Origin of the sequence: Butyrivibrio sp. FCS014, assembly GCF_000526935.1 — a bacterium.
Taxonomy (GTDB): domain Bacteria; phylum Bacillota; class Clostridia; order Lachnospirales; family Lachnospiraceae; genus Butyrivibrio.
The window spans coordinates 57,672-115,342 of sequence record NZ_JAHA01000004.1; the positions used below are offsets into that span (position 1 = coordinate 57,672).

A 57,671-nucleotide genomic window follows, 5' to 3' on the forward strand; every position below is an offset into this window, starting at 1 on the left:
GAGTGCCAAGGATATAATTATGCCGATAATATTATCGTTATATAAACTTAATTTTATCGATAGGAGGTGCACTAAAAATGTATCGATACGAGGAACCTATTTTCAGGCTGAGAAGTTCAAGCTATGGCAGTAACTATTGGGTATTTCACAGCAGAAAACTTCGGAGAAGAGTAGCAGTATTTTCTAACCTTGAATATGAGAATATTCTTACTCTTGAGATGAATCCTGATGTGGAGTGGTACTGTGAATATCCTTTGGAAACTACTGTCTATATAGGAGGGAAGGAGTCAAAGGTTCTGTTCAATGCATGGGTAAAATATAAAGACGGAACAGAAGAATATCAAGGTGTTGCATATCTTTGCAGTTCTGATGATAGTAAGGATCATGTGAAGGTTGCCTGCCAGTCGGCGTGGTGCTTACAGAATGATGTCAATTTTGTATTCCGAAACGAAAAGAATATTGAAATAGGACCTTTCTATATCCGAAATATATCGCTTCTTGCAGCCAGGGCCAGAAGATTCACAGCTTGTGGATTAAATGCAGACAGGATCTTCCTAAGTTTTATCCAGGCAAAAAGGCATATATGTATCGGTGAACTTGAAAAGATGGGGCGCCTAGAAAAGTACAGAGCGCTGGATTATATTTCAGATCTGTACTATAGAGGATTGGTCACACTGAGCAATATGAATACAGACTGCATCTCTGCAGATACGGAGGTGATCTCCATTGGCTAATAAAAAATATAATATCGAAGAACTCCGCCAGGCAAGGAGCATGTGGACTGAACCGCTTATCAGTACTGTCCCTGAATCTAAAAGAAGTAGGTATATGCTAAATAAGCAGGCTGTAGATATGTACATAGATGGCGAATCTGTAAAAAAGATTACTGAAATGACAGGTATCCCCGGTTCGAGAATGGTATCGCTGATAGAAAGATGTCTTTCTTCAAATGATACAGGGAATATTCTTGGATATCACGGTCTTTTAACAGGAAGTAAACCCTTTAGAGAAACGAGATCAGGACATGGCAGAGAGTTTGATCAGCTTCTGGAGAAGTATCCTCAATTGAAAGAGTTCATAGTAGGGTGTTATTTTGGTGACAGGAAATATACGCTTGTCAGGAACATGAACATAACATCACTTCACAGGTTATTTCTTAAAGAATGCCGCAATCTTGGCATCACAGAGTGGCAGTACCCATTTACTACAGAAAACCGTGGATATGTCAGCATGTGTGCCTACGTCCATAAACTTGAAGCTGATAACATTTCTTTAAATGCCAGAAGATTTGATAAAAATACTGCCCAGAAGCTTGCGTCTACAGGGATTGGGCACAGGCTTACAGTCAATCCGGTGGCTCCTTTTGCTACAGTACAGATTGACGGCCACATCATAGATATCGAATATGTAATTGATGTACCCAATACAGACGGCACTGTTAGCAAGGTTGTTGCTACAAGGGCGTGGTTAATAGCCGTGATAGATATAGCAACAAGATGTATCCTTGGATATTCCCTTTCTCAGGAATTTAATTACGACCAGTATGATGTCATGGATGCTATTAAAAATGCCATCATACCGAAAACTCTGCTGGATCTGACCATCGAAGGACTTCAGTATCCATCTAATGGCGGTTTCTATTCAACCGCGTTTTCTGATTTCAAATATGCAGTCTTTGATTCAATAATGCTGGATAATGCAAAATCGCATCTGTCAGCATACACGGTAGGAAAACTTGTAGATGAGCTTGGCTGCTGCGTTAACTATGGATCTGTTGCAACTCCCGAAACAAGAGGAATTGTTGAAAGATTTTTCGGAACGCTAGAGTCCAGAGGATTCCATATGCTGCCATCAACAACCGGGTCAGATACCAAAGATCCTGTCAGAAAAAACCCTGAAAAAAATGCAATAAAATATGATGTCACATATGAACAGATGACTGAACTGATAGATGTTCTCATAGCTGAGTATAATAACACACCCCATAAAGGGGTAGATGGACTTTCACCCTTAGAGTGCATGAGCTGCAAACTGTTTCAAGCAGGGCTTTACCCATATGTGGCTGACGAAGATATGATCATATCAGTCATAGAACGTCTGAACATGAGGATGGACAAACGCACTGTCAGAGGTAGGGCAGCACATGGCAAACACGCATATATTCAGTTTATGGGTACTGAGTATCGTAGCAAGATACTCTCTGCCACTGAACACTACCTTGGACAGTCACTGACCATCCTTTATGACCCCAGGGATATTTCCAGTATTGAGGCATATGATCAGGATGGCAGATATATAGACACGCTTAAGGCAAGTGGGGAATTCGGTACAAAATCACATTCCGTCAGGACGAGAAAGAATGCCCTGAAGCTTGCCAGAGAGCGTGGGAGATCAAAACTAATATTTGATACACCGATAGATGCATATATATCAAGCCTTGATGTCAAAGGAAAGAAAAGCCGGAGAAACGCTACCAGGGCAGATATAGTCAGACGTGAGATTAGCAAGGGCATAGCAGCAGAACAGCAAAGTGATAATACATTTAACCTGGAGACTGTACGTAAAAAACAGGAAACTGGGGCTGTACTAAGATATGAAGATATTAAAGGTCTTTCACCGGAAGACCTTTATACGTTGATGTTCCAAAACAGAAAGGAGGGTTAATGCGTGTATTCTGCAAAAGAAGCTGTATCAGCTAATAATATATCAGAACAGTTCATATCACAGATGACTATCCGCTATCTTACTTCCCGTAAGCTTGTATTTCCGACTAAGAGCATCCTTGATGAAGAACGGAGAATCAATTCATGGCTCGGCATAGGAGCTTGTGGGAGTATTACTTATGGAAGAGCCAGGATAGGCAAGACGGTGTGCATGAACTATGTAGCTGAATCCATAAGAAATCAATATGGGAGCCGTGAAATGGTCATTATATGGAATGTGACTGATCACCCCGAAACTGAGAGAAACTTCTATGCCTCGATACTTATGGCTATGGGCTATGAATGTCCCAGATACAGTACCGCACTAATACTAAAAGAACGAGTTCTTAATGAGCTTATATTACGTGCTCACGAGACCCCCTTTAAGAAAGCAGTCATGTTCATTGATGAAGCCTGGAAACTAAGGGAAAAGGATTTTTACTGGCTTATGGATTTATATAACAATCTTAGCGGAAAAGATATCCAGTTATCTGTGTTCATGTACGGGACAAGGGAACTTAAGGATCTTAAGCATTCCTTTAAACTTCAGGGCAAAGATCAGATAGTTGGACGTTTCATGATCAATGAAAGCCAGTTCTTTGGTATACAGGATCCCAAAGAGCTCCAGTTCTGCATGGCTTCGGTAGATAAACTTCATGTTTGCATTACAGACTATGAAATATTATCGGATGGACTTGTGGATTTTTATTTTCCTTACGCAGATGGTAAGACCTTTTTTGATATCAGCAATGACTTCTGGGAAGCATTTCAGAGTGTAAGGATCCAAAAGAGGATTGCGGCAGAAGATATTCCCATGAAATATTTCATAGATTCACTGGTGATCTGCCTCAATAAGCATGGAAAACTGGGAAGCAGTCCAATTGCATTCCCTACGAGAAAGGAACTTGAAAGTTGTGTAGCGCTTTCGGGCTATGGTGAATCAGATGATGAATACACTAAATAAAGAGGATTTACTTTTTTCCAGAAAATACAGATGGGATAAAAAATGGGTGAGACCTTATGAATCCATATTCAGCATTCTTGCAAACTTTTGCAGGGTCAACATATGTTCAAGTAAACATGCGCTCAAAATGCTTGGAGCTGAAGCGACCAACGAGAAGAAATATATAGAAGGATTTCAGATGGATGGACATTGCAGAAACAGTTTAGAAACAATCGAGTGCCTTAATAAAATTTTGCCCCAGTGGTATATAGACAAAATGGAAATCTTTGCGCATATGGATTATAACACTGCAAGATCTTATTTTGGTACATATCATATGCGAATATGCCCCAAATGCCTGAAAGATGGATATCATAGCATAATCCATCAGTTCCATTATGTAAAGACCTGCCCTTTCCACCCGGGAACAGGGACGGATGGGAGATTTGTTTTTGAACATAATTTTTATCACGCTGAAGGAATCAGATGCAGTCCGTATGATAAAGGGACAGGATTTAATGCTTATTTATTACCCCTTCCTTGTTGCAGGACTAATCCAAATGACTTTTATGATACAGATGTGATCAATAGATCTTTTGAAAAATATGGGAAAGTGTACACTTCAAATATAAGTTATCTTTATTCACCTATTCTTTCTAAAGAAGCAGATAAAACGCCTATAATATCGAAAATGTATGTTGATCGACGCCCGGAAACATATGATTGTTTTCAAGCGGGTTTCTTCACGTGGTTTAATCAGCAGAATGTAGTATATAACCCATTTGAGCGCATAAAGAAGTTCTTCCGTATTATGCCTGCAGAGTATGACTCTTATGATATGGTTGACTGCTTTTTATTCGCAAAATATATGTCTATCATAGGCAAGGGCATTTTCTCACTGTCAGAAAACGATGTTAACACCTTACATTACGTGGACAGTATCCGTGATTCGGATATGACACTGCTCGCAATATGCTTCACATGGATAATGCAGGGCTTCGAAGAGCCCGGTGATGCTATCAGCGCAGCCTGCCTTGGACACAACATCCGGCCTGTAATGCAAAGAAATTTACGGTCATATACTCTGGAAGATGTTACTTGTGTAGGTGGGATACGTTTTTACGAAATTGGCGAATCTGAAGCAGATAAAGTTTATCTTAAACTTTTCATCATGTCAGATATGATAGATGACCTATGGATCCAGTTCAAGAAATCAGCAACGTCTACAGGCGGAGTATATATATCTGATCCATGGAACACACTAATAATCCCGACATATCAGGTATTGTATCTGAAACATGAAGATATGTATGAAATAAGGAAATGCTAGCTGTTACTCTGTTGGAATTGACGAGGTAGGGCTAAAGTGTTATATTGTAACTAGAAAATAGTTGCAAGAGGAATTACTGTGCCAAAGAAATCAAAATTACTAGAAAAAATACTGTCCAAACCCGCACCGACAAGTTTTACAATAAGAGAACTGGACGCACTTATGAAGCAATGTGGCTGCGAAAAGTTCGAGGGCGGAAGAGGATCAGGAATAGGCTATTATCATGTTGAAACCAAGCGCATCCTTCAATTTGACGGTCCACACCCAGGCAATGAGCTGTACAGGTATCATGTAAAGATGGTCATAGCATTTCTTAAGGAAGTAGGTGAGATAGAATGATAAGTTCACTGATGGAATACAACGGATATCATGCAAAGGTAGAATTTGACCAGGAAGATCAGATTTTTATCGGTCATGTTCTCGGAATCAATGATTCTCTGAACTTTCATGGAGAATCGGTAAAAGAGCTTTCCCAGTCAATGCATGACTGTATAGATAATTACCTGGATTACTGCAAAAAGATTGGTAAAGAGCCTGAGCGTGAGTTTAAAGGCTCCTTCAATGTCCGTATTAAACCCGAACAGCACAAGAAAATTGCATTATATGCTGCCAATGAAGGAATCACAATAAACCAGTTTGTATCCAGAGCTATTGATGATGAACTGGACATCCTAGAAGGTTAGCCCAAAGACGCAATATTTTTGTTAATTCGCCGATTCGAGAACTGATAACTAAAGATGGATTTTATAATGGAAAGGCCTTGATGACAAGGCTTTTCTTTATTTGTTTCAACTATTAAAAAATAAGGGTATGAAACCTTTTCTGAGCAAATTAGATATGATGAGTTTAAAAAAGTTGTGGAGAAAATTAGGACATTATAATCTGTAGAAGTGATTCATTTCGCTGATTAGATTTCAGTTAAAACTGACTAAGACAAACTAAAGATTTAGGGGCTGAACTAAGTGATAACTATTAAAGAATCAACATATGATGATATCAAGAATATACAAAACCTGTGGGCAGATGAAGACGTCATGCAGTATATCTGGCCAGGAGGATTGCATGAGACAGGGGAAGCAGTACGAGAATGGTTAGATAGATTCATATCTGCAAGACCAAAGCAAAATCATTATTCAATTTTTGAAGATGGCAAATACTGCGGTGAGACTCAATATCGTATTGATTCGGAAACTAAAAATGCTTCTTTGGATATTAAGTTATTTGAATTTGCCAGGGGCCGAGGGATTGCAACGCAGGCGCTACTATACTCTATTCAAGAAGCTTTTAAACAAGGAGCTGAAAATCTGTGGGTTGATCCCCATCCAGCTAATGCCAAGGCAATAAATTTGTACCGTAAGTTGGGATTTATTCAGAAAGAAATGCCTGAGTATGTTATTGCTTTAGGAGAAGATCCTTCTCTTTATATTTACATGGAACTGGGTAAAAAAGAATTCAATGATAAGTTTGAAAAATCTTGCGGGGCAATAGTATACACTATAGACGGTGGAGTAATAAAATATCTTTTAGTTGAGGAAATGAGCGGATCTCACAGCTTTCCAAAAGGACATATGGAAGAAGGCGAGACTGAAATAGAAACTGCGCTTCGTGAAATAAAGGAAGAAACAAATCTGAAAGTCGAGTTAGACACTGAATTTAGAGCAAGCGAACAGTATACGCTTTCAGAAAAACCTGGAGTGACAAAGCAGGTAGTTTATTTCCTTGCTAAGTATAAAGACTCATCTCCGAGCATAACAAGACCAGACGAGGTCAAAGCTCTGAAGATTCTTAAACTTGAAGATGCTATCAATACCATAGAGTATGATAACAAAAAAGAGATGCTTAAAAAGGCTGATAGCTATCTTAAGAGTAAGGCAGAGAATACTTTTTAAATTTCAGTATATATGACAATAGAGAGGTTGATATGAATTTTCTATTTGTAGCACTTGGTGGTGCCTTGGGTGCAGTAGCGCGATATGCAATAAGTCTGATTCCTGTTAAGACTTATTTTCCGATATTAACTCTGATTACAAATATCCTCGGTGCCATACTAATTGGATTCGTTGTTGGAATTACCAGTAACCGAGAAAGTGTATCTGATAATACCATTCTTTTCTGGAAGACAGGGGTGTGTGGAGGTTTTACCACATTCTCTACATTTTCCCTTGAAGCTTTTAATTTGTTTGAGAAGAAACAATATATGAATGGCGGATTATATGTGGTACTGAGTTGTTGTTGCTGCATATTTGGAATTCTATGCGGAAAGAAACTTGCGACGATAATAAAACTTTGAATTTCAGGATAATGAAATAAGCAAATCGGGATTAGTGGAGTAGAACATGGATAAAAAAAGGGCTTTGTCTGGCGCCATAATATTTATAACCCTGATGGGAATCGTAAGTCTGTTTTCGGACATGACTCATGAAGGCGCCAGAAGCATATTGGGCGAATATCTGAACCTCGCAGGGGCATCCGCTACAACCATCGGATTTGTGTCCGGTATAGGAGAATTGTGCGGGTATTCACTAAGGCTCATATCCGGATTTATAGCAGATAAAACGAAGAAATACTGGACATTTGTTATCACAGGCTATGTAATACAGGCTCTGGCGATTCCTGCACTGGCACTCGTACCTGAACATGGCTGGATTTGGGCCTGCGGTCTTGTGATCCTGGAGCGTATCGGAAAAGCGATAAAAAAGCCTGCCAAAAACACATTGGTAAGCTTTGCGGCAAGCGAGATCGGAACCGGAAAAGGCTTTGCCTATCAGGAGTTTCTGGATCAGCTTGGCGCGTTTCTCGGACCGGTACTGCTTTTTGTAACAGCTCTTGTAAAAGGTACAGACGACCTTTTTACAACATATAGAATCTCTTTTGCGATACTGCTTGTTCCTGCAATGATCACCATAGCTCTTGTTTTGACAGCAAAGATAAGATACCCTGATCCGGAGATCTTTGAAAAGCAGGAAGATAAACCGGCAAGCTTTGAATTCAGGAAGTCATTTGTTCTGTTCATGGCGGCCATCTGCTTTTTTGCTTTTGGCTTTGCAGACTTCACCCTGATCACACTTCATTCGGCTAATACCGGAGCATTTAATGAATCCATGCTCAGCCTGCTATATGCTGGGGCAATGGCTGTGGATGCCTTTGCTGCACTATTCTTTGGCTGGCTTTATGATAAGGTCGGGCTGAAGGCTCTGATCATTTCCACACTATGCAGCACATTCTTCTCATATTTTGTTTTTATGACTGGAAATGCCTGGTTGATCGGAGCTGGGATAATTCTGTGGGGGATTGGAATGGGTGCGCAGGAAAGTATTATGAAAGCAGCTGTCAGCGGAATCGTCCCGCGTTCCATGCGAAGCACCGGTTTCGGAATATTTGAGACAGGATTTGGTATTGCGTGGTTTCTGGGCAGTTGGCTTCTCGGTGCCCTGTATGATTTGAATCCTGTGTATCTTGTCACTGTGTCTGTGGTATCACAGTTTCTGGCGATTGCATTTTATGTTTTATGCCTCCGGTGCAATAAGACAGAGTGCTAACAATTCCAGTTTGCTGGAATGAGCATTATATCGGAATTTTATGTTCTATTGGTGCTAAGGGAATTCCGGGGTCAAGCTTCATATGCGCAAGAATTACTTCGTTTACGCCAGGAAGGATCATTTCTCATGTTAGAAGAGGTCCTTGTTAATTATGGCAGTCTGCTCAAAGCGTTATCAAAGATATTTACGCAGATATCAGCCATTTGTTTTTCGTCTTCCTGCATCCCATCCCTGAACCAGCTTATGAGTATTTGTAAAATGGCAGCTTCGGCAGCAAGTCTGAGATACTTCTTTTCTGGGTCAGCTGTAGGATAGAGCCGCTCTGAGACCGCTTTTTCAAGAAAGAGTTCATTCTGAAGAATTCCGGCTTGGTCAAACAGAGATATTATATCTTTATCGTTTTTGACAGCCCGAAAAATATCTTCGAACCACAGATGTGGGTTTTCGTGCAGTTCGGGCTTTTCGCTGATCTCCGCTATACGCTTTATTATTTCATCCCCAAGCTCATGCAGGATATCTTCTTTATCTGTATAGTTTCGATAGAACGCCGTCCTTGATACTCCTGCACGGCGTACTATCTCGCTGATGGTGATCTTCTCATAAGGGTGTTCGCTCATTAGATGCATAAGCGAAAGCTGCAGACACTCTCTTGTCAGCTGATTGGACTCCTTATTATTCATCCTCAGAACTTCTTTTTTTTGCATTTCTGTTAAAGATTCTTTTGAGCTTTTCATTTTTTCTCCCTCTCGACGTTACAAAAAATGCAAGAATGTAACATCGGTTCACTTAAACGAAATATTGTCATGTCCGATGGTAGAGCCATTGTTATTAATATGCTGTGGCGTTACACTTGTTACATCAGAATAATTGTAGCATCGTTTGGGGAGGCATAACAAGTATGGAATTAGCAAAAAACATTTCTCACAAAGTACAAAGACAGGCTTTTAGCATACTGATTGACAGGTTCCTTGCAAATCTCGATAAAACGGAGAACAGGACTGCTACTTATCTTAAGCTTGTTGACCAGGCAGAGAAATTCTGGGGTAAAGATGGAGCCAGAAAAGAAAGCCTTGATAAAGTAAGAGCGGCATTTAAAGATCCGGATAACAGATGGGTTAAGTTTTTGAATAAAGTAATAGATGAGACAGATCCGCATGTTGCAAAGATGATGATGCTCAATCTTGGCTATGAGGCATTTTTCAGAGGCACAAAAATGATCAGGGCAAACAGGGAAAAATACGGATGCAATATCCCATGGCTTATTCTTTTTGACCCTACAAGCGCCTGCAATATGCACTGTGCGGGATGCTGGTCAGGTACTTATGGACCTAAGCACAATCTGTCTTTTGAAGATATGGACAAAATCGTTACCCAGGGAAAAGAGCTGGGAGTATATCTTTACATGATGACAGGAGGAGAACCTCTTGTAAGGAAGAAAGATATCTTGAAACTGGCAGAAAAGCACAATGATGTTGAGTTCTCTATCTATACCAATTCAACACTTATTGATGAGGATTTCTGTAAAGAAGTTGTAAGGCTTGGAAATCTCACATTCCAGCTTTCTATCGAGGGAACTCCTGAGACTAATGACGCAAGACGTGGCCTTGGTCATTATGATGCAGTAATGAATGCCATGGATCTACTCAAAAAGTACGGAATAGTTTATGGAACTTCCATCTGCTATACAAGAAACAACATCGAGGCAGTGACTGATCCCAAGTTCATCGAGTTCATTGCTGAAAAAGGTGCTAGATTCGGATTTTTCTTCCACTACATGCCGGTTGGAAACAATGCTGTTCCTGAGCTTATGCCTACAGTAGAGCAGCGAAAGAAGATGGTGGATCAGATAAGGTTCCTTAGAAGCGTCAAATGTGACCTGGGATTCTTCCCTATGGACTTCCAGAATGATGGTGAAGCTGTCGGTGGCTGCATCGCAGGCGGAAGAAACTATTTCCACATCAATTCAAGTGGAGATGCTGAACCATGCGTATTTGTCCACTTCTCCAACACCAATATACATACACATTCAATACTTGAGATGCTTCAAAGTCCTCTTTTCATGGAATACCATAAGGGCCAGCCTTTCAATAAGAACCATTTAAGACCGTGCCCTATGCTTGAAAATCCGGCTCTTTTAAGGGATATGGTCGAAAGATCAGAAGCTCATGGTACAAATGAAGAATCCGAAGAAAGTGTTGAGCATCTGTGTGCAAAGTGTGATGATTACGCAAAAGAGTGGGCGCCTGTAGCTGACGATATCTGGGCCGGACAGAAACACTATAAGAAGGCATATGAGAATTATGCAAAAAAGGATGAAAAGCCTCTAAACATAGTTGCATTTAAGCACAAACCCAGACAGCATCACTTTAAACATAAGAGAGCTTAAATGCCTCGAATTTTATAGTATTGTTGTTTCATTTACCCTGTCGAATAAAGTTTTATACTTTTCTTTTTCTGATGCAAGGCAGGTTTACAATGATCGGATGTCCCAAACCGGATGAGGGAGATTACACTGAGAAACTGACAGAAGTTATCAGTAACAAGGACATAAGGGATGTTACTATTGCAAGGATGGAAATGCCATGCTGCGTCGGTCTATGGTGTTCCGATGACTCATATAGCGTCGGAACACTTTTTTTATGTTCTAATGGTGCTCCGTGAATCCCTGGAGCAAATTTCTGTAAGCGCGCCAATAATATATGTGGGAAATAACGGTTTACAGCTTCGTAAGAATTCATTTATGGCTTTGTGCAATATTATTACAGGAATGATATATGACTTCAGCCAGATCATGTGTATCTGCGTCAAAATTATTGTGTATCCAAATCTTTATTACGTTAAGACTTCCATACATAATAAAGGTGTATACGTATCGCGCAGTGGGAATCTCATCTATTTCGGGAGCTGATTCCTGAACATATTTCTGCACATTGGAAATAATGCTCTGCTGAAAGAGTTCGTTTTCCGGCTGGCAGAGGAGTACTCCAAAAGTGGTCCGATGCTCTTTTACATAATTTAAAAATGCTTCGATGGATTCCATGGTGTTCATGGGACTGTCAATTTTTCTGAGGTTTTCGAAGGTCTTTTCGAGGACCTCTTTTTCTATGTCCTCCAAAAGTTCAAACTGGTCCTGATAATGGAGGTAGAACGTTGATCTGCTCATATCTGAAAGGTCGCATATTTCCTTTATGGTGATCTTTGAGACGGGCTTATTCTGCATAAGCTCCAGTAATGATTCTTTTAAGATCTTCTTTGTGATTACGGTTCTTCGGTTGTTCTTGGTCGCCATTATCCATCTCCCAAATCTAAAAAAACTGTTAACTTCGTACACTTTTAAAAAATATGTATTGTTTACGACGTTTTAAAGAATATTGCAAGTTGTAAATAATACACGGTGTCCATATTATACATACAGTGACTTGTTATTGCAAATGGAGATTTTTTGGAGGTTGTAAATGAAGGAAAAAATGACAGGTTTTCTTGAAAGGTTAAAGAAAATGAAGACAGGCCATAAGGTAGGCCTTGCAATACTTCTGATAGTTATATGTGTTGTGCTTAAAGTTCTTACTGCTCAATTCTTATACACAGAAATCGGATACGCAGCGGCTGATAATAATGAGAATTTCAGAATGGCGCTATCGGTCAGCCCGTTTACAGCAAGGGCTTTTGACGAAGGATACACCTATGAGTATGAAGGCAGGCAGATAAGCTCCATAGAAGAACTGGAGCAGTTATATATAGATAAAGGCGCTACAGAAATGTATGTGCGCATAGCCACAAAGAGGCACATAACAGATGAGGATGTGACTGATGGAGAGGTTGATACCAATGCCAACGTTCATACTTTTGATCAGGCCATAGAGCTTTGCAAGCTGGCAGCCAAATTAAATATCCCTATTAATCCTGAGGTAATGTGTGCATACACCTACATGGATATGGAAAAGCAGCAGGCCCCAAAGTTTGATGAGTATCCCGAGCTTTTTGCTCTTCAAAATGGGAAGGACTGGTCTGAGCTTTCGCTAGATGAGATAAATATTCTGCTTAAAGCATATGGCAGGTTCCTGGCAAAAGAGATATTGAATACCGGATGCACAGTGGAGAACTGGAATCTTGGAAATGAAGCTAACTTTGGATTTGCAGGAGTCAGCCTTGGGCTTAAGACAGCTGTAAATGAAAAGCTTGCCGGAGTTCCGGATTTTATGAGATATCTACTCCCACTGTTTAATCCCGGATGGTTAGAGAAGAATATCTGGAGATACAATGCAAGCGAGTTTGCGGCTGTAAAAGAGGGAATCCTGGAAGCATACGAAGAACTCGGAATTGACTCCTCCAATGTTAAGTTTTCAACTCATATTGCAACTGTGGTTATGACTCCTAATTCCTGTGCAAGATATTTTAACTGCCTTGCAAAGAATGGATATTCCGTGGATGTTGCGGGGATCAGCTATTATCCTAGTGCTCCATCCATGTATGCAGATTCCACGATTCTGTTTAAAAAGACTGTTATGGCCATAAACAAAAAGTGCCATGTACCCGTGTTTATCGGAGAGTTTGCATATCCTTCAGGAGAGATGTCCGGGGCTTTTGCCGGATGGAACAAGGCTACAAAGGGATATGCAAATACTGAAGATGGACAGGCAGCCATTTATAAAGATGTCATCGATTGGGGTAAAACCCATGGCGTTGCAGGCATCCGTTACTGGGCTGCCGACTATGAAGACTGGGGAACAATGGGATTGTTTAATTTTGAGAATAAGCATGGCGTACCTAAGAAAAGCCTGCTTATGAATATTGATTAAAGGAGATAAGTCGATGAAAGTATTTATGATTGGTGGAACAGGACTGCTCGGAAGTGAAGCAGCCAAAGTGCTTATTGAGAGGGGACATGAAGTGACATCTGTTGCGTTACCTCCGCTTCCTCAGGGAGCTGTCTTGCCACCTGAAATGAAAATTGAATATGGCAACTATCTGGAGATGTCAGATGAAGAAATAAAGGGTTACATGGCCGGGTGTGATGGATTTGTTTTTGCAGCCGGAGTGGATGAGAGAGTTGAAGGCCCTGCTCCAATCTATGATCTTTTCAAAAAGTACAATATAGATCCACTTAAGAGACTTCTTGCTATTGCCAAGGAGTGCGGTGTTAAGCATATTGCAATCTGTGGATCATACTTTTCCTATTTTGCCAAGACAAGGCCTGAACTTGAATTAACAAAGTGGCATCCGTACATAAGAAGCAGAATTGACCAGGAAGAGATAGCGATGTCTTTTGCCGGTGACGGCTTTGATGTAGCAGTTCTGGAGCTTCCATATATTTTCGGAACTCAGCCCGGAAGAAAGCCTGTATGGGTATTCCTTGTAGAACAGATCAGGAGCATGAAGAAAGCTACGCTATATCCCAAGGGCGGAACCACAATGGTAACAGTTCATCAGGTTGGACAGGCTCTGGCAGGAGCTCTTGAATACAACAAGGGAGGACACTGTTACCCAATCGGTTATTACAATATGACATGGAAAGAGATGCTTGCTATCGTTCATAAGTACCTTGGATGCGAGGGAAGAAAGGTTATCACAATACCTAACTGGATGTACGCTATGGGCGGAAAAAAGCTGATGAAGGAGCAGGCAGCAAAGAATATCCAGGGCGGACTTCATATGGTGAAGTTTACGGATCTTCAGTGCAGCAATCTCTTTATTGATAAGAAACTTGGATGCGAGCCGCTTCATGTTGAAGAGGACGACATTGACAGGGCAATCGGAGACTCAATTAAGCTCTGTGTCGATGTACTTGATGGCAAGGCAAAAGTAGTAGGAATGAAAGGCGAATGATATGAGTGCGAATAAGTTACCGGTTGTTTTTATGACAGGTGCAGGTGGAGGAATGGGATTTGAGAGCTTTAAGCAGATGCTCCCTGACATAGGTAAAATCTATGACCTCATTATTTTGGTGAGGGACAGTGAAAAGAATCATAACCTGTTTGACAGTTATGAAGGCAGGGAAGGTCTGTCCATTCGTTATGGAGATCTTCTTAATAGGGATGATGTTTACGGATGTATTGCTGACAGCGACATGGTACTTCACATTGCAGCATTTGTGTCCCCTGCAGCAGACTATTATCCAAAAAAAGCAATGCAGAATAATTACGGTTCTGTTGTGAATATGATAGAAGCCATAAAGAAGAGCGGTAAAGAGGATAGCTATAAGTTTGTATATATCGGAACCGTGGCAGAAACCGGTGACAGAATGCCACCTATACACTGGGGAAGGGTCGGGGATCCGATAAAGCCAAGTATGTTTGATTACTACGCGGTTTCCAAAGTTGCGGCAGAGCGCTACGTTATCGATAGTGGCCTAAATTACTGGGTATCTCTAAGGCAGACAGGAATCATCGGACCGGCTATGGCCAAGATCCGTGATGCTATCCAGTTCCACAACTGCATTTTCAACGTGCTTGAGTATGCTTCTGACAGGGACAGCGGAAGAGCTATGAGAAATCTTGCAGCATTCGATGCCGATGGAACCCTGGATGAGAGTTTCTGGGGACACATCTACAATATTGGCGGCGGTGAGAGCTGCCGCGTGAGCACTTATGAAATGTACAAGGATATGTACGGTGTTCTGGGCTTTAAGAGCCTTGATCCGGTGATCGATCCAAAGATGTATGCCACAAGGAATTTCCATGGTCAGTATTATCTCGATTCCGACAAACTGGAGAAATACCTTCATTTCAGAAGTGATTCCATGCAGTACTTTTATGACGCATATCTAAAGGACCTTGGCCGCGCAGTTACCGCAGGTAAAGTGATAACAAAGCTTCCCGGTGGTCAGAAACTCATGGGAAGTATTATAAAGTCAACCTTCAAAAAAGACTTAAATTCAGAGCATGGGACAAAGCACTGGCTGGATGAAAACATGGAAGACCATATCGATGCATACTGGGGCAGCAAAAAGGCCTGGGAAAAGCTTCCCAAAAAGCTGAGCCAGATGGAAGAATTTACTGATTGGGATAAAGTTGTACACATAGACCATGGCTATGATGAATCCAAGCACGAATCAGAGCTTACTCTGGAGGATATGAAGAAAGCGGCGGAATTCAGAGGCGGCAGTTGTGATTCCAAAGAAATGAAGACCGGTGACTGGAAAACTCCCCTTGAGTTTACATGTCAGTTCGGACATCATTTTAAAGGCAGTCCACGCCTTATTCTTGAAGGTGGGCACTGGTGTGATGAGTGCGAAAGAAAATCCTGGAACTACGGAATGAGAGCCAAAAAGGATAAGTTTTTCGCGCAGGTATGGAATCCGCTTCATGAAGAAAGCGAGCTTCGTGAGTATCCCAAGATGGTCTCGGAACTGGATATTTAACTATTTCTGAACTCCTTTGGAGTCATTCCATATTTCTTTTTAAATACATTTTGAAAATAACTCTGTGTTGAGAAGCAAAGATACTCACTTATCTCGCTGATGCTTTTGTCAGTGAATTTAAGGAGGCTCTTTGCTTCTTCCAGTTTTCTGCGCATTATATAACTGCTTATGTTAAATCCCAGTTCTCTTTTAAATTTTCGTGAAAGAGTGCTTCGGTCTATCCCAAGGTATGCGGCAACATCTTCTACTGAAATATTCTGATTGACGTGGTTTGCTATGTACTGGATAGCCATATATATGTCCGTCTCCATTCCCTGAGGAATTTTGGATTCGGCTACACGCTTGGTAAAGTCCATAACTGCCGTGGCATTAAGAAGAGTAACTGAAGAAGCGTCTGACATACGTTCAGCCTCCTGAATATACATATCTGACAATTGGTAGGCTGTTTCGATGTCAAGTCCACCTGAGATGGAGTGCCTGGTTACCAGGGCCATTGAAGCGATGAATATGTTTTTTGCCTGACGAAGTGAATCTGGAGCAACTTTTCCTTCATTTATTCTGGGGATATTTCTGATCATGGCTTCAAGACCGGCAATATCACCGCGTTCCACGTAGCCATAGTATTCTTGTTCAAAGAAATATGTATCATGAAAGTTCTCAGTTTCTTTTCGCTCATACAGGGTGTTAGAATGGCTTTCTCCTACCTCCGCCTCCTTTTCTCTGTCAAAGAGGTTAAAAGTCTCATAAATGTCTACGTAGTTACCGGTGAGTTCTTTATTGATCATGGCAAGAATATTCAAGAACTGTATGATTGAAAACTCCGGCGTCTGAACAAAAAACTCTCTGATCTTGTCTTTGTTTTCAATAGAAACACCATATTTTAGGATGATAGCGTCTATGAATTCATCAGTCACAGCCATACTGCTAACGGGACCTACAACAACAGCTTCATTGCTAAGATCGCTTCCTACATAGCCAATATGAAGCCCTTCTTCAGTCTGGTAATGGTATAGGCTGGTTGTGGACTTGCCAAGTATTCCGCTGATAGCAGAAGCCAGTTCAGTTGGCATATCTATTACCGGGAAAGAAAGAAGGCATACACTATCTTTGTAGTAGTGGATTGGAACATAGGTGGCATTATAGATGTAGCTTAAAGCCTGAAAAAATGCATTTTCCATAGGAAACCTCAAATAGTCACAAAATTACAATATTGCGTCATACTATTACAATAATGATAAGCGGGCTCCTGATAGACTGTCAATAGAAAGAGAAATATGGCAAATAGCAAAAGCCGTGACAATAATCAGGAGGTTATTATGGGAAGAAAAAAAGAACTTGGCGTGGATTCAATGGGAATCCAGAAGACCATGAGGTTTGGAGATTTTTTGGGAGATGGAATTGGGCAGATACCGCTTAATGCACTAAGCTGTCTGGTAGGACAATTGACCTACTTCTATACAGAAAAGGTCGGACTGGCTGCAGCATCTGTTGCTACAATGCTGATCATAGCCAAGATACTTGACGCTTTTACAGATCTTATCATGGGTAAGATCATGGATTCAGTTCATTTTAAGGATGGTAAGGCAAGACCGTGGTTTAAGATAATGGCAATACCGGTTGCAGCGATCATGGTACTGCTTTTCACAGTTCCTGCAGGAGCTGCTTCGGGGCTTCAGGCGGGATATGTTCTTTTAACCAACATCCTTTGCACTGCTGTGGTTTATACTGCTGTTGCCATACCTTATGGTGCTATGATGGCCATGAGGACAAACAGTGTTGAAGAACGAGGCAAAATGGGTATCTTCCGTGCAGTATTCGGTTATGCCATCGGTATGATCATAGCGATCGGTCTTATACCTATTACAAATGCCTTGGGGGGAAATCAGGCAGCGTGGATAAAGGTGGCAGTCATTATGGCAGCTATCTCAGCGTTTAGCATGATCGTTCTTTACAGAAGCTCAAAGGAAAATGGTTCAGAAGAAAAGAAGTCAGTGGATGAGCTGGAGGAAGAGAAGATGTCTTTTGCCCAGGAGATAGGTCTTTTGTTTAAAAACAAGTACTGGGTTCTGATGCTCGTTGCAAATCTTTTTATGAACATTTCTTATGGACTGTCCAGCTCAGGCGGAGCATATTATGCAAAATATATCCTCGGAAATGACAACATTGTGGCACTTCTTGGTGCCGTTGGACTTATCCCGACTTTCCTTGGATTCATATTAGTTGGTCCGATGACAAAGAAATTCGGAATGGCAAAAACATGTCTTATCGGCTGTGTTATTGGAATAGTTGGCTGCATCGCCCGTGTATTTACTCCTTACAGCCTTGTTTCATGTCTTGTCGGAGGAAGCATGGCAACCTTTGCCAATATTCCGATCATGTGTCTTATGGGTGCAATGGTAAATAACTGTGTTGAGTACAATGACTGGAAGTTTGGAAAGAGAATGATCGGAATGAGTAACTCAGCAAGCTCTTTCGGATCAAAGATTGGTTCCGGAATCGGAGGATCACTTATTGGATGGATCCTTGGCGCATGTGGATTTATTTCCGGCGCAGCTGTTGCTGAGCAGCCAGCTGCAGTAAATGGCGGAATCTTTGCATTTTCAATCTATGTTCCACTGTTTTTGCTTGTTGTTATGGCAGTGATCTTTAGCCGTTACGACCTGGAGAAGATTTATGGCAAGATCATGAGTGAGCTTAATGAGAGAAATAAGGAAGGAAAATGATAATGAAAGCTGTCAGACTAAGGTGCGAATATTTAACTGATCCAATAGGAATAGATATAGTAAGACCCAGACTTTCATGGAACTGTGAAGGCGGCAATAAGCAGAGCGCATATCAGATCATTGCGAAAATGGAAGACGAAACCGTCTGGGATTCCGGGAAAGTGAACTCAGACCAGATGCACCTTGTGATCTGGGGCGGAGAAACACTTGGAAGTCGTGACAGGATTGAATGGACAGTAAAACTCTGGGACGAAAATGATATTGAGGGTGAAGAGAGTGATACTGCCTCTTTTGAGCTAGGTCTTTTAAATAACGATGACTGGAAGGCAAGATGGATCACCGGAAATTATAAGGTAAACAAGAAGAACAGATACCCTGTTGACTGCTTCAGAAAAAGATTCTGGACCGGGGAAAAGAAAGTTAAATCAGCAAGAGCATATATGACTGCCTGTGGGATATATGAAGGAAGTATCAACGGAGACAGAATAGGTGAGTTCTGTCTGGCACCCGGAATTACTGATTACCGCAAAAGAGTCCAGTATCAGACCGCTGATATTACAGATAAGATTATCCAGGGAAAGAATGAAGTCTTTTTCATGCTGGCTGACGGATGGTACAGGGGCTCGGTCGGTGCCTGGGGAATGAAGAATTATTATGGCAGCGAAACGAAGCTCCTTGCCCAGATTGAGATCACATATGAGGATGGAGAGGTTCAGGTAATCTGCACTGATGAATCTTTTGAGTGGACAAATGAAGGGCCAATCCGCTTTGCAGATAACAAGGATGGAGAAAACTACGATGCCAGAAGAGAAGATTTTGAGAAGGCAAAGTGGTGGACTGCTAAGGAAACATACCACAATGTGATACCAACAGCATCCAACAATTTTGCACTCAAAGAGCAGGAGAGGTTATCTGTTAAGAATGTGATCAGGACGCCTCAGGGGAAAACAATCTTTGACTTTGGCCAGAATATTGCAGGTTACGTGGAATTTGACGTTGTAGCTGATGAAGGGCAGCGTGTTTTCCTTCGCTTTGGAGAAAAGCTGGACGAGGCTGGAGAATTTACTCAGCACAATATTCAGTGTGTTAGAAAGAACCTCATCACACCACTTCAGCAGATAAAATACATATGTAAGGATGGACAGAACCACTATAAGACAAGATTCGCCATATTTGGCTTTCAGTATGTACTGGTGGAATCTGATGTTCATATTGATTTGGAGAACATGACTGCTATTGCGGTTTATTCTGATTTTGAAACGACCTTTAAGTTTGACAGTTCAAACAGGCTTCTGAACCAGTTTGTGCAGAATACACTCTGGTCGCTTAAGAACAATTCCGCAGATCTTCCGACGGACTGCCCGACAAGAGAACGTCATGGCTGGAGCGGAGATGCCCAGATATTTATTGGCACTGCAGGTTATATGGTAAACTACGCTCCTTTTGCCATGAAATATGAAACAGATCTCTGCGATTGGCAGACTAAAGACGGGTGCTTTCCTCAGATTGCACCGGAGGGTGGCACTGACTCATATATGCGTGGAATGAACGGATCATCGGGATGGTCAGATGCGGGAGTAATCATTCCTTATCGCCTTTGGAAACAGAACGGGGATATCAGGATCATTGAAAAATATTATGATTCAATGAAAAAGTACGCCGGATATGTTATGGAACGCGCGGGAAAAGAGAGTCTGTTAAATTCAGAGAAGCATTCAGTAAAAGGAAAAGAAAAAAAGTATATTTACAACAACGGCCAGCACTATGGCGAGTGGGCAGAACCTTCAGATGTCCATGCCATGAGTTTTAAGGATTTCATAAAGTCACAGCCGGAGGTTTCAACAGCTTACATGAGCTATGTCATGACTCTTATGGTTGAGATTGCCGGTGCCCTTGGAAAAACAGAAGACATAAATCTTTACAAAGAGTATGCGGAAGGTGCAAAACGTGCCTATCAAAAGCTCGTTGAGGATCCAAAGTACTCTCTCGACACGGACAGACAGGCAAAACTCGTAAGACCTTTGTACTTTGGTATGCTTAATGAAAAACAGACTGAATATGCGAAAAAGAGACTGATAAAGGCTCTGGAAAACTATAAATGGAGAGTAGGAACAGGCTTTTTATCAACACCTCTTTTACCATATGTTCTTCAAGATATTGATATCGAATATGCTTATAAGCTTCTGGAGAATGAGGAAAAGCCCGGATGGCTTTCAATGCCGAAATCCGGAGCGACAACAATATGGGAAGACTGGGATGGACCGGATTCGAATAATGGAAAAGGCGGCGGAATCGCATCTTTGAACCACTACTCCAAGGGTGCTGTATGTCAGTGGATATTTGAGGCGATGTGTGGAATCAGGGTGGTTGGAGAAAATCATTTTATCATTGCACCTCACCCCGGCGGACACTTTGATTTTGCAGAGTTTTCATATGACAGCGTATATGGAACAGTTTTCTGTAGATGGGATAAAAAAGATGATGGTGAGTACAGTTATCACATTGAAGTCCCGGCAAACACGGATGCAATGGTAATACTTCCGGGGAAAGAGGGATTGGAAGTAGGACCAGGTAAAGCAGATTTTTAATGAAACACTAACAATAACAGGAGAAGAGATATGCAAAAGTATGAAAAAGAACACCGCGCTTTAGTGCTTAAAAATGCAGCTGAGTGTACCGTTCTGTTAAAAAATGATGGAAAGTTTCCCATTGATAAACCATGTAAGCTTGCAGCTTATGGTGCCGGCATGAGATACACAGTCATGGGCGGAACAGGATCCGGTGAGGTTAATACAAGATTTGCATATACCATCGAGCAGGGGCTGGAAAAAGCGGGCTTTGAGATAACAACTAAAAAATGGCTGGATGAGTATGACCAGGTCAGAAAAGTTGCAAAGAATACCTTTTACAAAAACCTGAAAAAAGAAGCAAAAGAAAAGCATGAGAATGTGATCATGTATGCCATGGGAAAGGAAATGACAGAACCATGGCATAGCATCCACATTGATAAGACGGGTGATACAGCTATTTATGTTCTTTCCCGCAATTCCGGGGAGGGAAGCGACAGAGGGGTGGTAGAAGGAGATGTAAAGCTTGCTGCATCTGAAGTCAGAGACATTTTAGCACTTAACAAAATGTATGAGCGTTTCATGCTGGTGCTTAATGTAGGCGGAGCTGTCGATCTTTCTCCTGTAATGGAAGTTGGAAATATCCTTCTTTTATCTCAGCTTGGAACAGACTGCGGAAGAGCTCTTGCAGATATCCTCATTGGGAAGCAGAATCCTTCTGGAAAACTTACCACAACCTGGGCTTCTTATGAAGACTACTGTCACGAAGGCACTTTTGGCGACTGGAATGACACAGAGTACAGAGAGGGAATATATGTAGGGTACAGGTATTTTGACACTGCGTGCAAAAAGCCTTTATTCTCATTTGGGTATGGATTGTCTTACACCAGTTTTGAGCAGAAGGTGTTATCCGTAAGTGCATCTGGTGATTTTATAACCGTCAGCGTTAATGTGAAAAATGATGGAGACTATTCAGGAAAAGAGGTTGTTCAGGTATATGTCTCTTTGCCTGATGGAAAGCTTGATAAGGCATATCAGGAACTGGCAGGCTTTTCCAAGACATCTCTGCTGGAACCGGGATGCGAAGAACAGACAGACATTTCTTTCAGGCTCTCTGATCTATCATCCTATGATGAAGAGACCAGCGCATATATTCTTGAAAAGGGAGACTATATCATAAGGTGCGGAAACAGCTCGGACAACACAAATGTTGTTGCTGTGATAAATCTTGATGAAACCATATGTGTCACAAAAGCAAGGAATTGCCTTGGAGATCCAGGCTTTAAAGATCTTTTTATGGAAAGACATTCGAATGAGAGTATTCCGGAAGAAGTGCAGAAACTGACTATAAATTCTAATGACATAAATTGTACGGAACTAATATATGATGTCGAAGAAGACGTGGATGAAAGAGCTAAGTCATTAACGGATGAGGAGCTTGCTTATCTTGCGATAGGTAGTTTCAACGAAAAGCAGAAAGGACTAAGTATCATCGGTAATGCTGCAACCCATGTCGCAGGTGCTGCGGGTGAAACCACATCCAAGCTTACCGGAAAAGGAATTAAACCTCTTATTATGGCTGATGGTCCTGCAGGACTCAGACTTGCCAAAAAGTACTACGAGGATGAAAATGGAGCTCATGATGCCAGCGGTGCAGGAATGATCCCGGATAGTATGCTAGAAGTCATGAATCCTTTGGTTAAGTTCATAGCTTTAAAGGTAACAGGAGGAAAAAAGGCACCTAAAGGTGCAGTGATCAGAGAACACTATGCTACCAGAATCCCGATAGGAACAGCCATTGCCCAGAGCTTTAACACAGACCTTGCTTATAGCTTTGGGGATATGGTAGGAAGTGAAATGGAAGAGATGGGAATAAATCTCTGGCTTGCTCCTGCCCTGAATATTCACAGAAGCATACTATGCGGAAGAAATTTTGAATATTACTCTGAAGATCCATTGGTTTCCGGCCTCATTGCGGCGGCGGTGACCCAAGGTGTTCAGAAGCATAAAGGCTGTGGGACTACCATTAAACACTATGCTGCAAACAATGCAGAGACAAACCGTTATTGCAATAACAGCCATGTAAGTGAACGTGCCATGCGTGAGATATATCTCCGCGGATTTGAAATCTGCGTAAGAAAATCACAGCCCAAAGCTGTGATGACAAGCTACAACCTGCTTAACGGAACGCATACTTCTGAGCATAGAGGGCTGATACAGGATATTCTCAGATCAGAATTTGGGTTTAAAGGAATCGTCATGACTGACTGGGTTATGACTGTTATGGACAGCAAAAGATCCATTTACAGGAATGCGCTTTCAAATGAAGTGGCGGGCGCAGGTGGAGATCTGTTTATGCCTGGAGGAAAGAAGGATTATGAAAACGTGCTTTCTGCTATCAAGGAAGGTAAGCTCTCCAGGAGACAGATGGAAATCAACGCATCACGTGTTATCAGAATGGTAGATGAAATGCTTATTTCTTGACGCTTAGGAGTACTGTATCGATATGAATAAATATTTTCTTGCAATTGATATAGGCGCCTCCAGCGGGAGGCACATGATTGGCTGGTTAGAAGATGGGAAGATGATTCTCAGGGAGATCCACCGGTTTGATAACCATCAGCTTAAGAAAAATGGACATCTTGTGTGGGATTTGGATCATCTATGGAAGGGGATCATCGAAGGTCTTAAGGAATGCAAAAGACAGAATATGATACCCGAGACCGTGGGGATTGATACCTGGGGCGTGGATTATGTACTTCTTGATGAGAAGGGAGAGCTGATCGGCGATGCTGTGGCCTACAGGGACTTAAGGACTGAGGGCATGGACGATTTGATTTCTGCAATCATAAGCGAAAAAGAGCTCTATGAAAAGTGCGGAATACAGAAACAGTCCTTCAATACCATTTATCAACTGATGTCTCAAAAGGAGGATGATCCGGAAGTGCTTGAAAAAGCGGACGCACTTCTTATGATACCGGATTATTTTAACTACAGGCTTACAAGTGTAAGAAAACAGGAATACACCAATGCCACAACCACAGGCCTAGTAAATGCAGGGACAAAGACCTGGGATAAAGAGCTTATTTCTATGCTGGGACTACCTCAGAATCTTTTCGGGGAGCTGTCAATGCCTGGCACTGTCGTTGGCTCTTTTACAAAAGAGATACAGGACGAGGTCGGGTATTGCGCAACAGTCATTCTTCCTGCAACCCATGATACAGGCTCTGCTTTTCTTGCGGTTCCTTCAAGGGATGAGAATTCGATAATTCTATCCAGTGGAACCTGGAGCCTTTTGGGGATTGAGAACGAAGAGCCCATAACCACCGAGGCTGCAAGGCAGGAAAACCTTACCAATGAAGGCGGCGCCTGGTATAGATACAGATTCTTAAAGAACATCATGGGGCTCTGGATCATACAGTCCATAAGACGTGAGCTGAATGGTACAGAGTACGTTGAAGGAAGAAAGAGCGAATATGCTGATGGCAAAAAATACAGCTTTCCGGATCTGATAAGGCTGGCCAGGGGAAGTGAGAAATTTGTGGCTGATATTGATGTAAATGATGAGCTCTTTCTTTCGCCGGTAAGCATGATAAATGCAATTAAAGTGTACTGCAAGGCTAAGAACCAGCCGGTACCGGAGTCGGTTGGGGAGATAATGCAGACTGTCTACAGAGGTCTTTCTGCATGTTATGCAGATACTGTAAAGGAGATTGGTAAGATCACAGGAAAAGAAATCACATATGTGAATATCATAGGTGGAGGCTGTCAGGACACATATCTCAATGAACTTACTGCAAAAGCTACCGGACTTCCCGTATATGCAGGGCCAATTGAAGGTACAGCCATCGGAAATCTTGTGGTACAGATGATAAATGCGGGGTTATTTAAGGATTTGCAGGATGCAAGAAACTGCATTTACGAGAGCTTTGAAATTCAGAAATATGGGGCATGAAAGTCTGGGAATAAAAGCGAAATAAGATAATTAAACGATAAGGACGAGTTAATCCATACAAGATCAGGAGGAAATGAGAAATGAGCTACACAGAAGCAAAAGAAAAATATGCAGCAATTGGAATTGATACAGAAAAAGCAATCGAAAAGCTTAAAGAGGCAGAGATTGCCCTTCATTGCTGGCAGGGAGATGATGTCAGAGGCTTTGATACAGATCCGGATAAGCCTCTGACAGGAGGAATCCAGACCACCGGAAATTATCCCGGAAGAGCAAGAACTCCAGAGGAGCTTATGGCAGATATCGATGAGGTAATAAAGCTGATTCCGGGAAGAGCCAAGATGAACCTTCATGCCTGCTATGCAATTTTTGATGATGAAAACGGAGGCTGGGTAGACAGAGATAAACTTGAGCCCAAACACTTTAAGAAGTGGGTGGATTTCTGCAAGGAGAGGAATCTGGGTTGTGATTTCAATCCTACCTTTTTCTCTCATCCTAAATGTGACCCGCTTACCCTTTCTTCTCCAAACGAGGATACAAGAAAGTTCTGGATCGAGCATGGAAAGGCATGTATAAGAATTTCTCAGTACATCGCAGAAGAACTTGGCGAGACCTGTGTCATGAACATCTGGACAGGAGATGGCTTCAAGGACATTCCTGCAGACCGTAAGGGACCAAGGGACAGATATAAGGATTCTATCGAGCAGATTCTTTCCGAACCCTTTGATTTTAATAAGGTTAAGCCCTGCGTTGAGTCAAAGGTTTTCGGAATTGGAGTAGAGTCCTATACAGTAGGTAGTGCTGAGTTCACACTGTCTTTTGCAGCAACTCATTCTGACAAGTGCATTCCTCTTATGGACAACGGCCACTATCACCCTACAGAGGTTGTAAGTGACAAGATTCCTGCGCTCTTGTCTTTCTATCCAAACATTGCTCTTCACATCACAAGGCCGGTTCGTTGGGATTCAGACCACGTAGTTCTTTTTGATGATGAGACAAAGGAAATTGCAAAAGAGATTGTGCGCTGCGGCGGACTTGATGGCTCAGTATTTATGGCATTAGACTATTTTGATGCATCCATCAACAGGATAGGTGCCTGGGTAACTGGGTTTAGAAATACACAGAAAGCTCTTTTGAATGCTCTTCTTACACCTCATGAGGAGCTAAAAAAGCTGCAGGATGAATCGAACTTTACGAAGCTCATGATCATGCAGGAGGAGCTTAAGACCATGCCTTTCGGAGAGGTGTGGAATGAATACTGTGATAGATGTAAAGTTCCTCAGGATGGAAGTTGGTACCAGGAAATTGAGAGATATGAAATCGACGTTCTTTCGAAGAGGGTCTGATGATAGGAGATAAAAGGACAATGAGAGTTTTAGATGCTGAGTTTACAAAGGGATTTATCAGAATGGCAAATGACGGCTGGGAACAGGGCTGGCATGAGAGAAACGGCGGAAATCTGTCTTACAGAATGAAGCCGGAAGAGGTGGAGCTGGTAAAAGAGGAGTTTAAGGCCGGAGAGTGGAAGGAAATTGGAACATCAGTGCCTGACCTTGCCGGAGAGTTTCTTATGGTAACAGGCTCTGGCAAGTTCTTCAGAAATGTTATAATAAAGCCTGAGGACAGCTTCGGAATTATTGAGCTTGACGAAGAAGGTGAGAACTACCGCGTTATGTGGGGGCTGGTCAATGGCGGGAGACCAACTTCTGAGTTGCCTTCACACCTTATGAACCATGAGGTGAAAAAACGTGTGACAAACGGAAAATACAGAGTAATCTATCATGCACATACCACAAATACCATTGCGTTGACATTTGTGTTGCCACTTACAGATGAAGCTTTTACCAGAGAACTTTGGGAGATGGCGACTGAATGCCCTGTGGTATTCCCTGATGGAATAGGCGTAGTACCTTGGATGGTACCCGGGGGCAGAGAGATTGCTGTGGAAACCAGTAAGCTCATGGAAAAATATGATGTGGCTATCTGGGCTCATCATGGAATGTTTGCTGCCGGAGAAGATTTTGACCTTACCTTTGGACTTATGCATGCAGTTGAAAAGTCTGCAGAAATCCTCGTAAAAACGCTATCTATGACTGGCGCTAAGAGACAGACGATAACACCAGACGATTTCAGGCATCTTGCTAAGGATTTTGCAGTTTCACTTCCGGAGAGGTTCCTTTTTGAAAAATAACGCAAAAAAGGAGAGCGGCTATGACAGATACAATTACACTTACTATCGGGAAACAGAAGAATATTGCACTTATCGCCCACGATGGGAAAAAGGCAGAGCTCATACAATGGTGCAAAGATAATGCGGAAACTCTTAAGAACCACTTTTTATGTGGAACAGGTACGACAGCCCGAATGATAACCGATGCAACGAACCTGCCTGTAAGAGGCTATAACTCTGGTCCTTTGGGTGGAGATCAGCAGATTGGTGCGAAGATAGTAGAGGGCAAGATAGATTTTGTCATTTTCTTCTCTGATCCGCTTACTGCTGCACCTCATGATCCTGACGTAAAGGCGCTAATGAGAATTGCGCAGGTTTATGATATCCCTTTTGCCAACAACAAAGCCACAGCGGATTTCCTCATTCACTCAACTTTCATGGATGAAGAGTACAATCACGATGTCATCAACTTTAAGCAGAATATAGCCAATAGAGCGGAAACGTTGTCATAATATGTTCTAATGGTGCTCCGTGAATCCCTGGTTCAAGTCCCGTATGCGCATAAGTTAGCAATGCCGGAATACTAGAAGTCGCCTTTATCGATTTGTTATTTATTATTTATCGTATTTTAACATAATAATGTTAGAATTAAGTGTGAGTATCTAAAGCAAAGAACAAACAATAAGGCGAGTGTATCATGAAATCAAAAAGGATCCATACTACTATCAGCATAGCCCTCCTTTTCCTGGTAATCTATCAGGGAGTCTTTTTGACGCCTGTTTATGCCTCGTCTGATTCTCCTGCTACAGAATTTACAGTCGGTGTGCCTGTAGACAGATGTCCTATGTTTTACATTGATAAAGACAACGGCAAGATTGCAGGAATCGGCGTTGATCTTATGGAATCCGCTGCCAAAGAAGCTGGTTTCAATGTCGCATTCAAAGCTATAAGTGAATCAAATCTTAAGGAAGCCCTTGATAGTACTGAGTACGATCTTGTTATGCCCTTTGGAAGTGCTGTTTCAAGTGCATCTGGTCAAGCGACCATCGTATCGGACAATCTCATCCAGACCCCATTTACCCTTGTGACTACAGATAAGCACTCTATTTCTGACATAAATACCATCAGAGTAGGCATGCTAAAATCACAGGGCGGAGTAGCAGAAACTGTAAAGCAGTTATACCCTGGAATAACGATAAACCTTTACAATTCCATGGCTGATTGCATTAAAGCGCTTAGAAATGAAGAGGTAGATGCACTTTTACATAACTCATATGCGTGGAGCTATGTGCTTCAAAAGCCATCCTATAATGATTTTAAAGTACAGCCTTCTGCCATGTTTTCAATGGATTTTCGTGCCGGAACTCTTGAAACCCCAGAGGGAAAAAAACGAATTGAACTTCTGAACGAAGGAATTGCAGCTATTCCTGAAACCAAAAAACAGGCTATAGCCCTTGATTACACTACCAGAGATCTTTATGTATATACTTTTGAAGACTATCTCTACCAATATAAGTACTTCCTTATTATTGGGACTATCCTTTTTGCTGCTCTTGTTATAATGCTTGTCCTAAGACAGAAAGCATATTTTGAAGAGCAGAAGGAAAAGATGCGGATAATGGAGGATATCGATCCTCTCACTGGTGTGCTCAGCCACAATGGATTCCGTAAAAAAGTTGAGGAACTACTCACTAACAACCCTGATACACCGTATACGATATCCTATAACAACATAAAAGACTTTAAGTTCATCAACGACAGCTTTGGCTGGAAGGCCGGAGATGAGCTGTTAAAATTTTGGACTGAGAGAAGCCTTGAAGTACTTACCGATAAAGAAGCTATAGGAAGGTATGATGGAGATCATTTTGTTATCCTTCGATGTATTGGCGGCAATGAACAGATTCTTCAGGATGAAAAATATATTTTGACTCCTGTTCGCAATTATTTTAGCGATCGTGGAAAAGACTTTGTTGTAAGGCTCTGTTCTGGTATTTATGTTCTTATGCCTGATGACTATAAAGACATAAACGTGGATAAGATGCTTGATTATGCCCGCATTGCAGAAAGAAAAGTCAGAGAATCCAAGAAAGAAGGATTTGAGTTTTATAACCCAAAGCAGTGGGACATGGGAAGGAAAAGTGCCGGTATCGCAAGTCGCCTTCCTGCAGCTATTGAGTCTGGGGAAATACAAGTATGGTATCAGCCACAGGTCAACTATAAGACTGGGATGATAACTGGTGCAGAGGCTCTTTGCCGCTGGAAAAGCAAGAAGGATGGAAACATTTCTCCGGGAGAATTTATTCCGGTTTTGGAAGATGCTGGGCTTATCTATGATCTTGACTGTCACGTTTGGGACACTGTGTGTAAGGATTTGAAGCGATGGAATGATCAGGGCAGACAACTGTGTGTATCAGTAAACCTATCAAGACTTGATATAGTAAAGAACCCTGATGTAGCCGACCACTTTAATACATTAAAAGAGTTCTATAACCTATTGCCTGGTCAACTTCGTATTGAGATAACGGAAAGCGCATATGTCGAAAACTCCGATACCATCATCAAAACAACAACCAAACTTCGTGAAGCAGGCTTTGAAGTTGAAATGGACGACTTTGGAAGTGGTTACTCATCACTGAATATGTTAAAAGAAGTTATCCTTGATCGCATAAAGCTTGATCTTCGATTTATTACCGGTTCAGGTGACCAAAAGATGGGTCGGACAATACTTAGCTACATGGTCCAGATGATCCATGCTATTGGAACTTCTATTATCGCAGAAGGTGTTGAGACACTGGAACAGGCTGATTTCCTCGGAAGTCTTGGATGTGAGGAAATGCAGGGATATTATTTCTACAAGCCTATGCCGGTAGATGAGTTTGAAGAATTAACGGCATATCCAACAAAGAAATAAAGCCAATAAAGAACGATGTCAGACAGGGGGTTCACTTCCCGCTGGAACGCGCTGCTAACGCAAATATCATTGCACAAAATTCCTCTTTTGTGTTACGATTATTTTAGAAAAGCGGAGGAGTTAAGTCATGGGTGAAAATTCAGAATATTACAATTCATTGAGGCAGAAACGCCGTAAAGATACTGAAAGCATTAAAAACATTCTTCCTCAGCATACACATGGATTTGTTGAGGAATGTCTTCTCAAATATCAGGAAAGCACCGCTTTAAATTATGCGCAGGATATTCTATTTTTCTACGGATTTCTCAAGGAAAAGAATCCCCTGTGCAAGAATCTTGAAATCAAAGATATCCCCTTTGAAGTTGTCGAAAATCTTGGTCCTCAGGACATCAATGAATTCCAAAATTATGTTGCATCAGGCCACAAACCGGATAAAAAAGGCAATGTAAAGCCTGCTAAAGAACGTGCAATTGCAAGAAAAATGGCGGCTGTGCGGAATTACTATAAATATCTGATCAAATATGACTATCTTAAGATTGATCCCACAGTGAAAGCTGCTGTAAAGAAGAAAGAAAAGGTAAAGAAAGATATCCGAAGGCTGTATCCTGACCAGGTTCAGCTTCTAATGGATTCTGTCGCAGCTGTGAATTCTGCTAGTTACCATTCCAAAGTTATGTCTGAACCTACTGCAAAAAGAGATCTGGCAATTGTAACTCTTCTGTTAAATACTGGAATCCGCGTCTCGGAATGTGCAGGGCTTGATCTTTCAGATATAAATTTTGATGAAAATACAATTACTATCGTCAGAAAAGGCGGCGATGAAGATCATCTCTACATAAACGAGATTATCCGGAATACGCTAAGGGATTATATCAATCATGAACGCCCTACCCTACTCAATGATTCTGAAGAACCTGCTCTCTTCATATCTCTTCAGCATAAGCGTTTATCGATAAGAAGCATCCAATATATGATTTCAAAATATGGAAAAAACACAGGACTTACTCAAAAACTCACCCCTCATAAGCTCCGTAGAACGTATGGTACAGCGCTTTATAACAGAACAAGTGATATTTATATGGTTGCTGATGTTCTGGGACATAAAGACGTAAATACGACTGTTAAACACTATGCTGCTATAGAAGAAGAACATAAAAGACAGGCATCCCAGGTAGACGTTTATGGAACTGATGATAACCAGGATAATGATTAAATTGCACACACTACAGTGCCCGGTTTTTTACAATTTTAGCTTTAATCCATGCGGCTTTTTACAGATTTATCTTTAAAAGTACGGCTTTTTACATTTTCAAGCTTTATTTTTTAAAGTTAAAAAGTGTAAAAAGCCGTATTTTTGACTTTTTACACTCCTATCTTTAAACATATTACAAGTTTAGCTTAAACCGACATAAAGCTTGGCAGAGACTATCAAAGCAGACTATCAAAGCGATTATGGCAACTATTCGCAAAACGCAGATTTATCGAACAGTAATAGCTCAAGCGCTCGCTTTAGGCAAAATTGAATTTACAACATCGCAAAACTCCCTAAATCAGTTTAATAAATTCTTTCGAATTGTTAACACCATTTTTAGAATATCTAGTATATACTCATATTAGAAGCTACAAGATATTGTATTTTTATTTCAAAGTATCGAGTCATAATGTAAATTTATTTCCTTCGTACAATGGAGGACGTGCCCATGTACAGTTCAAGCTCATCAACCTGTTACTATCACAAGAATTCTCCAAAGATCATAGATACCATAAGGATACATGACAAATACTTTGACGTTTCTGTTGTCAAAGAAAAAGTTATTTTGATCGCATCTGCATCTGCTATTGTAAGTAGCCTGCTTGCAGCATTTGCAGTAATAATGTTCTGATCAAGTATGAACATTAAGCACCCTTGAGAGGTGCTCTTTGCCTACAAAAAACGAAGATGCCTGCCATCACGGGTATCTTCGTTTTCATCTTTTATACTTGAAAAACTCTTTTCTCAGTTCCAGATATCTTTCTACCTGAATATCCTCATCCCCATATTAAACGCCACAGGATAAAGGAAAATTTTCTCATCCCCGGAATCGAATCGCACGGAGAACTTTAATGGAATCTCGTCATCATCGTAAGATACGTCTATTATGGTGCCTTCGCCGTATTTTGACTGAGTCACCCTTTCGCCGATTATCAGCTGTTCCGGAATCTCCGCCGGAGCAGCCGCTGTTTTAGGCTTTTTCTTTTTAAGCAGCATTGTTGGCTCCTTCAGCGTAGCTTTCCTCTTTTTAACTTCCGTTTTCTCTTTTTCCTTGCCGGTCAGCTCTTTTACAAATACCGACGCAGCATCGTCGTACTTAAAGATGTTCAGCCTCTCCCTGGCTCTTGTCATTCCCACGTAAAAGATCCTTCGCTCTTCCTCAAAATCTCGTCTGTCCTGAGTGGTAGCCGATCTGTCTTTTTCCCTGAAGACCTTAGTTGGGAATACACCATTTATCACGTCGATCAGGATGACTGAATCATATTCAAGGCCCTTACTGGAATGAATAGTGGACAAAATAAATTTGGCACTGTAATCAGGGCTCTTTTCCGCAAGAAGAAGTCTTAGCTCCTCCAGCCTTGCAAGGAATGACTCTATAGTCTTCTCATGCATGGCCAGCATTTTGAGAATGAATATCTTGTTTGTATCAATATTGTTGGCCTTAAGATATTCGCCGTATCCCATATAGTTTTCAAGCCTGTTGATGGCCTTGTATGGCGCTTCAAAAGCCATATTCCTGAAATGTGTCCGCAGGGATCTGCAGTTCCCCAGGACTCGCTTGTTGATATCTATATATTCAGCAGCATCCCAGATTCCAATGTGACGTTCATCTGCAATCTCGCACATGGCCTCAGCGTCTGGCTTCCTAAGAAATGCCTGGAACTTGAAGTAGATCTTCAAAAACAGCTCCGGATCCGCCGGGTAAAGAGCGAACTTAAGCATATTCACGATATCCACAACTACTCTGTGGGTAAAGAATGCCATATCAACGTTCTTGATCCTGTAAGGCACGTTCTCCCGTTCAAGGATATCCACCAGCGGCAGGATACTCTCATTATCCCTATATAGCACCGCTGTCTGGGATTCAGTGTCCTTTGCCACCTTTAAAAGATAGCTATACTGGGCCTCTCTTGCATTCAACAGAGTTATCGTTATATCGCTCTGCGGCTCTTTCGTGGCACACATGTGCTTTTCATGACGATCTTTGTTACGCTGGATGAACCTGTCTGCAGCCTCAACAATCTTGGCATTTGATCTGTAGTTTTTGTCCATGACAAGAACCTTTGCTCCGGGATGCTCTCTCTCAAAGTTAAGGAGCGCTTCCGGGTAAGCCGCTCTGAAGCCGTAGATACTCTGATCTTCGTCTCCCACCATGAAGAGATTGCCCTTTGCTCCGGACAAAAGAGATATGATCATATGCTGGATCTTAGATGTATCCTGAGCTTCATCAACACAGATATATCTGTACTCATTCTGATAGTAAGCCAGGAGCTCTTTTGACCCCTTAAGCATCCTGTAGGCATATATCATCTGATCGTCATAGTCCATAAGGCTTCTGGCCTTGAGTTCACTGTTATAAGCAGTGTATATTCCGAAAAGATCGATCCCCTGGTCTCTCCCCAGTTGCTCTATCTCCTTCTCTTCAAGGCACATATTCTTGCAATAGGTAATAAGCGTCCTAATGCCTTTGATATCACTTTCAGTCGGATATTCTCCTACCACCTTTACAAATATGTCTGTCAGCAGCTTTCCGGTTATTTTCTCATCTGTGACCAGTTCAAAAGAGCTTTTGCCGATGATCCTCCCATAATGAGCAATTATCTTGGCGCAAATCCCGTTAATGGTACGAAATTCGAGCTTTTCTGACATCTCCTCGCCAAACAGGCACTTAAACCTGTCAGACATATCCCTTGTGGCAGCCACGGTATATGTCAGGGTAAGGATGTGCTCCGGTTCTATTCCCCTGCAGTAGAGCATATATCCGAGGCGGTTGACAAGTACGGTAGTCTTTCCGCTTCCCGGAACCGCTAGCAGCAGAACCGGACCATCTATTGTCCGAACCGCTTCCTTTTGCTGTTCATTCAGTTTTTGGCCATATTCGGCCCAGAAATCCATATCCGAAATCAAAAGAATCCTCTTTTCACGTAAAAAAATATACCTACGGCGAAAAATGCCGCAGGTATATAATAAAAGATTTCCAAGACTAAACGCAACTTGTGTTTTCTGTCTGTTTATATAAATATCACGGCTTATTCTGCTTTCCAAAGACCGTGGAGGTTGCAGTATGCATATACGCCAACCACTGAATCGCCCTCAGTAAGCAGGAATTCTGCGCAGGGCTTCTCCTCAGGCTTAAGGAACTTTCTCTGGGCACCCTTTGCGGTCTCAACAGCGATCCACTCTATGAAGTGTTCAGGGATCATAGGATGCTCAACCGATCCGACAGTAACAGTAACTTTATTGCCCTCAACTGTAAATACAGGCACGTGCTTCTCAACTGCTCCATCAGATGTTCCGGGAACCAGCTCTTTCATCTGCTGTCCGCAGCAAGTCATTGGAGCACCTGACTCCTTGATCATTTCTACAAAATTGCCACAAAGTTCACATACATAGAATTTCATAAGAGCACCTCCGGTTTTAAATCAGCTATAAGTATTTTTCCTCTTTCATATATAGTGAGGGTAGATTTTATTATAGCATTATTGACCATCTTTTCATAGATGATTTAACGGTCATTCGAAGATTTTGTTCGCTGTCCCGGTGCCCCAAAAGATAGTAGTCTTCGCCTCATCTACTGCTTCTTCAACTTCATGACCATATTTGCCAGCGACATACTCACATATCCCACCTTTGCAATATATTTTAACATAATTCTATTGCTTTATCGCATGGTAATCCACCAAATAAAGTTTACATTTGAGATCAAATTATGTTCGAATTTGTTGCTTTACGGTGCATAATGATATTGTTAATAAGAGACTCTTCTTAAAAAAGGCGGAAAAACATGGACTATATTCATCACTACGACTCGCCTCTTGGCGGGATTACCCTGGCCAGCGACGGAAATGCGCTGATTGGCCTGTGGTTCGACGGGCAAAAATACTATGCTGATACCCTTAATAATGAATATGAAGAGAAATCCCTGCCTGTATTTGATCAGACAGATAAATGGCTGGATATATACTTTAGCGGCAAGGATCCTGCTTTTACACCCCAGCTTACCATGAGAGGCACTCCCTTCCGCAAAACGGTCTGGGAAATCCTGCTCAAAATCCCCTTTGGCCAGACCATGACCTACGGAGAGATCGCGGACAGAATCGCAAAGCAAACCGGCCGCTCCCGCATGTCCGCCCAGGCTGTCGGAGGAGCAGTAGGTCATAATCCCATCTCCCTGATCATTCCCTGTCATCGCGTTATAGGCGCAGACGGCAGTCTCACCGGATACGCCGGCGGAATAGACAGGAAGATCAAACTGCTTTCCCTGGAAAAGGTTTCCGGTCCTCTTTCGCTCCCCTCATAGCATGAAAAAAAGACCGGCGGTAAGCCGATCCTCATTGTCCAAAAATATGCGGCAATTTTAGAAAATGCCCTGTGGCAAAATTGTAAATATGTTTTTGTCAGTGTCTCTGGTCCATGTTTTCAAATCGCTCGCAGAACCGCGCCGCAAAAGAAGGCTTCTCTTTTCCCAGAGTAAGGTGGGTTATATCTCCTATTTGCAAGGCCCTGAATATGGCGATTCCTTTTTCCCGCTCTTCGGTTACAAGCTCTGTTACAGAGGTTGGTGCCATGGCCAGGTACTGCAGCAAAACAAAGGGCGAGATGTTCCACAGATGAGATAATATAACACACGTTACGCCAAAATGGCAGAAGAATGCTACCGTTTTCTCATTCCCTGCAGTTGCTTCGTACAGGTTTTTGTTTCGTCGATACCCATTCTTATCAAGAAACTCGTCAAAGCACTTTACAATATGGTCATACACTTCCACAGTGTTTGAAGCTTTGGCAATATCAGATGAGCGCCACCCGTTAACATCAAAGAGCTCCGGATGCACTCCATAATACGACGGCATCATGTCCCACGCTATGCGCTTTTCATACAGTCCGGTGTCCTCATTTTTCTTTAATTCGTTCTTAAATGCCGAGCGGGTCTCCTCTTTAGCGAGGTTTCCATCAAACACCGCAGGAAATTCCTGAAGCCATTCCAAAGTCTTAGCTTCCATTCCCAGCTCTTTTAACGAATAATCCAGAGTTTCCCCGGCTCTTCCGAGAGGCGAAACGTATACTTCGTCAATCCCGAGCCTGTCTATACTTTCAGCCAGCAGCCGCGCTTCCGTTTTTCCCTTCTGTGTAAGCCCGTCAATCTCATAATCAGGGTCTCCATGTCTTATAAACAGCAGTCTCATCGCATTCTCCTTCTACCAACATTCTTTCCTATATAATACAATAGCGGTCCTCGTATTATCTACGAAGACCGCTGCAATACTCTTCATATGACCATATCATGTTAAATTTGGCAGTTTATTTCATGCCTTCCCAAAGTCGTTCACGTTCAGTAAAGGCAACTGTCGACTGTTTGGAAATCTCAGGCTTTATCTCCTTCTCACTTACGTCATCCGTAAACAGTGCTTCTTTTTCCTTGGCTACTGCAATCTCCTCTTCTTTTGTGACATGAGTTCTGTGTTCATCTAACATAATCTTGCCCTCCCAAAAAGGATAATATGATGTTTCTTTATAACATTATTATACTTCTAATTACGCTTTTTGGCAGTCATTCTGATAAAATTATATTAGAACTTCATAGCGCTTTTCACCACAATACCAACAGCAAGGAGGCCGCCAATGATCAAGACTGTTTACATCGAAGATATGGACCATCTTTATGAGCTTCTCAACGAACAGGAATTCAGAACAGATCTTAAGAGGAACCGCAATCTCTTCGTCTACCGCGGCCAGCCTGATGCTTCCTTTGTGCTTACAACAAGCCTTGCCAGGAATTGCAAGGGCAAGAGAAAAGAGCTTGAGCCCTGTATGCTGAGGAATTTCACCAAGTACGCCGTGCTGGAAGAGCCTTCAATTGAGAATTCCGTGTGGAAGCAGATGATCTTCGGCCAGCACCACGGCCTTCCCACAAGACTTCTTGACTGGTCCTTCTCTCCTCTCATTGCCCTGCACTTTTCAGTAACCGAAAGTGATATGGAGGATATGGAGAAAAGAGACAGCGTGGTCTGGCGCACAGACATTCACGAGCTTCATGATCTGCTCCCCCAAAAATACAAGGAAATCTCCCGAAAATACAACACTACTGTTTTTTCCGTGGATATGCTCTCCGAAGCCTGTGAAAGCCTGGATATGTATGATAATGACATGGGTTCTTCGGCGATGCTCATGATCGAGCCGCCTTCAGTAGACGTACGTATCGTAAATCAGTATTCCTTCTTCTCGGTAATTCCAAACGATATGCAGGATATTGAAGGCTTTCTTGATAAACACACCGAAAAGACCGTGCGCTATGTGATAAAAAAAGAAATCCGCTGGCAGATAAGGGATATGCTTGATCACCAGAATGTATCCGAACGAATTGTCTATCCCGGTCTTGACGGACTTTCAAGATGGCTCGGGCGCCACTATTATGTCCGCTGACGCCCGGTGTTGACTATTATGATCCCCAGTGCTACCAATAGCAGCGCCGCAAGCCCTGTAAAAGAGAAGGCCTCGTTGTTTTCTCCAAGAAACAACGCCGAGAGAACAACACCCATTACAGGGTTCATAAATCCAAATATGGACACTCTGCTGACGGGATTGTGCTTAAGAAGAACTCCCCACAGCGTGTACGCTCCCGCTGATATGAATCCCATATAAATCAGATTGGCAAAGCATGCTGTGCTATAAAACACCAACTGCCCGCCCATTATCATACCCACTCCGTACAGCACAAGGCCGCCAAGCATAAACTGATATCCGCTTAAAGTAACGGGATTTTCATATTTGGAAAAGATTTTGATGCAACAGGAAGAAAATGCATAAAACAAGGCAGCGATCAGCATTGCGCCTTCTCCCTGAAAAGTAATCGCTCCGCCGCTTACAAGGCCCTTAACTCCGCCAAGGATCATTACAATTCCGGAAAAGCCCACAAGACACCCAATAACTTTCCTCAACGTAAGACTTTCTAGTCTGAATACATAAACAGCCACAATAATAGCCAGGAAATTCCCCGAAGCATTAATGATCGAACCTCTGACTCCGCTGATATTAGCCAGCGACATAAAAAAGAAAAAGTACTGTCCAATTGTCTGCAAAAGAGCCAGAGCCGCGATGTACTTAAATGAGCTCTTCTTCGGGATAAGCGCGTTTCTCGATAGAACGGAACCGAAAAGGACCGTCATTCCGCCGGCAATCATGAACCTCGCACCGGCCAGCATCAGTCTTGATGCCGTATCCTCTGCGGGTATTTTAAACAAATCATATGCTATTTTAATCGCCGGAGATGCGCTTCCCCACAGTACGCAGCAAAACAGTGCTGTTGCAAATACAACGGGAAGGTATGTCCAGATATTCTTTTTACCTGTATCTTTCATAATCCCCTGCCTTCACAGATCATCAATATTTTTCATTTTATCACTAACCATGACCACCTGATACACTTATACCCCCTCCAATTAAGAATCAATTAATAATTACGCAAGGTTCAGCTTAAGACTTATCGGCTTCATCGCAGTAAAGTATCTATAGCAGCACACGTAAACGATTAAGTAAGAGGGGCAGAAAATGATCAGAATAATAAAAGAACACAGGAAACTACTTTTGATAACCACCGCTGCCATCACGATAGCAGCCATTGGCGGCTTTTCTATCAGCACAAAGGCCGCAATGTCAGTAGACGCATACGTCGTTGACAAAGGAGCCATAGACAGCGAGATTGAGGTCAACGGAAACGTGGAGAGCAATGTGACCATGGTCTACTATTCGGAGGTCTCCGCAAAAATAGGAAGTATCAACGTCAAAGAAGGAGACTTTGTCAAAAAAGGCGATGTCATCATCTCCTACGATCGCAAAGAGCTTGAGCGTCTGGAAACCCTGGCAGAACTTAAAGCCAAGGCCGACCTTGGAAGTTATAACAACTCAATACAGATGGGTGGCCGAACAGCAGGGCTCTATTCCGAAGCCAGGACAAACCTGGCAGTTCTCGATCAGCAGATAGCAGACACCGAAGCCGCGATCACACAGACCCAGAACAGGCTGGCCGAGAGAAAAGCTTCTCTCGCGGACTTTGGCGCAAAGCTTCAGATATCTCTTATCGATTGGGCGGACAAGCCCGATTCCGACGAGTACGAGAACCTTCAAAAGCTGGTACAGACCAATGCCTATGAACAGCAATATGCAGATGATATCGTTAAAATGCAGGAAGAATTGAATGCTCTGAATACACAGCTTGCTGAGTACAAAGAATATAAAGCAGTAATGACCAGCCAAAAAGCTGCCACTGTCACAGGTCTTTTGACATCAGGTGCCAAGGAACAGCTTGAGGCAGTAAAAGAGTCCAATGAGCTGTCAACAAATCTGGAACTGGAAGACTACGCCAAAGCCAAAGAAGGGATAAAAGCTGAATTTGACGGCATCGTAACCCGGATTGATACAGTTGAAGGCAGTGATGTTTCCAAAGGAACACAGCTTCTCACCCTTAAGTCTATATCAGATATTGTTATCAAAAGTACAGTAAATAAATATGATATAGTGAATGTTGAAGAAGGTCAGCCGGCCACTGTACGCGTCAAAAACAAGGACTATGCCGGCAAAGTTTCCCGTATAGAAAAAATGACGAGGGATTCCGGTACAGGCACCGGAGTTGGCATAGAGATAACCCTTGATAAACCGGACAGCGACATAATCCTTGGGTTGGAGGCCAAATCCAGGATCCATACCTCTAACCTCACAGAAGTAACCCGCATTCCCCTAGAAGCCCTTAACGAGGACGAGGAAGGAAGCTATGTCTTTGTCGCTGTAGACGGAAAGGCCGCAAAAGAGTTTGTGGAATGTGGCGTCAGAAATGACGATATGGTCGAGATCGTATCCGGTCTTGATGAAGGAAACCTTGTGGTATGGAAGGATTCCGAGGAAATAACTGACGGAATGGGCGTAAAGGTGAACAAATAATGGCATCAGAAAAGCAGATAATACTAAGTGCAAAAGATCTTTCCAAAACATTTTCCAATGACTCTGTTCAGCAGCATGTGCTGAAAAACCTGAATATTTCCATATATAAAGGGGATTTCACCGTCATAATGGGCAATTCCGGTTCCGGTAAAAGTACTCTCCTGTACGCTCTCTCCGGCATGGACCGCCCCAGCATGGGAACCGTCTCCTATTTTACTGACGATGCGGGAAAAGAGACAGATATTTCCAATTACAGCAACGACAAGCTCGCAATGTTCAGAAGAGACCATGTGGGCTTCGTCTTCCAGCAGAACTATCTTAACGACAGCATGAGCGCTCTTGATAACGTAATGGTCTGCGGGCTTTTGAAGAACAAGGACCGAAAGGCTCTTGCAAGCAAGGCAAAAGAGCTGCTTTCCAGCGTCGAGATCGGTGAAAGTGACTACCGGAAATTCCCCACACAGTTATCAGGCGGCCAACAGCAGAGAGTTGCCGTAGTCAGGGGTGTAATAAACAGTCCGGAGGTTCTTTTTGCCGATGAACCTACAGGTGCTCTTAACTCCCAAAACACGGAAAATGTCCTCAATATCCTTACTGATCTGTATAACAACGGTCAGAGCATAGTCATGGTAACACATACCATTAAGGCTGCTGAGCGTGGAAACAGGATCATTTATCTGGCAGACGGGATTATCAGTGATGAAATAGATCTTGGCCCCTATGCCGGAGATTACAAAGATGATTCCAACCCCAGGCTTGAAGAAGCCCGTGAGCGTCATCAGCGCCTCAAGAACTTCCTACAGGATATGGGCTGGTAATCCTGATCTGATTTTGAAAGGAAAATACAGTGTACAGATTCTTCTTTATCGCAAAGAATAACATAAAAAAACAAAAGAGCGACATGATCACGTTCTTTATATTGTCCTCTCTGTCAGCGCTCTTCATCTTTATTAGCGCCTCGTTTCTTGCCGACACCGGGAAAGTCATCGATACCAACAGAGAAAAGATCAATTCCGCAGACATCCTGGTCATTGCGGGCTATAGCGAACCGGTCATCTCAAAACTTGAAGAGATCATAAAGGGCAATGTATATCTTAAAAACTATGAAACTGAGAATTACCTGGCTCTCGTCTCCAAGTACAGACTTAAGGGAAATAAGAACTGGATCGAATACCCTTTCTATTTAAGCAGTTATGAAAAGCCATCCACAATACAGACCATGAGCATAGATGCTTCCGGCTTTTCCGGTAATGAGGTGGTAATCCCCATCTCTTTAAGTACATCATTTAAGGTTGGGGACACTTTGCAGCTTAAGGTCGGTGACAATATTTATAACCTGAAAATAGCAGGATACAATGAAGATAACTTCTTCTGCTCTCCCTTGAACCTGGGCATTTATAAAATGCAGGTATCAGACAAACTGTACGAAACCATCCTGTTTGAAAATCCCAAAAACGCTTCGGAAGGCAGATATCTAAAGTCTCAACTGACAGATACCGCCCAAAAGAAGCATATTGACACAAACGCTCTTGCAGATGAACTTGGCGATGATCTTATGAACTGGTATAACGACTATTCGGCCGCCCATCCGGAAACCGCGATGGTGGATATCAACATCGTCCCTGCGGATCTCATGAAGACCGGCGCCATGATCCTGCCTCTTATTTTTGTGGCAATGACCTTTCTTTTTGCGATCATCATGCTTGCAATAGCGATTGTTATTATAAATTTCAGCGTAAAGAACTTCATCATGACCAACATGAAAAACACAGCAATCATGGAGGCTTCCGGCTACACAATCCGTGAACTTGTGCTGATCCTTTTATTCCAGCTTCTGTTAGTATCCGGCATCGGAGCTGTTGTGGGGATTGTTCTTGGTGCGCTGCTTATTGACAAAATAGGCATCATCATACTTATCACCCTTGGGCTTAGATGGAATCAGCCGGTAAGCGCAGCTGTTGCCCTTTCTGTATTTTGGGGCATATGCTTCCTTATCTCAGTTCTGACTGTATATCTTGGACGGGAATACAGCAAGGTAAGCGTTCTTTCTGCCTTAAGGGGCGGTGTAAATACTCACAATTTCAAGAAAAACTACTTTTCTTTTGACAAGAGCTCTTTTCCCATATCCGTAACATTGGCATTAAAGGAGACCTTCGGAAAATTCAGAAACCAGCTGGGGGTCATATTCATCATGATGATACTCTCACTCTCAACCATTGTCGCTTTTGGTATGATGGATACCTACGGATCGGATGAAGGCGTGCTTGAAATGGGCGGTTTTGATGTCTACGACGCGTTCTTTTCCGGTGATGAGTCCATGGAAAACACCGTCAGAAGCATGAAGACTGTAGAAAATACCAGAAGAGAGATATGGATGAGTGTCAATTACTACTACAAAAGGAACAAACAGTCTCTCACTACCAGAGCTTTCACTGATACCTCGACCATTATCGGCGGTTCTGTCCTGGAAGGACGCTGGCCCAAACACCCAAACGAAGTTTTACTTTCCACAAATTCCGCCACAAGACTGGGCGCCTCCCTTGGAGATGTAGTCACCGTCAAAAACGACATGGCCGAAGAATCCTATATTGTCTGCGGTATTGGTCAGACCATGAACAACATGGGAATGATGGCCTTTATGACAACCGATGGTCTCTCCAAAGTTACCGCCCTCCCCGATTCAATGAGTGTTTGTGTTAACTTTAAGCCCGGTGTTACCTTTGCTGAATTTGAAAAAGAGTTTAAAGATGCTTATCCGGAAGTGGCTGTAACCGATTATGCTGAGGCAGCCCACCAGACTGTAGGCCTTATCACAGGTGGAATGAAGGCATTTGCCTTCTTTGTTACTCTGCTTACTATACTGATAGTCGCCTTTGTCGAGTCACTTATAGTTCGTACCAACATTAACAGGCAATGGCGAAATCTTGGTGTCAGCAAAGCGCTAGGCTTTACCTCCCGCCAGCTCATAGGACAGGTCATGCTGTCCAATTTACCGGCTATACTCATCGGCGTAATGACAGGCCTTTTACTCTCTCCGATTCTTGGAAGCAAACTGATGGTAAGCACCCTGGCTATATTCGGATTTAAGAAGATCAACTTCAACATTGACCCATTGTCATACCTGTTTACAGCTGTGATCATATGCGGTGTAGCCCTTGCAACCGCCGCCATCATGGGGCGCAGGATAAAGAGCCTTGAACCTGTAAAGATGATCACCGAAGAATAGTCACTATGTGTTACAATAATCCATACGGAGATAAACTATGCATTACAACTGTCTTATTGTGGATGACGAAATTGAACTTGCCAGGATGACTGCGGAATACTTCAGAATGTTTGAAGTATCCACAGAATATGTGGACAGCGCTGCAGCCTGTCTTCAGTTCTTTGACGATGGCAACACCGCAGACCTCATTCTTCTGGATATCAACCTGGGAGATGGCTCAGGGTTTGAGGTCTGTAAGAAACTCCGCGAAGAGATGCAGCTTCCGATCCTGTTTATAAGCGCGCGGCAGAGCGATGATGATGTTCTTATTGCCCTGTCCATCGGCGGCGACGATTATATCAAAAAGCCCTACAGCTTATCTGTACTTCTGGCCAAGGTCAAGGTCAATCTAAAGCGCATTGCCCAGATTAAGGAGGCCCAAAGTGCTGTAGTTCTCCCTGCCGATAAGGATGCAGCCGAAGAGGACGCCGGCTTTTTTATGGATTATCCCACCATGTCCGTGATCGTAAACGGCAGAAGCATCCCATTAAAAGCCAAAGAATATGCGCTGCTTGATTGCCTCTACAAGCACCGCGACACGATAGTCAAGAAGGAGGTCCTTTTTGATGAGGTGTGGGGAGATGCATTCTTCAGCGACAGCACTCTTAACGTACATATAAGAAAACTGCGGGAAAAAATTGAAGAAACCCCCAATGAGCCAAAGCTCATAAAAACTGTTTGGGGAACCGGATATATATTAGAGCTATCATGAAAAGTTTAAGGCGAATATTCATTTCTTTTACCATATTTATGATCATCATATTCATCCTGTTCTTCAACCAGAGCAGGAAAATGAACTTTGGAAAAAGAGACATCGTATACTACAACGATCTGCTCCATCAGGTAAGTCTTGATATTGAAAACGGCGTTGCCGAAAGCGCTGTTGAAGATAAATACACCTGCCGGATCATACTTTCCAAGGAACTTGACGATCCCGAGCTCTCAAAGCTCTATGCCATCGGCGCTCTGGTCCTGGACCTTAACGTAAACGGTGAGTATGTTGGCAAGGTGGCCTGGAATGACAGAGAAGAAACCTACAACAATACCAGGTATCAGGTTTTAAAAGTCGCAGTATTGCTGTGGACCGCAGTTCTTTGCTGCGGCTATCTTCTGCTGCTGTATATGTACTCAGTCTTTATTAAACCCATCGAAGAACTTAAGGATTTTGCCACAGACATCGCAAAAGGCGAACTGGATAAACCTCTTCCCATTCGCAAAACAAATATGTTCGGTAGCTTTGTGGAGGGCTTTGATCTCATGCGTGAACAGCTGAAACTCTCCATCGACAGAGAGCGCTCTTCAGAGATTGCAAGAAAAGAGCTTATTCAAGGCCTCAGTCACGATATAAAGACTCCCCTTGCCGTAATCAATGCCACCTGTGAAGTCTTAGAGCTTAAATATACAAGGAAAATAAAAGAACTGTCATCCACACCATCGAAAGGTGCAAATGACAGTCATATTTCAGAATGCACTGATACTCTTGAAAAAATCAGGACCATATCCGACAAGACCGGCACTGTCAGCGCTCTTATCAGCGATGTCATGCACGCCAGTCTTGAAGATATGGAAAAGATCGACATAAATGTTACTGAAGAAAGCTCTTTAATCCTGGAGGAGAGAATAAAGAGCCTGTCTTCCTTTGGAAATATCATTCTCAAAAACCATATCCACCCCTGCCTCGTTTACATGGACAGGCAGCGCATGGAGCAGGTTCTGGATAATGTCATTGGCAACTCCGCTAAATATGCCGGTACAGATATCACTGTCTCTTTTTCCGAATCTGAAGGTGTTCCCCTTGAAAACGGGAAAAACTGCAGTTATATCAAGATCAGAATTCGTGACAACGGTCCCGGAGTAGACAAAGACGACCTTCCTCTCATCGCCGAGAAGTACTACCGCGGCAAAAACGCCACAGACAAATCAGGATACGGGCTTGGCATGTACCTTTGCAAAATGTACATGAACAGGCAGGGCGGAGGTATGGAATACTACAACGATAACGGTTTTGTTGTCGAACTGGCTCTTCGGAAAGTCTGAAATAGTCCCTGGGGACGGAGTCATGGGCTCATTTTACTCCGGTTCTTTCAAGCACCTCTTCCACCGTCTTTACCGGTATTATCTCCAAATTCTCTTTTACCTCATCCGCAACATCTATAAGATCCTGCTCATTGTCCACAGGGATAAATGCAGTCTTAACGCCGCTCCTGAGCGCCGCCATGAGCTTCTCGGGAAGCCCGCCAATTGGCATCACAAGGCCTCTAAGCGATACCTCGCCGGTCATGGCAATCTTGGGATCAACATCATGTCCCGTCACAAGGGATGCAATGGCTGTAGTCATGGTGATTCCCGCAGAAGGTCCGTCCTTGGGAACTGCCCCGTCCGGCACATGAATGTGAAGATCGTTCTCAACAAACATATTTGCCTTATCAGGGAAAAGAGATTTCACAAGGCTCACAGCTATCTGAGCGGATTCCTTCATCACATCACCAAGTTTACCGGTTATGATGATGTTTCCTTTTCCCTTGGTAAACAGCGTCTCAATGTAGAGAATCTCGCCGCCCACCGGTGTCCAGGCCATTCCGGTCACCACTCCGGCCTTTTGCCTATCGGGCACGCATTCTCTGTGCACCGGTCTCATATCAAGGTCGGTCCTGAGCTGCTCTTTGGTGATGGACAGCTTTTCTTTTCCGCCCTTGGAGATCAGTACAGCAGCCCCTCTGCAGAGGGAGTCGATTCTTTTTCTAAGTCCTCTTACTCCAGCCTCTCTGGTATACTCTTCGATTATTGTTTCCAGGATCTCATCTGATACCTCAAGTGCATCCTCCGAGATTCCCATTGCAGACATGGACTTGGGCAAAAGATGCTTTCTTGCTATCTTCAGTTTCTCGTCAGGCGTGTAACCTGTAAAATTGATCACTTCCATTCTGTTAAGAAGTGGCTGAGGTATTGTATCCACGCTGTTCGCTGTACAGATGAACATTACATCCGAAAGATCGTAGGGAACGTTCATGTAGTGATCCGTAAAGGTGTTGTTCTGCTCGGGATCAAGCACCTCCAAAAGTGCGCTGGCCGGATCTCCGTTATAGGACTGGGACAGTTTATCGATCTCATCCAGCACCATAACAGGGTTTGTAACACCGCTCTTGCTAATGGCATCCATGATCCTTCCGGGCATGGCTCCTATATAAGTTCTGCGATGACCTCGTATATCAGCCTCATCTCTGATACCGCCAAGGCTTACACGAACATATTCCCTTCCGAGACTCTTGGCTATGCTCTTACCGATACTGGTTTTACCGGTACCGGGTGCTCCTACGAAAAGAAGGATCGAACCGGACTGCTGTTTCTTAAGATTCATAACGGCAATCTGCTGGACAATACGCTTTTTAACCTTATCAAGACCGTAATGGTCCTCATCAAGGATCTTCTCGGCTTCAGAAAGGTCGATGTGCTCCGCCTCCTGCTTCTTCCAGGAAAGCCCGGTCACAAAGTCCAGATAATCATAAAGCATGCCTGTCTCGGGGCTGTTCTTTCCTTCCTGCTTGAGCCTGTCCAGGACCTTTCTTGCCTCTTTTTCCGCATCCTCATTCATGCCGGCTTCATCGATTTTCTTTTCAAACTTCTGAATATCGGTCTGATTTTCAGGGTGCATCTCATCAAGCTCTTTTTGCAGGTATTCCATCTGCTTCTTGATGGCAGACTCACGGTACATATCCTTGTATTCCTGCTCTTGAGCGGTAGCGGCATCTGTTGTGACTTTGGCAACTTCCACGAATTCCACAACAGCCTTCTCCATCATCTCAAGACGCTTTGCCGCGCTGTCTTCCGCAAGGATCCTGTACTTATCGTCGTTGCTGTTCTTCATCCAGTAGGATACGGCTGCCGTCAGCTCTCCCACTGTATTCATGTTGTCGATCATCATGTTGAAAAAGCCGGCATACTGGAACCTTGACGATAAGTCTTTTACCTCGTCCTTGAGACGAGCGAGCACTTCCTGCTCCCTTGCCTGATCCACAGCGTCGCTGTCAGGCCTTCTTGATATACTAAGCTCAATGTTATGCCTCGGATCGATGGACACCTCGTCGATATTCACGCGGTTATTCACCTTTACAACTATATATCCGTCAGAGCTTATGTTGCTGAGAATTCCCGAAACACCGATTGGATAGAAATTATCCTCCGTCATGTCATTTCTCTTCTGAAAGGTCTTATTCTGCAAAAGAACTACCTTTTCTCCCTGAACGGCTCTGCCGCCGAGACTCTTGAATTCATCTGTCTGGAAGTAGAGATTTCCTTCTGAAATAAGTTGTTTATTATATACCGGAACTACTATCATGGTTATCCTCCTTGTCTCGTTGTTAGCACTCCGCGTCGTTGAGTGCTAACGCCTTGGTAAAAAAATAAAGCGAATCTGTATTGAACGCTTTACAAAACCTTTACACTTGTCTAAGATATGTACATGATATTAGCACCAACTTTGACAGGTGTCAACGTTTATTTGATGAGGAAATAAAATGTACCAGGGATGCAATAAAACCGCCCTTTGTTCACAAAATAACATCGCAGAGGGCTTCTATGCACTGCTTCAGGAAAAAGAATATTCGAAGATCACAGCCAGTGAGATATGCAAGAAGTCCGGAGTTTCCCGTCAGACTTTCTACTCTCTTTTTTCTTCCAAGGAGAATATTGTCGCATTTATTCTGTCGAAAGAATACTCCTTTAACCCAAACGAAGAGTGTAAATGTTCCGGAACTCCCACTCTTAAGGAGCTCAGTAAAGGTTTTTCGTCCTTTATCGTTCAGAAAAGCGATTTTATAGACCTTCTGGAGAAGAACAATATCATATACCTGATGCAGGAAACCCTGTATGACAGCTTCAACACCTGTGGCGGCAATGATGGCTGTTTGCAGGTTGACCCCACTCTTTCTTCGGACCTGGCAATTGATTTTGTCGCCTCAGGCCTTACCACCATTGCCAAGCACTACGTCAAGAACAAATCCGAGATCTCCTGCGCTCAGCTGGAAAAAATGATCTATGTTCTCTTCAGTGGAGAATACTTTGAAAAATAAAACACAAAAAGAGGGGTGCCTGTCGGACTATCATCCAACGGCACCCAATTTGTTTTTACTTACTGATTGTCATTGTCATATTTGCTTACATAATCAGGACGGTTATCCATTAGTAATGTTCCGATAATATAAGCCGGAATTCCGATTCCTCCCGAAACCGAAAATACAACCCACAGAAGTCTTACTATGGTAGGATCAATTCCAAAATATTCGGCAACTCCGCCGCATACACCAAAGAGCTTTCTGTCGTTGCTTCTGTATAATTTTTTTTCCATATCATTCACCTCCTTAAGGTTTGTTCCCATCAAAATGGTTTTATATGTTGTTCTGATTATAGTGTATAGCCAAAACCCACGTATATACATCATCACTTTGGCGTATTACAGCAGTTTATTCCCCGTTTTCTGCAATTTCATTCGCCCCGGGTATCTAAGTCACTGATTGCCAAGCCTGGCCAGAATCTCTGCGGCCTTCTCACTGCCGTGTTTTGCTGCGTAGGACGCCCATTTCTTTGCCTTTATAAAGTTGGGTTTTTCTTCAAAAGAGCCTTTGAAGTAACCGACAGCGATTTCTTCCGCAGCCTCTATGCTCCCTTTTCCCGCCTTATCTATCAAATCCAGTAATTTCTGTTTTTTATCCATATTCTCTCTCTTTCATTTCCCTGAAAATAATTTGTTTATATATTATACACGTAAAGTATATTGACTTTTTATATTTAATTGTATACAATCTAATTTGTGTAATTCTAGTACCAGTATAATAAAAGGGGATTAGTCATGGAAAATTTCGACATTCAGGCATATATGACCAAAGGCGTAGAGAGAATTGTCGCCGATGCCATCAAGGCCACATTTAAGGATCCAACAGAGAGCCTGTTCATGGCCCAGTTTGCAATGGCCAGCAAATCAGCAACCAAGCGCCGCAAGAAAGCCCAGGAAAACGGTGAAAATATTCCGCCATTCCTTATAGCCAGCATCACCAGTAGCTGTAATCTGCACTGCGCAGGATGTTATTCCCGTTGCAATAACGCAACCACCGATACAGAGCCTGTAGAACAACTTACTTCCGGCGATTGGGGTAAAATTTTCAGCGAAGCTGACGATCTTGGCATAAGCTTTATATTGCTTGCCGGAGGAGAGCCGCTTCTTAGACGCGACGTTATCGATACAGCCTGCAAGTATCCGAACATTCTTTTCCCTGTATTTACCAACGGAACCTATATGGCTGACACATACATGGAACTCTTTGACAAGCACAGAAATCTCATCCCTGTTATGAGTATCGAGGGCAACAAAGAGGCTACAGATTCAAGGCGCGGAGATGGTGTTTATGACAAACTCATCTCGAATATGGATGAACTCAAGGACCGCGGCCTTATCTATGGCGCTTCCGTGACTGTCACAACCGAGAATATAAATGAAGTAACTTCAGACAGCTTTATAAACAGCCTTAAGGACAGGGGCTGTAAACTGATAATTTACGTAGAATATGTTCCTGTTACAGACGAGAGTACCCATCTCGCACCCGGAGATGAAGAAAGAGACTATCTCACTGGAGAAATTGCAAGGCTTCGCAAAGAATGCCCCGAGATGGTATTTGTATCCTTCCCCGGGGACGAGAAGAGCTCCGGTGGCTGCATCGCCGCAGGAAGAGGCTTCTTTCACATTAACTCCCACGGCGGAGCAGAGCCCTGTCCCTTCTCACCATACTCAGATATAAATGTAAAAAAGACTTCTCTTAGAGAAGCACTTAATTCTCCTCTGTTCGTGAAGCTTCGTGAGGGCGGATATCTCCTTGAGGAACATAACGGTGGATGCGTTCTTTACAACATACATGAGGAAGTGTCACAATTATTAGTAAATACATGATAAGAGAGGTGCCAACCGTGGAACACACCCTTAGGAACAGTACATACGAATTACAAGTATCCGAACATGGAGCAGAAATCAGATCACTTAAAAAACATGGCAAAGAGCTTATGTGGCAGGCAGATCCCAGGTTCTGGGGCCGTACTTCACCGATTCTTTTCCCTGTAGTTGGAAACTTCTACGGAAAAGAGTTCAGATATGAAGGCAGGACATATAAGATGTCTCAGCACGGGTTTGCCAGAGACAGAGATTTTAAGCTGATAAATGCTTCAGAAAAAGGGCTTTTGTTTGAACTTGAGTCTAACGAGGATACTCTGGCCGCATATCCTTTTGAGTTTGTTCTGCAGATAGGATATCAGCTGAACGAAAACGGCGTAACAATTTCCTGGACTGTCAAAAACCCTGCGGAAAAAGAGCTCCTTTTCTCAATCGGGGGTCACCCGGCATTCAACTGTGATCTTGGGAACTCGAAGCTTGCATTCTTCAAGGATGGTGCGCCGGTTTCCGGTAACCTTAAGTCCGGCGTTCTTGCCAATGACGGAAGCGGATGCGTATGCGACAGAATAGACAAATATGCTCTTGAAAACGGGCAACTTCGCCTCTCTAAGGAATTATTCGATATTGACACTATTATACTTGAGGACAGGCAGGTAGATGAAGTTGCCCTGCTGACTTTAGATAATGAAGAACAGGTCCGCGTTAGATTTGATGCCCCCATTGTAGGCATATGGTCTCCCGCCGGCCAAAATGCACCTTTTGTGTGCATAGAGCCCTGGTATGGCCGCTGCGACAGAGCCGGGTTCAATAAAGAACTCTCCGAGAGAGAACACGGAAACCGCCTCAATCCCGGAGAGATATTTGAAGTATCATATTCAATCAGCTGATCTGATTACAGCACATCCGCGAATCCACGTTCCGGAAGTGGCTTGAAGAAGTAATATCCCTGAATATAGTCGCAACCCGCAGCTCGCAAAAATGCGAGCTGTTCTTCTGTCTCAACACCTTCGGCTGTTACTGTTGCCCCTATGGAATGAGCCAGATTGATGGTAGAAACAATTATGGCTTCCGCCTTATCATTTATGCCGATTTTCCTGATAAATCCGATATCGAGCTTGATCACATCAAAATCAAAGGTTTCAAGCATGGACAGGGAACTCATTCCGCTTCCGAAGTCATCCAAAAGGATCTTGATGCCTTTGTTCTTCATTTTCTCAAGGTATTCCATGGATTTGGCTTCAAGGTCGGCATAGGCAGACTCGGTTACCTCAAACCTTATTAAAGAAGGGTCTATCTTCTTGTCTTTGATGCGCTCGAAAATACTCTCAATAAAATGCGGGTCGTAAAAGTCTACTCTTGAGAGATTTATGGCGCAGGGGACATTTCTTTTCCCTTCCCTGGTACGCTCCGCCAGAAAATCAATCCCACATCCAAGCATAAAGCTATCCAAAGATGACATCTTGCCCTCAGACTCAATAACCGGTACAAAATCGCCCGGGGATACCATTCCAAGATCTCTGTGATTCCATCTGATAAGCATCTCCGCACTGACAACCTCACCGGTTCTGGCATCGACAATAGGCTGATAGTAAGGGTGGAATTCCCTGTCGGATATGCCTCTCTCAAAGTCTGCCAGAAAGAATCGCTGTTTCACATAGCTTTCCTTCAGGGTATCATCATAATATGCGTACAGACGGTTTCCTTTTCCGGTCCTTATTGTCTTTTCAGCCAGCTTTGCTCCAGCAACGAGATGCGTAATTTCCTTACCTGGGCCGCTTATGGAATAAATACCGCATCTGATCTCATAATTGTATTCCTTGGATTCGATATGGAATACCTGATTGCAAACAGCCTTCATATTTTTGTCTTTTAGATTTTCATCTGCGGTTATCAACACAAAGTGGTCGCTTTCAAGTCTTCCGAGAAGTATCGGCTTTAGATATTTCTTTAAAATATCCCTGGTCTGGAATATTACCATGTCGCCGCTCTGATCTCCAAACAGCTCATTGACTACCTTAAAGCCCTTTACATTGGTATAAACCAGTGAATAGTGGTCATCCTCCTTAAGCTCGGAAATAAAGAGCCTTGCCCTCTCCATAAATCCGGTTCTTGCATACTCATCTGTCATCCAGTCATGATCGAGGGCTGTTGTAATATCAAAAAATACAATGAGAAACCAATCAGGGTATCCCGGAACCTCCCGCACTCTGACATTTTTAGCTCTGCGCCCCTTGGGTGTATCAACATGAACCGTCCTTACATAATCTCCGTTTTCCTTCAGCTCTTTCAGAATAACAGGGATGGTTACCTGATCCAGGAAATTTTCCCGTTCCTCATCCACAACATACTGGGACATCTTAAAGCAGATATCTTTAAATCTTAATCTGCTCTCCGCAAATACTTTGCCCAGGTCACCACTTAGATAATAAACTTCGCATACTTCCGTTTTCTTATTGACAGATACAACCATGTCATAACCATCCGCAAGAAGGGTCTTTATAACAGGCTGTTCAAAATAACCCATATAAGGAACGATTGTTCCGGGCTTCAAAGGGCTCCTCTTCCCGTCTTCTATAACCTCTCCGATGCCCTTAAACTTTGTTTTTCCGTTCTTGATCTTGAAGTAGCTTCCGTCAGTAATAAGATAGAAGCGCCTTCCATAGCTGTCAGGAAGAATAACATCATTAATAAGGTCCATTCCATCAACCTTAATCTTTTTGACTTCCTCAGCATGGGGGATAATCTGAATATTTGAAAGATCAAGTCCGGGTAAAAACCGGACGTAGTTAGGATCCGCAGCTTCACCATGAAGCTCCGGAACAAGATATACGCTATAGGCGGCATTTATGGAACCGGCTCCGAGGCCGATGATAATGCCTTTATAATCAAGAAGCGCATCTTTAAGATTTAAGCGTCTCATAAATGTAAGCTGAGTCGGCGTATGACCGCCTGCCAGATAGATCACATCAGCTTTGGAAATATATCCTGATAACGCGTCTTCCGGGTCTTCTTCCAGTATATGGACCTCATTTACCTTCAGATCTGCTTTCTCAAAAGCATTAAGCAGGGATCTTAACTGACTTTCATTTTCCTCGGTTGCTGCCGGATCACAGGGAACATAAAGAATATTGGCCGCGCCTGGCCATTCTTTTTTGAGATCCTCAAAAAAGCCATAGCACTCAGACGGTGCCTCTTTTCCATAAGCAACCGTTTCCGGAATAGAAATAAAACTACTTGTCAGATATACAACCATAATTGCATTCCTCAAGAATTGAAAAATGAAGTGGGCAGTATCATGTGAGCGGTACATAGATACATGTTGTTAAATAATAACTACTTCCCCTTTTGCATTGGGGTCATCCATAATAATCTCATTAACGGCCGGAACTGTAATCCTTCCACTAAGCGGATTTTTAATACTAATAACAGGCGTTATTATTGATGCATCCACCTCTGACTTCTCAAAAGCAAAGTCTGCCGCTTCCATCTTGCAGTTGATCAGCTTAAGGTTCTTGCAGTAGCACAAAGGCTGAGTGCCGCTGATCACGCAGTTCTCAAAGGTTACATTCTCACAGTACCAGGCAAGATACTCGCCTTTGACAATGCTGTTTCTAACAACTACATTCTTGGCATGCCAGAAGGCATCTTTTGTGTCAAAGTTACAATTATCGAACTCAGAATCAGTTATATACTGAAAAGAATATTTACCCTTAAGCGACACATTGTCAAATCGCAATCTGTCGGATCTTAGCATAAAATACTCACTCTCTGCAGAGCTGTCCTTCATTGCAATCTCTTTTACCGACCAGCCGAATTCGGGCGATATGATATCGCATCCGCCTATCCTGACATCCGAGCATTCTCTAAGGGCTTTTATCCCGTGAAGCCTCGTGTCAGTGATGGTTACATTTGTGCTGTACCAGAGTGCTGCCCTGCATTTATCTGTCATCTCACTGCCGGAGATCTTTAAATTATCGTCATGCCAGAAGGGATATCTTAGGTTAAAAAAGCTGTCTCTGACTTCGACATTACGGCACTCTTTCAGTGCGCTCTCCCCATCTGCCGGCCCGTCAAATGTGCATTTTTCAACCAAAATACCGTCTCTTCCATATAGTGCTCGCTCTTCATCAAGCGTCTTCTCCTTAATCGCATCCATCCGTTTATTCCCTTTTTATTATCATCTGTAAACGATTTACTTCTTATATTATAATGCAAAAAAACGTTTATTCCCACAAAATCTTGTAAACATAAATTGTGCGCGATATAATAGCGGTAATCGCGTCGAAATGAACATTTATGAGGTAAAAATTATGAAATTTAAAACACCTGAGTTTGATGAAGCCGCCAGGCTCTCTGAAATATACTCTCTTAGAGACAATAAAACCTGTGACAGTACCGTTCTGGACACCTACATTTGGAAGTACTACTACAATACGAAAGTATACATGGAGGACAACAGTGCTGCGCTTCTTCTTATGAAGAACGAGGGCGAATACTTTTCTGCCATGCCCTACTGCCGTGAGGATGAATTAAAAGACTATTTCCAGAAACTTCAGGACTATTTCAATAACGAGTTAAAAAAGCCGCTTAAGATCTATCTTGCAGATGAAGATGCCGTGGAAGCACTTGGGCTTAAGGACAATCCCGACTATCTTGTAAAGGAAGAGCCAAATCTGAAGGATTATCTCTACGATGCCGAAGCTCTTCGTACCCTTGCGGGAAAAAAATACCAGAAAAAGCGAAACCTTGTAAATAAATTCATGAGAGAATACGAGGGCCGCTGGGAGTACAAGACCATGTGCTGTTCTGATGAATATTTCCTGGAAGAATTCATGAACAAGTGGGTTTCAGCCAAGCAGGAGGACGACTCTGAGAATCAGGATACCCTTCTTTTTGAAAAGGACGGAGTGATCGATATCCTCAGGAACTGCGATAAGCTGACCTTTACTGTAGGCGGTATTTTTATTGATGATGTGCTTGAAGCCTTTGCAATAGGTTCTTACAATAAGAGAGAGAAGATGGTCGTTGTAAGTATAGAAAAAGGCAACTCGGAAATCCCCGGAATCTATCAGGCCATTAATCAGCTCTTTTTACAGAATTCCTATCCTGATGCGGTTTTGGTCAATCGCGAAGATGATATGGGAATTGAAGGCCTTCGCCAGGCCAAAGAGAGCTATAACCCTGTAGGTTTTGCTCAAAAATACATGGTTCTGCAGACAAACTTCTGTGGAGCAGAAAACGCAACGACAGACTATTATGAAAGCGAAACAGCCGGGAAATGATTGAAATCTGTGCTGATAAACAGGCCACAAGGCCACTCTACGAAGAGGCTTTTGATGACTCGCCGGAATTCGTGGATTACTACTATGAGGACAAGTGCATAGACAATACCATATTTGTAAGTCGCGAAGGTGGACGGATCGTGGCCATGCTTCATCTTAACCCATTTACGATGAGCATTTGCGGACGGGAATCCAAAGTTTACTACGTTGTCGCTGTGGCAACCACGGCATCCGAACGCCACAAAGGGCATATGACAAGGCTCTTCGATGCCGCTCTTTCGCACATGAAGGCGGAGGAGATCCCCTTCTGCTTCCTGCTTCCTGTAGACGAAAGCATATACTCATGGCTAGGCTTTGAGACCATTACAGACTTCCGCTCTGACAGAATTGAGGATTACAGCAAAATTCAGAGTTCTTTTGATATATACTGTATACAGAACGAGGATTATCTTCGCCGTATGGCAAAAGAAACAGCTCTTGACGCCCTGGACAAAGGGGAAGTCCTCCCGGATTCACCGGTGATAATGGCCAAGGTTACCGATCTTGCAAAGCTCTCGGCTATAGCGGAAAGATCTTTTGCCGATGAGAAGCAGGCACTGGCATGGCTGAAAAGCAAGCGCATTTATATATGTGAAGAAGTCTAGTTTCAACAAATATATATGTTATATATCAAATATATAAGGAGAATATAAATGTCAAAAGAAATATGGCGCCCCGGAAATATGCTGTACCCCATACCCGCAGTAATGGTAAGCTGCCAGCGTGAGGGAGAGAAACCCAACATCATAACCGTAGCCTGGGCCGGCAATGTCTGCAGTTCTCCAGCTATGCTGTCAATTTCTGTCAGAAAAGAGCGATATTCCTATGACATCATCAAAGAAACCGGCCAGTTTGTAGTAAACCTCACAAGTAAGAAGCTGACCAAAGCCTGTGACTGGTGCGGCGTCCGCTCCGGCAAGGATTATGACAAATATAAGGAGATGGGACTGACTCCTCAAAGATCCATAATGATAGATGCCCCGGGAATTGCTGAAAGTCCCGTGAATATCGAGTGTAAGGTCCATTCCGTTGTGGAGCTCGGAAGCCATGATCTCTTTATCGCAGAGGTTGTATGTGTAACTGTAGACGACAAATATCTCGATGAAAAGCAGCGTTTTGATATGAAAAAAGCCGGGCTTGTTGCCTATTCTCACGGCGAGTATTTCGAACTGGGGGATAAGCTCGGTAAATTCGGATATAGCGTGGCCAAAAAGCCCCCAAAGAACAAACCAAAAGCCAAACACAAAGCAGGAAAATCAAAAAAATAAAAATTAATCATTATTTAATTGATTGCAACTCATAATAATGTTAACAATAGAATTAGAATGTTTATCGACTTTTGGTTCTATAGGAGGTTCTCTATGACTCTTCAGGAAAAACAGGTTTATGAGAGCAATCGTCTGGCATTTATTTTCGCCTTGATAATCCAGGTTTTTGAGATAATATCCACCGTGGTTTACCAGGCCGAACGTGTGGGTATTCTCAATACCACAATCATGGTTATTCTCCAGATCATTATTCTTATTGCAGCCATAATAGGCTACTACGTTTACGGTCGACAAATTCTGGGACGTTATATTCAGATGACTACACTGGCATTAAGTTATCTTGTCGTAATGGTAGGATCGGTCCACGTAGCTTATCTTTGGGCATTTGGCCCCGGAATACTCATCCTGTCACTCCTATACTCCGATAAACAGATAACTTTTATAACCTCCGGAATCATAGTTGCTATAAACATCATATTTGTTCCCCTGTTTTTTATATGGGC

50 protein-coding genes and 1 pseudogene (1 of these 51 only partly in view) are annotated in these 57,671 nt (G+C 42.8%); 38 read left to right on the forward strand and 13 right to left on the reverse strand.

The annotated features are described in order from the left end of the window. The first annotated feature begins 77 nt into the window (after positions 1 to 77). From T456_RS21000 to T456_RS0103195, 9 genes are all read left to right on the forward strand, one after another. Entirely contained in the window at positions 78 to 734 is a 657-nt protein-coding gene (locus tag T456_RS21000) for a hypothetical protein (RefSeq protein ID WP_022766337.1), read from the forward strand. Next, a complete protein-coding gene (locus T456_RS0103155; protein WP_024864881.1) occupies positions 727 to 2,664 on the forward strand; it encodes a Mu transposase C-terminal domain-containing protein in 1,938 nt (645 codons plus the stop codon). Before T456_RS21000 ends, T456_RS0103155 begins: the two co-directional genes overlap by 8 nt. Before the next feature lie 3 nt (positions 2,665 to 2,667). After that, positions 2,668 to 3,666: an ATP-binding protein gene (locus T456_RS0103160; protein ID WP_022766335.1), complete on the forward strand. Its 999-nt coding sequence runs from the start codon at positions 2,668 to 2,670 to the stop codon at positions 3,664 to 3,666. Beyond that, positions 3,647 to 4,975: a hypothetical protein gene (locus T456_RS0103165; RefSeq protein ID WP_155829732.1), complete on the forward strand. Its 1,329-nt coding sequence runs from the start codon at positions 3,647 to 3,649 to the stop codon at positions 4,973 to 4,975. The genes T456_RS0103160 and T456_RS0103165 overlap by 20 nt, the downstream gene beginning before the upstream one ends. A gap of 78 nt (positions 4,976 to 5,053) precedes the next feature. After that, entirely contained in the window at positions 5,054 to 5,314 is a 261-nt protein-coding gene (locus tag T456_RS0103170; RefSeq protein ID WP_013282470.1) for a type II toxin-antitoxin system HicA family toxin, read from the forward strand. Next, entirely contained in the window at positions 5,311 to 5,658 is a 348-nt protein-coding gene (locus tag T456_RS0103175) for a type II toxin-antitoxin system HicB family antitoxin (RefSeq protein WP_022766333.1), read from the forward strand. The genes T456_RS0103170 and T456_RS0103175 overlap by 4 nt, the downstream gene beginning before the upstream one ends. Positions 5,659 to 5,937: 279 nt before the next feature. Next, on the forward strand, positions 5,938 to 6,864 hold the full coding sequence (locus T456_RS21005) for a GNAT family N-acetyltransferase (protein WP_013282472.1): 927 nt from the start codon (positions 5,938 to 5,940) through the stop codon (positions 6,862 to 6,864). A 32-nt stretch (positions 6,865 to 6,896) separates the two neighbouring features. Further along, positions 6,897 to 7,265 (forward strand): fluoride efflux transporter CrcB, encoded by a 369-nt coding sequence (crcB, locus tag T456_RS0103190; protein WP_013282473.1) that lies wholly within the window; start codon positions 6,897 to 6,899, stop codon positions 7,263 to 7,265. Positions 7,266 to 7,311: 46 nt separating this feature from the next. Then, positions 7,312 to 8,514 carry an MFS transporter gene (locus T456_RS0103195; protein ID WP_013282474.1) on the forward strand — a complete coding sequence of 401 codons (1,203 nt, stop codon included), beginning with the start codon at positions 7,312 to 7,314 and terminating at the stop codon, positions 8,512 to 8,514. A gap of 149 nt (positions 8,515 to 8,663) precedes the next feature. Here the strand turns inward: T456_RS0103195 and T456_RS0103200 are convergent, their stop codons facing one another. Further along, positions 8,664 to 9,248: a TetR/AcrR family transcriptional regulator gene (locus T456_RS0103200; protein WP_013282475.1), complete on the reverse strand. Its 585-nt coding sequence runs from the start codon at positions 9,246 to 9,248 to the stop codon at positions 8,664 to 8,666. 164 nt (positions 9,249 to 9,412) lie between these two features. On the opposite strand from T456_RS0103200, the gene T456_RS0103205 reads away from it, so the two are divergent. Both T456_RS0103205 and T456_RS24280 read left to right on the forward strand, forming a co-directional pair. Continuing rightward, positions 9,413 to 10,900, forward strand: a complete 1,488-nt coding sequence (locus T456_RS0103205; protein WP_013282476.1) for a radical SAM protein — start codon at positions 9,413 to 9,415, stop codon at positions 10,898 to 10,900. A gap of 83 nt (positions 10,901 to 10,983) precedes the next feature. Then, positions 10,984 to 11,112, forward strand: a pseudogene (locus T456_RS24280) (4Fe-4S ferredoxin); the annotation flags it as partial. A 136-nt stretch (positions 11,113 to 11,248) separates the two neighbouring features. On the opposite strand, the gene T456_RS0103210 reads toward T456_RS24280, so the two are convergent. Beyond that, a complete protein-coding gene (locus tag T456_RS0103210; RefSeq protein ID WP_024864884.1) occupies positions 11,249 to 11,803 on the reverse strand; it encodes a TetR/AcrR family transcriptional regulator in 555 nt (184 codons plus the stop codon). 166 nt (positions 11,804 to 11,969) lie between these two features. Here T456_RS0103210 and T456_RS0103215 point away from each other — a divergent pair, with 166 nt between their 5' ends. Genes T456_RS0103215 through T456_RS0103225 form a run of 3 tightly spaced genes read left to right on the forward strand, consistent with a single transcriptional unit; the run spans position 11,970 to position 15,874 of the window. Beyond that, complete coding sequence (locus tag T456_RS0103215) at positions 11,970 to 13,313, forward strand: glycosyl hydrolase 53 family protein (protein ID WP_024864885.1); 1,344 nt, start codon at positions 11,970 to 11,972, stop codon at positions 13,311 to 13,313. A gap of 13 nt (positions 13,314 to 13,326) precedes the next feature. Beyond that, complete coding sequence (locus tag T456_RS0103220) at positions 13,327 to 14,340, forward strand: NAD-dependent epimerase/dehydratase family protein (RefSeq protein WP_024864886.1); 1,014 nt, start codon at positions 13,327 to 13,329, stop codon at positions 14,338 to 14,340. 1 nt (position 14,341) lies between these two features. Then, entirely contained in the window at positions 14,342 to 15,874 is a 1,533-nt protein-coding gene (locus T456_RS0103225) for an NAD-dependent epimerase/dehydratase family protein (RefSeq protein ID WP_024864887.1), read from the forward strand. On the opposite strand, the gene T456_RS19065 is transcribed toward T456_RS0103225, so the two are convergent. After that, the gene (locus T456_RS19065; protein WP_024864888.1) at positions 15,871 to 17,052 is read right to left on the reverse strand and encodes a helix-turn-helix domain-containing protein; all 1,182 of its coding nucleotides are present in this window, start codon (positions 17,050 to 17,052) and stop codon (positions 15,871 to 15,873) included. The genes T456_RS0103225 and T456_RS19065 overlap by 4 nt on opposite strands. Before the next feature lie 138 nt (positions 17,053 to 17,190). Between T456_RS19065 and T456_RS0103235 the strand changes: the two genes are divergently transcribed. From T456_RS0103235 to T456_RS0103280, 10 genes are all read left to right on the forward strand, one after another. After that, the gene (locus tag T456_RS0103235; RefSeq protein ID WP_024864889.1) at positions 17,191 to 18,597 is read left to right on the forward strand and encodes an MFS transporter; all 1,407 of its coding nucleotides are present in this window, start codon (positions 17,191 to 17,193) and stop codon (positions 18,595 to 18,597) included. A gap of 2 nt (positions 18,598 to 18,599) precedes the next feature. Continuing rightward, positions 18,600 to 21,185: a family 78 glycoside hydrolase catalytic domain gene (locus tag T456_RS0103240; RefSeq protein ID WP_024864890.1), complete on the forward strand. Its 2,586-nt coding sequence runs from the start codon at positions 18,600 to 18,602 to the stop codon at positions 21,183 to 21,185. Positions 21,186 to 21,215: 30 nt separating this feature from the next. Further along, complete coding sequence (locus tag T456_RS0103245; RefSeq protein ID WP_024864891.1) at positions 21,216 to 23,648, forward strand: beta-glucosidase; 2,433 nt, start codon at positions 21,216 to 21,218, stop codon at positions 23,646 to 23,648. 22 nt (positions 23,649 to 23,670) lie between these two features. Next, the gene (gene rhaB / locus T456_RS0103250; RefSeq protein ID WP_024864892.1) at positions 23,671 to 25,119 is read left to right on the forward strand and encodes a rhamnulokinase; all 1,449 of its coding nucleotides are present in this window, start codon (positions 23,671 to 23,673) and stop codon (positions 25,117 to 25,119) included. An 80-nt stretch (positions 25,120 to 25,199) separates the two neighbouring features. Further along, positions 25,200 to 26,462 carry an L-rhamnose isomerase gene (locus tag T456_RS0103255; RefSeq protein WP_024864893.1) on the forward strand — a complete coding sequence of 421 codons (1,263 nt, stop codon included), beginning with the start codon at positions 25,200 to 25,202 and terminating at the stop codon, positions 26,460 to 26,462. A gap of 20 nt (positions 26,463 to 26,482) precedes the next feature. Beyond that, positions 26,483 to 27,307 (forward strand): rhamnulose-1-phosphate aldolase, encoded by an 825-nt coding sequence (rhaD, locus tag T456_RS0103260; RefSeq protein ID WP_024864894.1) that lies wholly within the window; start codon positions 26,483 to 26,485, stop codon positions 27,305 to 27,307. A gap of 20 nt (positions 27,308 to 27,327) precedes the next feature. Next, the gene (locus T456_RS0103265) at positions 27,328 to 27,798 is read left to right on the forward strand and encodes a methylglyoxal synthase (RefSeq protein WP_024864895.1); all 471 of its coding nucleotides are present in this window, start codon (positions 27,328 to 27,330) and stop codon (positions 27,796 to 27,798) included. Positions 27,799 to 27,983: 185 nt separating this feature from the next. Further along, entirely contained in the window at positions 27,984 to 30,197 is a 2,214-nt protein-coding gene (locus T456_RS0103270) for an EAL domain-containing protein (protein ID WP_024864896.1), read from the forward strand. A gap of 127 nt (positions 30,198 to 30,324) precedes the next feature. Then, positions 30,325 to 31,410, forward strand: a complete 1,086-nt coding sequence (locus T456_RS0103275) for a tyrosine-type recombinase/integrase (protein WP_024864897.1) — start codon at positions 30,325 to 30,327, stop codon at positions 31,408 to 31,410. A 487-nt stretch (positions 31,411 to 31,897) separates the two neighbouring features. Beyond that, positions 31,898 to 32,080, forward strand: a complete 183-nt coding sequence (locus T456_RS0103280; RefSeq protein ID WP_024864898.1) for a hypothetical protein — start codon at positions 31,898 to 31,900, stop codon at positions 32,078 to 32,080. A gap of 131 nt (positions 32,081 to 32,211) precedes the next feature. Here T456_RS0103280 and T456_RS0103285 read toward each other — a convergent pair whose 3' ends face one another. After that, positions 32,212 to 34,356, reverse strand: coding sequence for an ATP-dependent helicase (locus tag T456_RS0103285; protein WP_242835853.1), 2,145 nt, complete (start codon positions 34,354 to 34,356; stop codon positions 32,212 to 32,214). Positions 34,357 to 34,478: 122 nt separating this feature from the next. Next, a complete protein-coding gene (locus T456_RS0103290) occupies positions 34,479 to 34,850 on the reverse strand; it encodes a desulfoferrodoxin family protein (protein WP_024864900.1) in 372 nt (123 codons plus the stop codon). Between the two features lie 383 nt (positions 34,851 to 35,233). Between T456_RS0103290 and T456_RS0103295 the strand changes: the two genes are divergently transcribed. After that, positions 35,234 to 35,749 (forward strand): methylated-DNA--[protein]-cysteine S-methyltransferase, encoded by a 516-nt coding sequence (locus tag T456_RS0103295; protein ID WP_024864901.1) that lies wholly within the window; start codon positions 35,234 to 35,236, stop codon positions 35,747 to 35,749. A gap of 97 nt (positions 35,750 to 35,846) precedes the next feature. Here the strand turns inward: T456_RS0103295 and T456_RS0103300 are convergent, their stop codons facing one another. Together T456_RS0103300 and T456_RS22305 are read right to left on the reverse strand one after the other, a co-directional pair. Next, positions 35,847 to 36,632: a histidine phosphatase family protein gene (locus tag T456_RS0103300; RefSeq protein WP_024864902.1), complete on the reverse strand. Its 786-nt coding sequence runs from the start codon at positions 36,630 to 36,632 to the stop codon at positions 35,847 to 35,849. 115 nt (positions 36,633 to 36,747) lie between these two features. Next, on the reverse strand, positions 36,748 to 36,921 hold the full coding sequence (locus T456_RS22305) for a hypothetical protein (RefSeq protein ID WP_155838011.1): 174 nt from the start codon (positions 36,919 to 36,921) through the stop codon (positions 36,748 to 36,750). Between the two features lie 147 nt (positions 36,922 to 37,068). Here T456_RS22305 and T456_RS0103310 point away from each other — a divergent pair, with 147 nt between their 5' ends. Continuing rightward, the gene (locus tag T456_RS0103310) at positions 37,069 to 37,869 is read left to right on the forward strand and encodes an FRG domain-containing protein (RefSeq protein ID WP_024864903.1); all 801 of its coding nucleotides are present in this window, start codon (positions 37,069 to 37,071) and stop codon (positions 37,867 to 37,869) included. On the opposite strand, the gene T456_RS0103315 is transcribed toward T456_RS0103310, so the two are convergent. Continuing rightward, positions 37,857 to 38,804 carry a DMT family transporter gene (locus tag T456_RS0103315; protein WP_024864904.1) on the reverse strand — a complete coding sequence of 316 codons (948 nt, stop codon included), beginning with the start codon at positions 38,802 to 38,804 and terminating at the stop codon, positions 37,857 to 37,859. The genes T456_RS0103310 and T456_RS0103315 overlap by 13 nt on opposite strands. A 190-nt stretch (positions 38,805 to 38,994) precedes the next feature. Between T456_RS0103315 and T456_RS0103320 the strand changes: the two genes are divergently transcribed. The 5 genes from T456_RS0103320 to T456_RS0103340 all read left to right on the forward strand — a co-directional run bounded on the left by T456_RS0103320 (position 38,995) and on the right by T456_RS0103340 (position 45,682). Then, complete coding sequence (locus T456_RS0103320) at positions 38,995 to 40,380, forward strand: efflux RND transporter periplasmic adaptor subunit (protein WP_024864905.1); 1,386 nt, start codon at positions 38,995 to 38,997, stop codon at positions 40,378 to 40,380. After that, a complete protein-coding gene (locus tag T456_RS0103325) occupies positions 40,380 to 41,198 on the forward strand; it encodes an ABC transporter ATP-binding protein (RefSeq protein ID WP_024864906.1) in 819 nt (272 codons plus the stop codon). The genes T456_RS0103320 and T456_RS0103325 overlap by 1 nt, the downstream gene beginning before the upstream one ends. A gap of 83 nt (positions 41,199 to 41,281) precedes the next feature. After that, a complete protein-coding gene (locus T456_RS0103330) occupies positions 41,282 to 43,606 on the forward strand; it encodes an ABC transporter permease (protein ID WP_155838012.1) in 2,325 nt (774 codons plus the stop codon). A gap of 37 nt (positions 43,607 to 43,643) precedes the next feature. After that, positions 43,644 to 44,357, forward strand: a complete 714-nt coding sequence (locus tag T456_RS0103335) for a response regulator transcription factor (RefSeq protein WP_024864908.1) — start codon at positions 43,644 to 43,646, stop codon at positions 44,355 to 44,357. Next, a complete protein-coding gene (locus T456_RS0103340; protein ID WP_081748971.1) occupies positions 44,354 to 45,682 on the forward strand; it encodes a HAMP domain-containing sensor histidine kinase in 1,329 nt (442 codons plus the stop codon). Before T456_RS0103335 ends, T456_RS0103340 begins: the two co-directional genes overlap by 4 nt. A 28-nt stretch (positions 45,683 to 45,710) precedes the next feature. Here T456_RS0103340 and lon read toward each other — a convergent pair whose 3' ends face one another. Further along, positions 45,711 to 47,981 carry an endopeptidase La gene (lon, locus tag T456_RS0103345; RefSeq protein WP_024864910.1) on the reverse strand — a complete coding sequence of 757 codons (2,271 nt, stop codon included), beginning with the start codon at positions 47,979 to 47,981 and terminating at the stop codon, positions 45,711 to 45,713. Between the two features lie 178 nt (positions 47,982 to 48,159). Here lon and T456_RS21010 point away from each other — a divergent pair, with 178 nt between their 5' ends. Further along, positions 48,160 to 48,714, forward strand: a complete 555-nt coding sequence (locus T456_RS21010; RefSeq protein WP_024864911.1) for a TetR/AcrR family transcriptional regulator — start codon at positions 48,160 to 48,162, stop codon at positions 48,712 to 48,714. Positions 48,715 to 48,773: 59 nt separating this feature from the next. Here T456_RS21010 and T456_RS0103355 read toward each other — a convergent pair whose 3' ends face one another. Together T456_RS0103355 and T456_RS0103360 are read right to left on the reverse strand one after the other, a co-directional pair. Further along, on the reverse strand, positions 48,774 to 48,989 hold the full coding sequence (locus T456_RS0103355) for a PspC domain-containing protein (protein ID WP_024864912.1): 216 nt from the start codon (positions 48,987 to 48,989) through the stop codon (positions 48,774 to 48,776). A gap of 159 nt (positions 48,990 to 49,148) precedes the next feature. Next, complete coding sequence (locus T456_RS0103360) at positions 49,149 to 49,355, reverse strand: hypothetical protein (protein ID WP_024864913.1); 207 nt, start codon at positions 49,353 to 49,355, stop codon at positions 49,149 to 49,151. A 135-nt stretch (positions 49,356 to 49,490) separates the two neighbouring features. On the opposite strand from T456_RS0103360, the gene T456_RS0103365 reads away from it, so the two are divergent. Continuing rightward, a complete protein-coding gene (locus tag T456_RS0103365) occupies positions 49,491 to 50,582 on the forward strand; it encodes a radical SAM protein (RefSeq protein WP_024864914.1) in 1,092 nt (363 codons plus the stop codon). A 17-nt stretch (positions 50,583 to 50,599) separates the two neighbouring features. After that, entirely contained in the window at positions 50,600 to 51,466 is an 867-nt protein-coding gene (locus T456_RS0103370; RefSeq protein WP_024864915.1) for an aldose 1-epimerase family protein, read from the forward strand. Between the two features lie 5 nt (positions 51,467 to 51,471). On the opposite strand, the gene T456_RS19075 is transcribed toward T456_RS0103370, so the two are convergent. Both T456_RS19075 and T456_RS19080 read right to left on the reverse strand, forming a co-directional pair. After that, positions 51,472 to 53,832: an EAL domain-containing protein gene (locus T456_RS19075; RefSeq protein WP_035801113.1), complete on the reverse strand. Its 2,361-nt coding sequence runs from the start codon at positions 53,830 to 53,832 to the stop codon at positions 51,472 to 51,474. 69 nt (positions 53,833 to 53,901) lie between these two features. Then, a complete protein-coding gene (locus T456_RS19080; protein ID WP_035801114.1) occupies positions 53,902 to 54,735 on the reverse strand; it encodes a DUF3737 family protein in 834 nt (277 codons plus the stop codon). Positions 54,736 to 54,889: 154 nt separating this feature from the next. On the opposite strand from T456_RS19080, the gene T456_RS0103380 reads away from it, so the two are divergent. From T456_RS0103380 to T456_RS0103395, 4 genes are all read left to right on the forward strand, one after another. Continuing rightward, the gene (locus T456_RS0103380; protein ID WP_051464961.1) at positions 54,890 to 55,861 is read left to right on the forward strand and encodes a DUF2156 domain-containing protein; all 972 of its coding nucleotides are present in this window, start codon (positions 54,890 to 54,892) and stop codon (positions 55,859 to 55,861) included. Then, on the forward strand, positions 55,858 to 56,505 hold the full coding sequence (locus T456_RS21015; RefSeq protein ID WP_024864917.1) for a GNAT family N-acetyltransferase: 648 nt from the start codon (positions 55,858 to 55,860) through the stop codon (positions 56,503 to 56,505). Before T456_RS0103380 ends, T456_RS21015 begins: the two co-directional genes overlap by 4 nt. 48 nt (positions 56,506 to 56,553) lie before the next feature. Continuing rightward, positions 56,554 to 57,168: a flavin reductase family protein gene (locus tag T456_RS0103390; protein ID WP_024864918.1), complete on the forward strand. Its 615-nt coding sequence runs from the start codon at positions 56,554 to 56,556 to the stop codon at positions 57,166 to 57,168. Between the two features lie 93 nt (positions 57,169 to 57,261). After that, a protein-coding gene (locus T456_RS0103395) for a methyl-accepting chemotaxis protein (RefSeq protein ID WP_024864919.1) crosses the window boundary here: on the forward strand, positions 57,262 to 57,671 show its 5' portion. It continues 1,057 nt past the right edge of the window; 410 of the gene's 1,467 nt are visible here — the first part of the coding sequence; the start codon lies at positions 57,262 to 57,264; the stop codon falls past the right edge of the window.

Coding starts and splice junctions, on each gene's coding strand:
- T456_RS21000 (WP_022766337.1), top strand. CDS start 78: ATGTATCGATACGAGGAACCTATTTTCAGGCTGAGAAGTTCAAGCTAT.
- T456_RS0103165 (WP_155829732.1), top strand. CDS start 3,647: ATGATGAATACACTAAATAAAGAGGATTTACTTTTTTCCAGAAAATAC.
- T456_RS0103175 (WP_022766333.1), top strand. CDS start 5,311: ATGATAAGTTCACTGATGGAATACAACGGATATCATGCAAAGGTAGAA.
- crcB (WP_013282473.1), top strand. CDS start 6,897: ATGAATTTTCTATTTGTAGCACTTGGTGGTGCCTTGGGTGCAGTAGCG.
- T456_RS0103195 (WP_013282474.1), top strand. CDS start 7,312: ATGGATAAAAAAAGGGCTTTGTCTGGCGCCATAATATTTATAACCCTG.
- T456_RS0103200 (WP_013282475.1), bottom strand. CDS start 9,248: ATGAAAAGCTCAAAAGAATCTTTAACAGAAATGCAAAAAAAAGAAGTT.
- T456_RS0103205 (WP_013282476.1), top strand. CDS start 9,413: ATGGAATTAGCAAAAAACATTTCTCACAAAGTACAAAGACAGGCTTTT.
- T456_RS0103210 (WP_024864884.1), bottom strand. CDS start 11,803: ATGGCGACCAAGAACAACCGAAGAACCGTAATCACAAAGAAGATCTTA.
- T456_RS0103215 (WP_024864885.1), top strand. CDS start 11,970: ATGAAGGAAAAAATGACAGGTTTTCTTGAAAGGTTAAAGAAAATGAAG.
- T456_RS0103220 (WP_024864886.1), top strand. CDS start 13,327: ATGAAAGTATTTATGATTGGTGGAACAGGACTGCTCGGAAGTGAAGCA.
- T456_RS0103225 (WP_024864887.1), top strand. CDS start 14,342: ATGAGTGCGAATAAGTTACCGGTTGTTTTTATGACAGGTGCAGGTGGA.
- T456_RS19065 (WP_024864888.1), bottom strand. CDS start 17,052: ATGGAAAATGCATTTTTTCAGGCTTTAAGCTACATCTATAATGCCACC.
- T456_RS0103235 (WP_024864889.1), top strand. CDS start 17,191: ATGGGAAGAAAAAAAGAACTTGGCGTGGATTCAATGGGAATCCAGAAG.
- T456_RS0103240 (WP_024864890.1), top strand. CDS start 18,600: ATGAAAGCTGTCAGACTAAGGTGCGAATATTTAACTGATCCAATAGGA.
- T456_RS0103245 (WP_024864891.1), top strand. CDS start 21,216: ATGCAAAAGTATGAAAAAGAACACCGCGCTTTAGTGCTTAAAAATGCA.
- rhaB (WP_024864892.1), top strand. CDS start 23,671: ATGAATAAATATTTTCTTGCAATTGATATAGGCGCCTCCAGCGGGAGG.
- T456_RS0103255 (WP_024864893.1), top strand. CDS start 25,200: ATGAGCTACACAGAAGCAAAAGAAAAATATGCAGCAATTGGAATTGAT.
- rhaD (WP_024864894.1), top strand. CDS start 26,483: ATGAGAGTTTTAGATGCTGAGTTTACAAAGGGATTTATCAGAATGGCA.
- T456_RS0103265 (WP_024864895.1), top strand. CDS start 27,328: ATGACAGATACAATTACACTTACTATCGGGAAACAGAAGAATATTGCA.
- T456_RS0103270 (WP_024864896.1), top strand. CDS start 27,984: ATGAAATCAAAAAGGATCCATACTACTATCAGCATAGCCCTCCTTTTC.
- T456_RS0103275 (WP_024864897.1), top strand. CDS start 30,325: ATGGGTGAAAATTCAGAATATTACAATTCATTGAGGCAGAAACGCCGT.
- T456_RS0103280 (WP_024864898.1), top strand. CDS start 31,898: ATGTACAGTTCAAGCTCATCAACCTGTTACTATCACAAGAATTCTCCA.
- T456_RS0103290 (WP_024864900.1), bottom strand. CDS start 34,850: ATGAAATTCTATGTATGTGAACTTTGTGGCAATTTTGTAGAAATGATC.
- T456_RS0103295 (WP_024864901.1), top strand. CDS start 35,234: ATGGACTATATTCATCACTACGACTCGCCTCTTGGCGGGATTACCCTG.
- T456_RS0103300 (WP_024864902.1), bottom strand. CDS start 36,632: ATGAGACTGCTGTTTATAAGACATGGAGACCCTGATTATGAGATTGAC.
- T456_RS22305 (WP_155838011.1), bottom strand. CDS start 36,921: ATGTTAGATGAACACAGAACTCATGTCACAAAAGAAGAGGAGATTGCA.
- T456_RS0103310 (WP_024864903.1), top strand. CDS start 37,069: ATGATCAAGACTGTTTACATCGAAGATATGGACCATCTTTATGAGCTT.
- T456_RS0103315 (WP_024864904.1), bottom strand. CDS start 38,804: ATGAAAGATACAGGTAAAAAGAATATCTGGACATACCTTCCCGTTGTA.
- T456_RS0103320 (WP_024864905.1), top strand. CDS start 38,995: ATGATCAGAATAATAAAAGAACACAGGAAACTACTTTTGATAACCACC.
- T456_RS0103325 (WP_024864906.1), top strand. CDS start 40,380: ATGGCATCAGAAAAGCAGATAATACTAAGTGCAAAAGATCTTTCCAAA.
- T456_RS0103330 (WP_155838012.1), top strand. CDS start 41,282: ATGATCACGTTCTTTATATTGTCCTCTCTGTCAGCGCTCTTCATCTTT.
- T456_RS0103335 (WP_024864908.1), top strand. CDS start 43,644: ATGCATTACAACTGTCTTATTGTGGATGACGAAATTGAACTTGCCAGG.
- T456_RS0103340 (WP_081748971.1), top strand. CDS start 44,354: ATGAAAAGTTTAAGGCGAATATTCATTTCTTTTACCATATTTATGATC.
- lon (WP_024864910.1), bottom strand. CDS start 47,981: ATGATAGTAGTTCCGGTATATAATAAACAACTTATTTCAGAAGGAAAT.
- T456_RS21010 (WP_024864911.1), top strand. CDS start 48,160: ATGTACCAGGGATGCAATAAAACCGCCCTTTGTTCACAAAATAACATC.
- T456_RS0103355 (WP_024864912.1), bottom strand. CDS start 48,989: ATGGAAAAAAAATTATACAGAAGCAACGACAGAAAGCTCTTTGGTGTA.
- T456_RS0103360 (WP_024864913.1), bottom strand. CDS start 49,355: ATGGATAAAAAACAGAAATTACTGGATTTGATAGATAAGGCGGGAAAA.
- T456_RS0103365 (WP_024864914.1), top strand. CDS start 49,491: ATGGAAAATTTCGACATTCAGGCATATATGACCAAAGGCGTAGAGAGA.
- T456_RS19075 (WP_035801113.1), bottom strand. CDS start 53,832: ATGGTTGTATATCTGACAAGTAGTTTTATTTCTATTCCGGAAACGGTT.
- T456_RS19080 (WP_035801114.1), bottom strand. CDS start 54,735: ATGGATGCGATTAAGGAGAAGACGCTTGATGAAGAGCGAGCACTATAT.
- T456_RS0103380 (WP_051464961.1), top strand. CDS start 54,890: ATGAAATTTAAAACACCTGAGTTTGATGAAGCCGCCAGGCTCTCTGAA.
- T456_RS21015 (WP_024864917.1), top strand. CDS start 55,858: ATGATTGAAATCTGTGCTGATAAACAGGCCACAAGGCCACTCTACGAA.
- T456_RS0103390 (WP_024864918.1), top strand. CDS start 56,554: ATGTCAAAAGAAATATGGCGCCCCGGAAATATGCTGTACCCCATACCC.